This window comes from Dyadobacter sp. CY327 (assembly GCF_021390415.1).
Taxonomy (GTDB): domain Bacteria; phylum Bacteroidota; class Bacteroidia; order Cytophagales; family Spirosomataceae; genus Dyadobacter; species Dyadobacter chenhuakuii.
In genome coordinates this window covers 115343-173013 of record NZ_JAJUXJ010000001.1, presented here as the reverse complement: position 1 = coordinate 173013, position 57671 = coordinate 115343, and the positions used below count along the sequence as shown (strand labels likewise).

Sequence of the window (57671 nt, the reverse complement as noted above, 5' to 3'; positions counted from 1 at the left end):
ACTATTAAATGGACAAAACCTGCGGCTTCATCCGGACTTCCTGCACAATATCGCTTGTTTAGGGCAGTAGGACAAAACGGAACGGCATTTACTCAGATCGCAACCATCAACACAAACCTTACCCCAGGCGCTGCCGACACAATCTTCGTGGACAGGAACCTGAACACTTTGGCGAATGCCTATAACTACAAGCTCGAATATTACGCTACACAAGGCGGGCAGCTGGTTAAAATGGATGATATTAAAACAGCCAGTTCTGTCAGGCTGGAACAAGGCGCCGCTGAGCCTAACCGCATCCGTCTGAATTGGTCGGCGCTGGTGCCCTGGGAAAATGGCAACCAGACGCACCGGGTTTACCGCGAAGACAAAAGGCGCCCCGGAACATTCAACCGCATTGCTGATGTGACCGTGCAAGGTCCGCAAACATTCACTTTTACAGACGATGGTTCGGATAAATATGCGGCAGATGGGACCGTTAACACCACCATCGTCAGTGACTCTACTTATTGTTACAAAGTAGAAACCGTTGGATCGTATAATAACAGGCAGATCAAACCTGCTTTGCTGTACAACTTCTCACAGATTCTGTGTGTTTCTTCATCCGATACAACCAAGCCTTGTCCACCTGTTCTGGCCATAGATCTGCTGAATTGTGATTCGTTGCAGGCACATCCGGAAGCATTCTGCAGCCCAACCGGCCTGACCAATCATCTTTCCTGGACTTACCCGCAATCAGTGAATGGAAAAGACTGTGACCCGAATGTTTCAGCTTACCGCATTTACTATGCCCGCTACGAAGGCGAGACGCCCACATTGATCGCAACCGTTACCACGCCGCCATCGCCATTGGCAACCACATTTGCGCATGAGGGCCTTACTTCTTTTGCAGGATGTTACTATGTGACTGCCGTGAACCGGTTTGGTGCCGAAAGCGCCCCCAGCAACATTGTATGCAAGGACAACTGCCCGATGTACGTGCTGCCCAATGTGTTTACCCCAAATGCAGATGGCAAAAATGACGTTTTTGAGCCTTACGAATGCCCGGCTTTTGTACAGTCCCTTGAATTCAAAGCATTCAACAGATGGGGTGCACAGGTGTTTACAACCAAGGACGTCAACATCAACTGGAATGGAAAAACCAATGGCGGAAAAGACCTGGCTGCCGGACAATATTATTATGAAGTAACCATCTTCTTTGAATCTTCAAAAAGAGAAAGCACGCCCACAACACTCAAAGGCTGGGTGCAGATCATCAGATAGGCCGAAATCCTTACTTCTTCCCATTGTATTGCCATAGCGCTAGTTTATGGCAATACATATATGTTTTATAAACTTGTTTTGTAAGTTTACAATAACGCCTGTTTTATTAACTTCGGCTGCACACATTTTTATTTAAAATTTCGTTGAATCAATAGCTTGGCAGATGTATTTCTGCCTGGACCTCTATCTTAAAAAGTTCGACTCTGATATATTTATGCGATCTGCTTTACGGTTATTATTATTCTCTTTTTTTCTGATTTTACTGGGAATTGGCTTTGAGGCCAATGCGACACACATTCGCGCGGGCGAGATTACGGCAAAACGGGTTTCTGCAACTTCCCTGACTTACGAAATCAAACTAACGGCATATTTCGATATGCAAAACGGAGAAGGCGCTGCCAATGCGCAGAACTTCGTGCAGTTTTATGTGGGCAGCAACGGTCCGATAGAAGCGCCGCGGATTTTGCCCATCATCAACATTGGAAACAACACAACCCAGAACGTCTACATTGTCCGATACACCTTTCCTTCGGCGGGGAAATTCCGGATATCATTTGAAGAAGACAACCGGAACAACGGCATCCTGAACATTGGTCCGCCGCCTACGCAAAATCTTAACTTTTACGTGAGCACCATTCTGGAAATCAACGCAAGTTTCGGTTTGAACCAGACGCCCGTGCTCCTTAATGCGCCCATTGACCTGGCTGCCGTAGGACAGCGTTATATTCACAACCCGAATGCATTTGACGCGGATGGCGACAGTCTTGCGTATCGCCTGTACACGCCGCAAAGAGGAACTTCCAATGGCGCAGGCGTTAATTTGCAATATGTTAACCCAAACCAGATCGGTGCTCCGGGACAAACTGAAAATGGTGCTTCCCCGGCAACTTTCGGCATTAACCGGCTTACGGGTGATTTAACCTGGGATGCCCCGGTTACAAAAGGATATTATAATGTTGCCTTTGTAGTGGAAGAATGGCGTGATGGCGTGCTCATAGGCGAGATCGTGCGCGATATGCAGATCATTGTGGAAGATGCACGAAACGACAGGCCGCGCGCAGAACCGCTCCCGGATATTTGTGTGGAAGCCGGAACGCTTATCAACCAGCAAATCAAGGCGACAGATAAAAACGGCGATAAGCTGAACCTTACGTCTACCGGCGGTGTGTACGAAAGAACATTGGTAAGCCCGGAACTGGCCCGCTTTACAGTGCCGCAGCAATCGGGCATTGGCACCATTACCGGACAATTCACGTGGCAAACCTCGTGTAACCACATTCGTTTGGAGCCCTATGATGTATTATTTAAAGTAGAAGACGCGCCAGGGGCCAACACCAATCCGAATTTGTTCCGAAAACTGGTGGATATGACCACGCTTAGCATTAAAGTCTACGGCCCAAAACCGCTCGGACTGAGAGCCGTAGCAACAACAGACCCGGCCGGAACCGCTTATCGCCTCAACTGGACTTCCTATAAATGCCAGGTGGCAGGCGCCAGAATTGTTGTTTACAGAAGAGAAGGCTGCGCCGATATTCCGGAAGATGTTTGTATAACCGGAATTCCGGCGGGATCAGGTTATGAAGAAGTGGGCAGGGTTGCAGTGAACCAAACGACATTCCTGGACAACAACAATGGTGAAGGACTTCGTGCCGGCATTTCTTACAGTTACAGGATCGTTGTTGAATTCCCCCGTCCGGGCACCAATGTGAATGAACCCGGAAGCCTGATCGGCGGCGGCGAAAGCATTGCGTCTGATGAGTTCTGCTTGAATTTGCCTATGCTGGCTCCCGTTATTACTAATGTTACTGTTGATTCTACCAGTGAAACAAAAGGGGTTATTACAGTAAAATGGACAAAACCTGCGGCTTCATCCGGACTTCCTGCACAATATCGCCTGTTCAGGGCAGTAGGACAAAACGGAACGGCATTTACTCAGATCGCGACCATCAACACAAACCTTACCCCAGGCGCTGCTGACACAATCTTCGTGGACAGAAACCTGAACACATTAGCGAATGCGTATAACTACAAGCTAGAATATTACGCTACACAAGGCGGGCAGCTGGTTAAAATGGACGACATTAAAACAGCCAGTTCTGTAAGGTTGGAACAAGGTGCCGCTGAGCCTAACCGCATCCGTCTGAACTGGTCGGCGCTGGTTCCCTGGGAGAATGGCAACCAGACGCACCGGGTCTACCGCGAAGACAAAAGGCGGCCCGGAACATTCAACCGCATTGCTGATGTGACCGTGCAAGGTCCGCAAACATTCACTTTTACAGACGATGGTTCGGATAAATATGCGGCAGATGGGACTGTTAACACCACCATTGTCAGTGATTCAACTTATTGTTACAAAGTGGAAACCGTTGGCTCGTATAACAATAGGCAGATCAAACCTGCTCTGCTATACAACTTCTCACAGATCCTGTGTGTTTCTTCATCCGATACAACCAAGCCTTGTCCGCCTGTTCTGGCCATTGATCTGCTGAATTGTGATTCGTTGCAAGCACATCCGGAAGCATTCTGCAGCCCAACCGGCCTGACCAATCATCTGTCCTGGACTTACCCGCAATCAGTGAATGGAAAAGACTGTGACCCAAATGTTTCGGCTTACCGCATTTACTATGCCCGTTATGAAGGCGATGCGCCCACATTGATCGCAACCGTTACCACGCCGCCATCGCCGCTGGCAACCACATTTGCGCATGAGGGCCTTACTTCTTTCGCAGGATGTTACTATGTGACAGCTGTAAACCGGTTTGGTGCCGAAAGCGCCCCCAGCAACATTGTATGCAAGGACAACTGCCCGATGTACGTGCTGCCCAATGTGTTTACGCCAAATGCAGATGGCAAAAACGATGTCTTTGAACCTTACGAGTGTCCGGCTTTTGTGCAGTCACTTGAATTCAAAGCATTCAACAGATGGGGTGCACAAGTGTTTACAACCAAGGACGTCAACATCAACTGGAATGGTAAAACCAATGGCGGAAAAGACCTGGCTGCCGGACAATATTATTACGAAGTAACCATCTTCTTTGAATCCTCAAAAAGAGAAAGCACGCCCACAACACTCAAAGGCTGGGTACAGATCATCAGATAGGCACGTCTTTTTTCTTTGCCATCGAAGTATTTCCTTTGTAGCCCGGTCTGAACGACCGGGCTTTTTTTATCAAATCCCCAAACGAAACGATCATTATGAAAAGTGCATACATTTTCCCGGGACAGGGTTCTCAGTTCAAAGGAATGGGACTCGATCTATATCAATCGTCAGATTCGGCTAAAACACTATTTGATCAGGCCAATAGCATTCTTGGTTTTGATATAACCAAAATCATGTTCGAAGGTTCTGACGAGGAACTGAAACAAACGAATGTGACGCAGCCTGCCATCTTTATACATTCCGTGATCCTGGCGAAGATCAGCCCTGATTTTACTCCCAATATGGTGGCTGGCCATTCACTAGGCGAATTTTCCGCACTGGTTGCCGCAGGCGCACTGTCATTTGAAGATGGATTGAAACTGGTAGCAAAGCGGGCAGACGCCATGCAGAAAGCTTGTGAAATACGTCCTTCGACCATGGCGGCGATCCTGGGGCTGGCAGATAACATTATTGAGGAGGTTTGTGCAGGCATTACTGACGAAATCGTAGTTCCGGCCAATTATAACTGTCCAGGACAAGTCGTGATCTCAGGCACGTTTGAAGGCGTTGAGAAAGCATGTGAGCTTTTGAAGGCGGCTGGCGCCAAAAGAGCATTGATTTTGCCAGTCGGCGGTGCATTTCACTCGCCTTTGATGGAGCCTGCGCGGGAAGAATTGGCCTCAGCCATCCACGCGGCAGAATTTGAAGCGCCTATTTGTGCGATTTATCAAAATGTAAATGCCATGCCGGCAACCGAAGTGAACGTCATTAAAGAAAACCTCATTTCACAGCTTACCGCACCCGTAAGATGGACGCAAACCATTGAGCAGATGGTAAATGACGGCGCAGAAACGTTTATCGAATGTGGCCCTGGAAAGGTGCTTCAAGGCCTTGTGAAGAAAATCGCATCGGGTGTTGAAATAAAAAGCATTTAATTTTTTTCCAGAAAAGCTTGACAACATGAATTAGCCGCATTACTTTTGCACCACTGTTTACGGTTTTGGCCGATGGTGTAATGGTAACACAGGACATTTTGGTTGTCTTATTCAGGGTTCGAGTCCTTGTCGGCCAACAGTAAAGTTAAAGAGCTCATTTCGATGAGCTCTTTTTTTGTGCCTTTCCCTCTTCCTTCCTTTTTAAGAATCTGTACAAATTAGTCGACGAACTGGCCTTTATTATCTATGAATTGGGCGATTTTATCGATAAACACCCCTTTTATCAACAAATTTTCAATATTGGTGACTTCGCACATTTTGACCATATAATATTTCCATATGAAATATTAAATTTACTATGATTTAACCTAAATGGCACCCACATGAAAATTGAGAAAATTAAAAAGCGCGACCGAGAGCGGACAAAAAGCAAGATCCTCAAAGCAGTAGGAGAAGTTATCGAACAACACGGAACAGAAAAGGTAGGCGTTAACCTTATTGCGCGCACAGCGGGCGTAAACAAGGTTTTGATCTATCGCTATTTTGAAAGTGTTGATGGATTGATGGAGCAATATGTCAGATCCGGTGAGTACACTTCCACCACGGCAACGGAATACATTGACAACATTCCTACGCTGGCCCCAGAGGAACGCAGCAAAGCGCTTACAAGCCTGATGCACACTTTTATGAATGACTTGCGGGAAAGAAAGGCTACGCGCGATCTGCTCCGCTGGGAAATCGGAACGGGCAAATCCATGCTTTCCGATGCCCGTAACCAAGTTGCAACGCGGATCCTGGACAAGATCGGCAACCTCCCTAATTACAGCGACACCAGCGCGCTTGTATCATTCCTTTCGGCCGGCATCTATTTCATGACCATTTCTACGGACTACCGCGAAAAAATGATTGACGTAGACCTCCATTCCGACGAAGGCTGGAAACGAATTGAAAAAGTGATTGAACGCATCATCACAGACATCAGAAATTAACCTGCTGATCAGAATTTAACCTGCTAAAAAAATTTGAAGGCTCAATCAGAAGCCTGTCAGGGAGTGTGCAGCTATTTCATTTGAAATATTGTACACTCCTTGTTCTATATTTGCGGTTCCCTGCAAAGACTTGCCGCAGGTTAACATGCAATGAGCGTTCTAAAAAAATTAGCCAGCGAAACCGCTATTTATGGTATCAGCACAATGCTGGGGCGGTTCTTAAATTACCTGCTGGTTGCCCTACACACCAAGTTATTTGAACCCGAACAAATTGCCGCCCAAGGCCAGCTTTATGCCTATGCGGGCCTCGCGATGGTGCTTTACACCTTTGGAATGGAAACCGCTTTTTTCCGTTTCGCACGACAGGAAACCGACCGGAAGGCTTACTACAACCTGATTCTCAGCGCGGTTATCATTATCAGCGTATTTTTTTCCGGGTTGCTGTTTATCTTCGCCGACCACGCCGCAGCATTTATTAAATACCCGGAAAGCGTTTCGCTCGTCAGAATGTTCGCTGTGATTATGGCGATTGACGGCATTGTTTCGATCCCGTTTGCAAGGCTGCGGCTGGAAGGGAAAGGGAAGAAATTCGTAATCCTGCGCGTGACCAATATTGCGATCAATATCTTTTTAAACCTCTTTTTCCTGATCCTTTGCCGCGATATTCATGCCGGGAAGTATCTGCTTTTCCTCCAACCGGCTGTTGATGCGATTTACGATCCATTACGCGCACCGGACTACATTGTTACCGCCAATTTAGTCGCTAACCTGCTGTTTTTCTGGATGTTGAGGAAAGAGTTTGCCGATTTCAAATTTGTGTTCAACAAAACCCTGTTCCGCCCGGTATGGATTTACGCCTACCCGATCATGATCATGAATGCGGGCGGCGTGCTGAACATGCTGTTTGACAGGGCTTTTATCCAGTTTTTATTGCCCGAAAATTTCTATCCCGGACGAACCTCCAAGCAGGCAATCGGGATTTATGTGCAGTGTTACAAACTGTCGATATTCATGAACCTGGCGATCCAATCATTCAAATACGCTGCTGAGCCGTTTTTCTTTTCAAAAGGGGAAGACAAGAATGCGCCGCCGGTGTTCGCCAAGGTCACCAAGTATTTCATCATTATCTGCGTGCTCATGTGGGTGGGCATATGCCTGAACCTGGATCTGCTGGCGGAGTTGTTTTTGAAACAAAAGATCTATCACGAAGGATTACCTGTAGTGCCCTGGTTGCTGGCTGGCTATCTGTTCCTGGGCGTTTACTATAACCTCGCTACGTGGTTTAAACTGACAGATAAAACAGAATACGGAACCTGGCTCACATTAATGGGCGCGGCCATAACCATTGCAACCAGCTTCATTCTGGTGCCGCAGATCGGCTATCTGGGCTTTGCCATTGCATTTGCAACCTCGTCTTTTATCATGGTCGCATTGTGTTATTATTTTGGTCAAAAGTATTATCCTGTTCCTTATGACGTCCTTTCTGCCGTAGGTTACATTGGCGTGGGCGGGCTGGTAATCATCGCATCCACATTCGTCAAGATCCCGAATCGGTACATTGCAGTTCCGGTGCATATGCTTATCCTTGCGATTTTTGCTGTGGCTGTATTTTTAATTGAGCGGAAGAATATTCCCTTCTTAAATAAAAGGTAGGAAAGCTATTTTTCCATTTCGCGGAGCAGCTTATTAGAAAAAAGGAATTCCTTTAACTCCGGAACATCTGTTCTGATGATCTCAGAACTAACGCCTTCCCAAAGTTTGGAGCCTTCGTAGAGGAACATAATGTTCTGTCCGATCTCCATGACGGAATTCATATCATGCGTAATGATGATCGTTGTGATCTGAAATTCTTCTGTGATTTCCTTGATCAACTCATCAATTTTGACGGAAGTAAGCGGGTCCAGTCCTGAATTGGGTTCATCGCAGAAAAGATACATTGGGTTCATTACAATAGCCCTGGCAATTCCAACGCGCTTTTTCATCCCGCCACTGATTTCCGAAGGCATTCTTTTAGCCGCCGCTTCCAGTCCCACGCGCTGCAAACAAAACGCAACACGCTCCTGCTTTTCCTGAACAGACTGGTCTGTAAGCATATCCAACGGAAACCGCACATTTTCTTCCACTGTTTTGGAATCAAAAAGTGCCCCACCCTGGAATAGCACGCCCATTTCACGCCGGATCGACTGCTGCGTTTCCTTATCACAATGGTAAAAATCGCGGCCATTGTAAAGCACATTGCCCTGGTCGGGTTTCACCAGTCCTATCATACATTTCAGCAAAACACTTTTTCCGGTTCCGCTGCCGCCGATGATGAGATTGGTCTCCCCTTTTTTAAATGATGCACTAATGCCTTTTAAAACCTCCTTGCCATTAAATGCTTTGTAGATATTGCTTACTTCAATCATTTGCTGATTCAGTTATTCTTAATTCATGGCTAATGCGCTTTTACAATAAAAGCTGGGCTAAAAGATAATCGGCTACCAGGATCGAAATACAGCTGTTGGTCACGGCTTCTGTGCTCGACTTTCCTACTTCCAATGCGCCGCCTGTTGTGAAAAACCCTTTAAAAGAAGATATTGTTGCAATCAGGAAGCCAAAAACAAAAGGTTTTATACACATGAAGAAAATGTTGTACGGCACAAACGAATCCCTGATCCCGTATAAATAATCCCGCTCGGTAATAACGCCTGTTAATGTGCCGGCCAGGTAACCGCCCAAAATCCCCAAAAATGCAGAAAATATAACCAGCATAGGGAAAGTCAGCATGGCTGCCACGACCTTGGGCAAAACGAGATAAGACGATGAATTGATCCCCATCACTTCCAGGGCGTCAATCTGCTCGGTAATGCGCATGGTGCCCAGCTCACTGGCAATGTTGGAACCGACCTTGCCGGCAAGCACAATGCAAGTGATCGTAGGCGCGAGTTCAAGAATTTCCATGTCCCGCACGATGAGCGCAACGGTTGAAATGGGAATGATAGGACTAACGAGGTTATAGGCCGTTTGAATGCAGGAAACGGCGCCTATGAACGTGGAAACAATGGCAACAATGAATATAGAGCTCACTCCTATCCCCACACATTCCTCCATGAGCCGCCGCCAGTACACCGATAGTTTTTCACCCTTTCCGAATAGTGTTCCTAAAAAAATGAAGTATTTCCCGATTACAGACATGATATCTTAATTGTATTCAATATTTTCGGGAAAATTAGGCAAAAAAAGAAGCAATCAGAAAAATGAATCCAATAGCGGTTATCACCGGAGGGACGAAAGGGATCGGAAAAGCGTGCGTTGAGCGGTTTTTGGAAGAGGGGTTTGATGTAATTACCTGTGCAAGAAACGCTAGCGACCTCCAAGCGCTGGAAAAGGAAATGAGCGACCGGTTCGGCAGCGCAAAATTATATTGCCAAACTTCGGACCTCTCCGTAAAAGATGACCTTCTTGCATTTATAGATTTTATTGTTTCAAAAACCAGATTTGTATCGGTCCTGATCAACAACACAGGCACATTTATTCCAGGCCAGATCCACAACGAAACGGAGGGGACATTGGAAAAAACAATGGAGACAAATCTTTACAGCGCCTATCACCTTACACGCGGAATCCTTCCGGGAATGATTGAAAATCAGAAAGGACATATTTTCACCATGTGCTCCACAGCCAGTATTATGGCCTATCCCAATGGCGGCTCCTATTGTATTTCAAAATTTGCGCTTTACGGAATGACCAAAGTATTGCGGGAAGAGATGAAGCCGCATCAGGTAAAAGTAACCGCCGTTTTGCCGGGAGCGACTTATACAGACAGTTGGAAAGGCTCAGGCCTGCCCGAAGAGCGGTTTATGGAGTCAAAAGACATTGCGGATACGATTTGGGCGGCGTATACACTGTCGCCGAGAGCGGTTATGGAAGAGATATTGATAAGGCCGCAGCTGGGAGATTTAGATTGATTGATGTACAATAGAGCAATTTTACTAAATTGCCGCATTTTTAAAATTATTTATTAAACCCATATTTCATTTCATGGAACAATACCTCGGTATAGACGTGGGCGGTACTAACGTAAAAATGGGGATCGTTGACGCTACGGATGGCAGAATTTCAAATTTTTACAGTCACGATACCGCCAGCTGGCGCAGTTCAGGGCATTTTATCGAACGTTTAGGTGATGCAATAGCGCTCCAGCTTGTTGAATATCCCGAGGTTAAAAGAGTAGGAATCGGCGTTCCGGGGCTCACAACCCGTGACAGAACTACATTAATTGAGATCACAGCCATTCCTGAGATCGATGGAATCGCCATTGTCCCCGATTTAAAAGCCCGCTTTCCTGAACACGATTTTTATCTTGAAAATGACGCTAATGCTGCTGCATTGGGCGAATATTACTTTGGAGAAGACAAGCTTCCCGAAGACTATATTTTTGTAACATTAGGCACAGGCATTGGCGGTGCGGCCATTATTGACAAGAAAGTTTTCAAAGGCGGCGGCGGAAATGCCATGGAGCCAGGCCACGTGCCTTCTAAAAACGGTAAGGTGCTGGAAAGGAACATTGGTAAAAAAGAGCTTCTGGACCTTGCAATCACCATGCGTGCCAATTACACGGGTCAAACACAACTTCCATCCGACGGGACCATTTCCACAACCGGACTTGTTGCTGCTGCTTCCAAAGGCGACGAGCTTGCCAAGCAAGTGTTCCAGGAAATGGGTTATCTGCTGGGCGAAGGGCTGGTTTCGATGGTCCGCATTCTGGACATTACGACCATTCTGATCGGCGGTGGGATTTCTGCTTCGTTTGAATACATTCTGCCTGCCATTAACGAGCGTTTTGAATACTGGTTAACACCTTATTACCTGAAAACGATTATCATAAAGAGAGCCACATTGGCGAACGACGCAGGTCTGCTCGGCGCGGCTTCTTTGTGTTTTGATTAATCTTTATATTTTTTGATTAAATAGAATCATACGCTTCTCGCTGAACAGTCCTTACTAGTCAATGATTGTTCAGCGATTTTTTGTATTTTAGGGTATGTTTCGGGCCGCTGGTAAACGCAAACTTATTGCATGAAAAAATTTATACTTCTGGTTTTCATATCATTTGTAGGAGCCTTTATTTCTAATGTTCATGCGCAGCAATCCGGCATTGCCATCCTGGACAAATCTCCGGCGAATATGCAGCTGTTTGCAAGGGACAGCACCGGAATGGCTAATGTGGAATTTTTAGGAAGGGTCCAGACGGCCGGATATGCTTACATTTCCGTGGTGCAAACCAGGAATAAAACGCCAAATGCTTACCAGCGGAAAAACCTCGAATACAACGGCTCACAAGCTCCTTTCAACTTCACATTCAGGATCAAGGCAGAGCTTGCGGAATATGGATATGAAGTTTACGCCTGCAAATCCAAGTCCGATTCCACACTTATTTCGAAAAGCGATAATGTTGTGGCTGGTGATTTCTATCTCATTTACGGACAGTCGAATGCGGTTGCTTGGGAAGTTGACTATGCTTACCGGAACGAATATGCCCGGACATACGGATCATCAGGAGGCGCGGCCGAATGGGGACTTGCTAATGCCATAGGTCAGCGCGTGGGCATATTTGGAATTGAATTCCAAAGAGTCATAGCGGAAAGATATCAGGTTCCGACCTGCATTCTCAATGGTGCTGCCGCCGGGGCTTCCCTGATTGACCTGACAGACCGGTCCAGTTTTTACGGCTTTTTGCTCAATGCTGCCAAAACAACAGGGTTGCTGCCCTCATTGAGAGCGATATTTTTCTGGCAGGGCGAAACAGAATCTTCTTCCAATGATCCTTTAACCTGGGCGCCACGTTTCGATAAACTCGTGCAAATGTGGAAGGAAGATTATCCAATGGTTGAAAAGATCTACGTTTTCCAGCTTCCCCTTTTTGGTGGTGGGGCTTATGACGACCGGATTGGCGTTGTACGCGAGCAGCAAAGAACATTGGACCGGAAATATCCGATTATCCAACCCTATGCAGCATTGGGTGCCACAGGATGGAACGGGTTCCATTATGGGTTGGAGGGTTATCTGCAACTGGGCAGGGACCTGGCGGATCTGGCGGGATATAACCACTATGGCGAAAAAGAAAAAATCTCTTCTCCCAGCTTGCAAAAAGCATTCTATTCTACGCCCGAAAAGGATGAAATAACAATGGTTTTTGAGGACCATCAGCAAATGGTTTATCCCAAAGACACCGTAGCTGTTAACATTGAAGGAAGCCTGGAACCAACTTCGGTCTTTTCGGTAAAAGACTTTTTCTACCTGAATGCAGAATGGAAAAAACTTGCTTCGGGCCGGGCTGAGGCTAATAAGATCATTGTCAAGCTTAAAGAGGTTGGTAATGACTCCACGATCAAATATTTGCCTTCAAAATACCATTATTCGGGGCTTTTGAGTGCTGCCTGGGTCTATATAGGGCCGTTTTTAAAGAATACCAAAGGATTGCGCGCCTTCGCTTTCCATCACAACAAGATTTTCCCATATACAAACCTGGGCACCATAGCCCTTAAAGCTGCAGAAAAGGACAAACAAGTGGTGCTGAGCTGGAACAAACTACCAAACGTTACCGGCTACCTGCTGGAACGATTGGAAGCCAATGACACGCTGGCCTCCCACGAAACAATGCGCTTCCCCGCAAGTCAGCTCGAATATACCGACCCGTCCGCAAAAAAAGGCGTTACCTATATATACCGGATCAGAGGTTACACCGACCAGTCTGAATCTAAGCTCGCCTCCACGACAATCACCAAGCAGGGAGAGGACATTGACGTTATACTGGGCGAGGAGCCGGTTCAGGAACTGAGCATTAATGTGTATCCGAACCCTGTTACGGACGTAATCAACATTGCCTCAACTACTTCTGCTATCAGTCTGGTAGAATTGTATACCGTGAATGGCAAGAAGGTGAAAAATGTATCCTACGAGAACAAGGATTGGGCAACGATCCCGGTGAATGATCTCAGCAGCGGGCAGTACATTCTCCGGGTTCATTATGGTGATAAAATCAGCACCCGTAAAATGGTCCTTGTGCGGTAAGCGAAGGTTTGTTTTGAAATGGATTTCTCCGAACTAAATGAAATTTACTTCCGGCGATAAGCGGATGCCGTATTTGGCTTCCACAGAATCCTGAATGGTGCCTGCCAGCGCACGAATTTCGTTGCCATTGCCACCGCCGTAATTCACGAGCACCAATGCTTGTTTATGGTGCACGCCAATCGCACCCCGGCGATATCCTTTCCAACCAGCTTGTTCAATGAGCCAGCCGGCAGGCACTTTTACCATTGTTTCACTTACAACATAACCCGGCATTTCGGGGAAGATATTTTTGAGCGAATTGTATTGTTCCGATGGGATTTCCGGATTTTTGAAGAAGCTGCCGGCGTTCCCGATTTGAGCAGGATCCGGCAATTTACTGCGTCGTATGGCAATCACAGCCTGGCTTACGTCCTGGATCGTGGGGCTTGTCACATTCATTTCCAGCAATGTCTTTTGAACATCACCGTAACCAATGTTCAACACAGGTTTTTTGCCCAAAACGAATGTTACCCCGGTTACCACATAGCGATTTTTGAGCGCTTTTTTGAAAACACTTTCCCGGTAACCAAACTCACATTCTTCCTTGGAAAAAATCCTTTTCATACCGCTTTCAATGGAAACTGCCTCCACAGATTCAACCACATCCTTGATTTCCACCCCGTAAGCACCGATATTTTGCATAGGCGCCGCTCCTACTGTGCCGGGAATAAGTGACAGATTTTCCACTCCTCCGAAGCCATGAGAGACACAATGCATTGCGAACTCATGCCAACCTTCCCCCGCGCCTGCTTTCAGCCACACATGGTCCTCATCTTCCTTTATTTTCTCAATTCCTTTAATGACAGGATGAATTACCAATGCATTGACATTCTGCGTGAAAAGCACGTTGCTTCCGCCGCCGAGAATAAATTTAGGCTTTTGCTGCCATACGGGATCGAGCAATATTTCAGTTAGTTCTTCAACCGAACTTACTTCGGCGAAAAAGGAAGCCGTGGATTCGAGGCCGAAAGTATTGAAATTGCGAAGCGAAAAGTTTGATTGGATTTGCATTGAACTAATAAATAAGTCCGGGTAAAGTTAGCTATTAGATTCAAAATAGCATGTTATGGTGATTCATCCATTTTTGATTAAGTTTGCAGGCTCAGTAATAATGGCTAAGGATATGATGCTGAAAAAGAATTTTTTATGGGCGATTCAGCTCTTCATTATCATCCTTTCGGGTTGCAGCAAAAAGACTGTTGTCAGCTCTTCCAGCTCGGAATACAGGGAAGATCTGTCGTCGGTAAGGCCTCGTTTCGAGTATGTTGAACCGTCGGTTACTCCAAAAGCAGCACCGGTAACCACACCGAAAACCAGTACGGCGCCAAAGCCGGATGTCGACAAGCCATTGTATGTCAACAAGCGATTGGAAACGGTGCTGGACACGCTGGCAAAGCACAACAAGTCCATCCGTTATGTAAACGGCTTTCGGATCCAGATGTATGTGGGTAATGTGAGACAAGAGGCGGACGACGCCAAAAGTTATGTATATCAGGCTTTTCCGGACCTTATCCCCTATGTTTCTTACACACAGCCGACATATCGTGTGAAAGTGGGCGATTTCATGTATCGTGCAGACGCAGAGCAATATCTGGAACTGATCAGGGAACGATATTCTTCCGCAGTAATCCTGTCCGACCGCGTGGATATCAAACGAAGCCTGATGATTAACCCTACTGCCGAGAGCAACTAGGACCAATATTTTCAATTTTTAGCAGGATATTATTTTATCCACTTATACATACCCATAGATAATGAAAATAGCCTTAATTACCGGTATTACCGGGCAGGATGGTGCTTATTTAGCTGAGCTTCTTTTGAGCAAGGGATATGAAGTGCACGGGATCAAGCGTCGCAGCTCACTATTCAATACGCAGCGGATCGACCATATTTACGAAGATCCGCACGAGAAAAATATAAGGTTCAAACTGCATTACGGCGACCTGAGCGACTCCACCAACATCATCCGGATCATCCAGGAAGTACAGCCTGACGAAATATACAACCTGGGTGCAATGTCACATGTGCAGGTGAGCTTCGAAGAGCCCGAGTACACTGCCAATGTAGACGGAATCGGCACATTGCGCATCCTGGAAGCAGTTCGTCTTTTGGGTTTGACTAAAAAAACAAAAATTTATCAGGCCTCTACATCAGAACTTTACGGTTTGGTGCAGCAGGTTCCTCAGTCTGAGACGACGCCATTTTATCCGCGCTCGCCTTACGCGGTTGCAAAGCTTTATGGTTACTGGATCACGGTCAACTACCGCGAAGCTTACGACATGTTTGCGGTGAACGGGATTCTTTTCAACCATGAATCACCATTAAGGGGCGAAACTTTCGTAACCCGCAAGATCACCCGCGCAGTGGCACGCATTGCTTTGGGATTGCAGGATAAGGTTTACCTGGGTAACCTGGACGCGCAGCGCGACTGGGGCCATGCGAAAGATTTCGTGGAAGCAATGTGGCTGATCCTCCAGCAGGAAGTTGCAGAGGATTTCGTGATCGCAACAGGAATCACAACGCGCATTCGTGATTTCGTGAGAATGGCCTTTGCAGAAGTTGGCATCGAGCTTGAATTCAGCGGGGAAGGCGCCGCCGAGATCGCTAAGGTGACAAAATGCAACAACCCTGACTTCCAGATTGAGATCGGAAAAGAAGTTGTAGCCGTTGATCCAAGATATTTCCGCCCGACGGAAGTTGAGCTTTTGATCGGTGATCCTACCAAATCAATGACAAAACTGGGCTGGAAACCAAAATATGATTTGAAAGCATTGGTTAATGATATGGTAACAGCCGACCTCCTGCTCTTCAAGAAAGACAGGCTCCTGGAAAGCAGCGGACACCGCGTTCCTAATTATTACGAATAAAATTAAGCCTTGTTTTTGATAGCATTGCTAGAAGATAAAACCCCCGAAGGACATCCTCCGGGGGTTTTATTTTATAGCAATGTTCAGGATCAGATCGCCTTAGGAGACTTTTTCTGAACAGATTTTCCAAGATCAATTAGTTTTTCAGGAGTTTGATACCCGATCACCTGCTTAATGACTTTTCCTTTTGCATCAATAAAAAACAATGTAGGATAAGCTTCTAACGGGTATTTGCTGGCCAGTTTCAAGCCTTCACCGCTTTCCATATCATATTTTACATTGATAAAATCTTTATTAAAAACAGCTGCAACATCGTCGCGTGTGAAGACATTCTTTTGCATCATTTTGCATGGGCCGCACCAGGTGGTGTAAGCGTCAAAGAATATGATTTTGTTCTCAGCTTTGGCTTTTTTCAGGATTTCAGCCCATTTGGCTTCTGTAAACTGGATCCCTTTTTCCTCCGCCTTTACTTCCTTGCTATTCTTATCCGCTTTATTTGCTTCTGCCGCAATAGTAACTGCAAATGTCATAGTCACGATGGCAACGAGAAGAGACAATTTTTTAAGACCTTTCATCTTTTGATTTAGTTATGGTTTCAATTCCTCTTAAACGAAAATACCCTATTGTTTTATTTTATCCAATTATCCTTCCGGGAACATGCCACCAGGACATTTGAGGTTGGTAAAAAAAGAAAAAGTAACTTCGCATTAATATTAACGTCAAAAAAGCATGAAAGTTCAGGAAGCAAGATACGTAATGAGCAATTCGGATTACGAGAAATGTCCTGATCCCGTTTTGCCCGAATATGCTTTCATAGGGCGCTCAAATGTTGGAAAATCCTCGCTTATCAATATGCTGACCGGGAAGAAATCGCTTGCGAAAACTTCTCAGCAACCAGGTAAGACGCAGCTTATTAACCATTATTTCATCAACGAATCCTGGTATCTGGTGGATTTGCCGGGTTATGGTTATGCCAAAGTGAGCAAGGTTGAGCGTGAGAAATGGGAGAAAATGATCGGCGATTACCTGCACAACCGCGAAAATCTGATCTGCACATTCGTCCTGATCGATATCCGGCATAGCGCGCTGGCGGTGGACCTTGAATTTATGGCGGGGCTGGGTGAAGCCGGAATTCCGTTCCACATTATTTTTACAAAAGCTGACAAACTGAAACCCAACCAGGCGATAAATCAAATGGAGGCTTACAGGCAGAAACTGGCCGAAGTGTGGGAGGAAGTGCCACCTATGTTCATTACATCGGCAGAAAAAAACGAAGGCCGCGACCCGATTCTGGAGGCAATAGAAACTTATAATCAGTCGTTTGAAAGGACAAAGTAAGCCAGAGGTTGTTTCGCGCTCAATCTTTCCGTTATTTTGCGCAAAATTGAGGTGGTCATCGCATTCAACATAATCATTATTAAGATATAACTAATTAGTAAGAAAGGATGAGTGAAAAAGTAGAGTCAACAGGAATGGATTTGTTGAAAGAAATAGCAAATGTTTCAGGAAAAGGCGGATTGTTCCGCATTCTTAAGCCTAGCCGTGCAGGTGTGATCGTGGAAAGCCTGGATGAAAAGCGCGAAAAAACGCTGATCGGGCCAACTGCACGTGTTTCTGTTTTGAAAGACGTTTCTATTTTTACGGACGGTGAAGAAGAATCCGCGCCATTGGCAGACGTTTTTTTGAAGATCCGTGAAGAGCATGGCGAAGAAGTGGCATTGCAGCCTAAAACTGCATCTGACAAAGAACTGATCGAGTTTTTGAACAAAATCCTTCCTGATTTCGACCGGTCAAAAGTCTATGTTTCTGACATTAAGAAAATCATTTCCTGGTATAATTTATTGTCAAAATATACACCTGAACTGTTCGTTGCTTCCACTGAGGAACCTGGCGAAGAAGCGCAGGTAGAAGAAACTTCGGAAGTGGTTGCGGAAGACGCTCCTGAGCAGGAAAAGAAAAGCAAAAAATAATTTCGTTGTATAAATCATTGTTTGAACCCTGTCGATCCGACGGGGTTTTTACTTTTTAACATTACCGCCGGCCCACCTTATGACATCGCTTTCCGCTTACATTGACCATACTTTGCTCACTGCCAATGCAAGTGAGACGGACATTCGGAAATTGTGTGAGGAGGCGTGGATACATCAGTTTAAGGCCGTTTGCGTGGCTCCTGCTTATGTGGCCTATACAACGGAAATGCTGGAATTTTGTCCTGTTAAAATAGAGATAGCCACGGTGATCGGGTTTCCTTTCGGCTATTCAACAACGGCAACCAAAGTTTTTGAAGCGACCAATGCCTTGCAAAACGGCGCTACGGAGCTGGATGTGGTGATGAACATTTCACAGTTCAAATCCATGGCGTATCTCAGTGTGCGGGAGGAACTCACCCAGATTGCGGAAATTGCACACGCGCAAAATGCCATCATTAAAGTAATCATTGAAACCGCTTACCTGGATTCCTTTGACCTTTACACGGCTTGTGAAATATGTGCCGAAGCCAATGCTGATTTCGTAAAAACATCAAGCGGTTTTGCCGCGCAAGGTGCTGATGTGGAAGTGGTTAAAAAAATGCGTTCAATCCTTCCTGCACATGTCAAAATCAAGGCTTCCGGCGGGATAAAGACAAAAGGGCAGGCCATTGCCATGATTGAAGCCGGAGCCGAACGTATCGGAACGTCATCTGGTATTGCCATTGTAAGCGCATGACGAGACGACGCGTTTTGTTGTTAAGCACCGTCCATCCGGCCACAGATCCCAGGATTGTATATAAGATCGCGCCTTCGCTTGCAAAAGAATACGAGGTGTTTTGCGCGCTGCCGCATGCCCTGCCAAATGTTGCCGGTGACGCCATCACCATGCTGTGGCTTCCTGCATTTCAGCGTCTTTACATGCGGCTGCTTCTCTCGCACACATTACTTTTATGGAAATGCCTGCGTCTGCGGCCGCAGCTCGTGCATATTTTTGTTCCGGAACTGATCCCGGTTGCGGTGTTATTCAAATGGCTGGGGGCCAATGTCATTTATGAGGTGCAGGAAAATCTTTACAAAAAGTTTAGCATCAAAACCTTCAACAACAGCTTCCTGTTCCAAAAGCTATTTCGAATTTTCGATCATTATGCCCGAAAGCATTTTGCCCTTGTCCTGACCGAAGACGCCTATTTGAACGAATATGACAAACTGACCTATCGCGCAGCCATAGTCCGCAATTACGCATTACTCTCATTTACAGATCAATACGCAACCGAAGCATTTGTTGAAAGCAAAGGTCCGGAGATCATTTACATGGGTGTCATTTCGCTGGAACGATCTTTTGATATAATTGTAACAGCTTTGGCAGCATTGAAGAAAGTTTATCCTGACTTCAAAATGCATTTATTCGGCAAAGTTCGGATTTCTCAAAACGAAATTGAAAAACTGCCAGGCTATCTGGAGATTGCAGACAATCTTATTTTTTACGGATATGCCGATCAGAAGACAATGTTTCCATATGCACGCCGGGCGGTGGCCGGAATTGCATTGTTGAAGCCTGTTGCAGATTACCCGGATTCTTACACGACAAAGTTGTTTGAATATATGTCTTTAAAATTGCCGGTAATTACGTCAGATTTTCCCTTATACCGGGATGTCGTCGAACAATCGGAATGCGGTTTTTGTATTTCACCATATAACGCCCGGCTGTTGTGTGAAAAGCTGCTGTGGTTGATTGAAAATCCGGATCAAGGCAGGCAAATGGGAAGTAATGGTCGCAAATCGGTGGAAAGAATGTATAACTGGGCATCGGAAGAAAGTACATTGCTGACATTTTACAGCGCTTTGCAGAGAAACTAGCATTTATTCGTCAGCGTTTACCATTTAGTATAATTTTATAAACTTATTATTGAATTGTTCAAATATTAAGTACTACGATTTCTACGAAATATTTAACTTTCGGAATTAAAAAGAATCGTAGCTTGCGAAGTCAACTTCTCAATCATGTATATTAATACAGTTAGTCATTATTTACCAAGCGAAGTTATTGGTAATGAATATTTTACAAATATTAACAATCTGTCCCACGAGTGGATTGTAGAACGCACAGGAATTTCTGAAAGACGTAAGTGTTCTCCGGAAGAAAATACTTCCACAATGGCTATGAAAGCGGTTGAGGCCTTACTTGAAAATATCCCTTACAGCAAAAACGAAATTGACCTGATTATAGGCGCTACTTATACGCCATATGACACCATCGTTACATTAGCGCACGCGGTTCAGCATCAGCTTCAAATCCCCGACATCCCGGTTGTCAGCATCTCTTCTGCATGTTCGTCGTTATTGAATGCGATCGAGATCGTAGAAGGTTATTTTGCATTAGGCAAAGCTTCCAAAGCAGTGGTGGTGGTTTCTGATCACAACACGGCTTACTATAATGAAATGGACACGGTTTCAGGGCATTTGTGGGGAGACGGCGCTTCCGCCCTACTGATTTCAAAAGAACGCCAGACGGATTCCGACATGGAGATCAAGAAACTGATCACCGGTGGTGCTGCTACGAGCGGAAAAGCGATTGAAGCAGTTGTTTTGCGGCCTAATGATCGCGGTGTGATCATGCCTTACGGTCGGGATGTATTCCAGAATGCCTGCCAGTATATGCCAAAGGTCAGTCAGCAGGTTTTACAGGCTTGCGGACTAACGATCGACGACCTGGATTACCTGATTCCGCATCAGGCAAACCACCGCATCAGTCTTAATGTGATCAATACATTAGGCATTCCCGTGGAGAAGCTGATTTCCAACATTCAATATTTAGGAAACACAGGCTGCGCGGGTTGTGCGATAGCATTGTCGGAGAATAAGGATAAATTCAAAAAAGGCGATAACATTGTGATCACCGTTTTCGGCGGTGGCTATTCTTACGGAGCTATGCTGATTACGGTCTGATATTTATTAAAACAAAAAAATGCCCGCATTGATGAGATGCGGGCATTTTTCGTGTTTATTCAAATCCTTAATTCACTTCCGGTTCCGAGAACATGGCTGGCTTCCAGACATTGTTTTCAGGATTAATGTCAGGAAGACTGTGCTCAGGGTCAATAGTAACTGACCGGATCGGCTGCTGTGTAGCTGCCTTAAACGTCCAGCTTCCTCCGCGCTGCCAGATCTCAACCGGCAATTCGATGCGCGTTTTTTTACCGCTTATTTCTTCAATGTCGATTTTAGCCGGCATTGCCCATTGATCCAGGTTTTCAATGGTGATGAAAGAACCTTTTTGCGGGTTTTGCTCAACATAAGTTACGCCTTTGACACCTTGGTCGAGCTTATAATTTTCAAAGAACCATCCTTTCCAGAACCAGCCCAGATCCTCACCGGCTGCATCTTCCATCGTACGGAAGAAATCGTAGGGAGTCGGATGCTTGAAAGCCCAGCGCTGCACATATACTTTGAATGCATAATCGAAACGCTCTTTGCCCAAAACCTGCTCACGCAACATTTTCAGACCAAGCGCAGGTTTGTAATAAGCTTCCCAACCCAGGTTCACCGCCTGCACTACATCCGGGATGGTCATGATCGGGTCGGCTTTCTGGCGGAAAATGATTGGTGCAAGACGCTGCATATCATTCATCTGCGCGCTTTTATACTCACCATTATTAAAATTGTCCGCGGACAGGAAGTTGATAAATGTATTAAATCCTTCGTCCATCCACGCATATTTACGCTCGTTGTTACCTACGATCATCGGGAACCAGTTATGGCCAAACTCGTGGTCCGTTACGCCCCAGAGATCATCTTTACGGCTTTTGCTGCTGCAAAAAACAATTCCCGGATACTCCATTCCGCCTACAATCCCCGCCACATTGGTTGCAACTGGGTAAGTGTACTCATGCACATAACCTGAGTAAAATTCAATGCAGCCTTTCACATATTCCGTCGAGCGGCCCCAGCCGTCCAATCCGCCATCTTCTGCCGGATAGACCGACTGTGCAAGGGCTGTTTTACCTTTTGGCAAGTTCATTTTTGCTGCATCCCAAACAAATGCTTTGGAAGTTGCCCAGGCAATATCACGCGCCTGCAAGCAACGGAAACGCCAGGTAAGGGTTCCCGACTGTTTCGGCCTTGACGCAGGGTTGGTAACTTCTTCTGCGCTGCGGATCATAACAGTCTGATCGCTTTTTGCCGCATCAGCCAGTCTTTTCCGTTGTTCTGCTGTAAGCACATCATTCGGGTTCAGCAATTCGCCGGAACCGACCACAATGTGGTCCCAGGGCACAGTAACATTGTATTCAAAATCACCATATTCCAGGTAAAACTCGCCTGCGCCCAGGTAGGGAAGCAAATTCCAGCCTTCGATGTCGTCAAATACGGCAACGCGTGGATACCACTGCGCCATTTCATAAACAATCCCGTTTTTCGTCTCCAATGTTCCCATCCGGTCTGAGCCGTACTCAGGGATTTTGAAAGAATAAGCGATCTTGATCTTGATCACATCACCATTCGGCTTTACAGGCGTTGCAAGCCTGATCTGCATGCGGGTATCGGTGATTTTATAAGTGGCTTCCACAAAACCGCCTTTCCCCTGCTGAATAGTAACGGCTCTAATCGAATCTCCTCCGCTGAAACCGGTGTTACCAAACCTGCCGCCGGTTACGGGAGTCGTTTTTCCCCCGCGCGATTGATCATTGAATGCATTCTGGTCCAGTTGAAGCCAGATGAATTCAAGTGATTCCGGGCTATTGTTCTTATAAGTAAGCTCAACATCGCCGGCCACCATTCCCTTTGCCTCGTCAAGCGCAACATTGATCTTGTAATCGGCACGGTTTTGCCAGTATTTCGGACCGGGAGAGCCGCTGCCCGTCCGGTATTCATTACCAGGCTGAAAATTAAATAAGGGGTGAAAAAGCACGTGTGAATCGTATTTCACTTTTTCCTGCTCTTGTGCGTGGGCGTTAAAAAATCCAAGACCTGCCATCAAGAACAAGCTCAGACGAAATATGGATATTTTCATTCTATTGAAAAATTTGAAAAATATGTGTTTGTAAACGAGCAATATACGGCTTTTCGCCTTTTTTAATATAAAAAGTTTCATTTTTGCTAACCGGTAGTTACTTTGAAATATTACCGGTTACATCGTAAAAAAGGCCATGCGCAAGCGTCTCTCCGTTGAAGACTACACAGCCGGAATCCTCGCCGGAGATCGGATCATGCTGAGCCAGGCCATTACGGTCACGGAAAGCAGGTTACCGGCAGACAAGGAACTTGCTGCTGCTATTCTAAAAGAGACGCTGCCCCATTCCGGCAATGCATTTCGGATCGGGATAACGGGCGTTCCGGGTGTTGGGAAAAGCACATTTATCGAATCTTTCGGCACCTATCTAACCTCCTTAGGAAAGCGGGTGGCCGTTTTGGCAGTTGATCCCAGCAGCCAGAAATCCCGGGGCAGCATCCTGGGCGACAAAACGCGCATGGAAAGACTTTCGCACAACCCTTTGGCCTACATTCGACCGTCTGCAACGGGTTTGTTTCTTGGAGGAATCGCCAGGAGCACGCGGGAGATCATGCTGCTTTGTGAGGCGGCAGGCTACGATATTATTCTTATTGAAACCGTGGGCGTTGGGCAATCTGAAACATTGGTCAAAGGCATAACGGACTTTTTCCTGCTCCTTATGCTGGCTGGCGCGGGCGATGAATTGCAGGGAATCAAAAAAGGGATCATGGAAATGGCAGATGCGATCGCCATCAACAAGGCGGATGGGGATAATGCGCAAGCGGCGGCTCTGGCGGTTTCGGCTTATCAGAATGCATTGCATTTGTTCCCAAAAGCAGATTCCGGTTTTCCCACAGAAGTGCTCATATCCTCTGCATTACAGGAAAATGGAATGGAAGCGATCTGGAAACTGATCCGGGAATTTGAGAAAACGACGAGGGCCAATGGTTTTTTTGACCAAAACAGACAAAACCAAAATCTGAATTGGATGCACGACCTTATCAGGCAATCATTGGAAAATCAGTTTTTCAGTGATGCCGCTGTAAAAGCAAAGCTGACATCATTGGAAGAGGCCGTTCGTGATGGAAGAGAACTTCCTGACTCTGCTGCGGAAGATCTGCTCAGAACATTCCGTAACGTTAAATCATAAAAACTTTACGCAAAAGCATTTTTAAAGTATGTTTGGACGTTAATCTTAGCGTTACTAAACTAAACCAACCATTACTGCCCGATTATGAAGATCTACACCGCATTAAGCAAATTAACCCTCCTGACATTCCTGCTAATGGCTTTTGTTGTGACAGCCTGCAAAGACGATGAAAAAGAGCCAGATCCGCAAGTAGATAACAACCCGATTGTTGGAACCTGGCAACTGACATCTGTAACAGCTGAAACGGCTGGAACACTTCCACTATTAACGCAGTTACCAACAGTAGCCCCTTGTTACCTCGATCTAAAAATGACTTTTAAATCAGATAATACATTGACCACTGCTGATTGTCCTGTTGCTGTTCTCGCAATCAGTCAGCTAGCGCCAGTTGGAGATGGATCAACATGGAAAGTGAATGGAGATATGCTAAATCTTAAAAGCGGGTCAACAAGCAAGGATTTTAAATTCACCCAAACATCAACAGAATTAACAGTCGTTGCAAATACTCAGACAGATGCAACTAAACCGGCAGTAAATGCGCTATTAAAATTTAAAAAGCTATAATTAATTGTAATACAATAATTCATAACTCCATTGCCCTGCCTTTAAAGGCAGGGCATTTTTTTAGCTGGTGTGGTCGCATACTACAAGCCATTTGCCATTGATCTTTTTCCAGAGTAATGTGTAATGTCCTTCGATGTCGCCTTTTTCGGGCCGGGTCAGGTGAAACTTCCCAACCAGAAATGCCACGTCCTTGCCTGGAAATGTGAGGTTCAGGTAAGTAAATTTTAATGTTCCCATCGTCGCACGATCCGGGTAGCGCTTCAAATAACCTTCGTGCGTGGCTTTGTAGCCATAAGTTATGCCGGCCTTTCCGACGAACATGAGCGAGTCGGATTCCCAGTAACCGTTCATGAACGAATCAATGTCGCCGCGGTTCCAGTCGGCCATTTGGCGGTTCATGGTTCCGTAAATGGTTTCCTTGTCTTTCGAAGTCTGTGCTTTTGCAAACATTGAAATCGTGATCAGGATGAGGGTGAAGAGCCGGTTTCTCATAATTTTTGCGGATTTTTGTAAATCGTTTCCTGATTTTAAATATACACGAAAGAAACAAGGGAAGCGTTTGCAAGACAAAAAAACCAAATGAACAAGCCTTCCTATCTGTTTATTCTGAATCCCAACTCCGGCACTTCGATTGGCAAGAACGCCGGTGAGGTGAAACAGGCTATTGAAACATTTGCGCAAAAAAACGGAGCGGAGGCTAAAATACTTTTTACAGAAGAAAGGGCGCATGCGACAACATTAGTAAAAGAAAACCTTGGTTTACAGCTCTGGAACGCCATTGTTGCCGTAGGAGGCGATGGGACTGTGAATGAGATTGCGCAGCCGCTTGTGCATACGGAGCAGCCGATCGGCATCATTCCGCTCGGCTCGGGCAATGGCCTAGCCCGTCATCTGGGCATTCCGCTTACATTGGAAGCTTCTCTGAAAAGGCTTTTTGAGAATAGAATAATCACCATCGACAGTGCGCAAATTAATCAAATTCCCTTTTTCTGCACCGCCGGAATGGGTTTTGACGCTTATGTAGGGCATTTGTTCAGCCAGCAGCACCAGCGTGGACTGTCTACATACATTAATGTTTCGTTTCAGTCGTATTGGAGTTATAAGCCCCAGAGTTTCCGGTTGAATGGTGTGGAGACCCATGCTTTCTCCCTGTCATTTGCCAATGCAGGTCAGTTTGGAAATAATGCCTGGGTTGCTCCTCAGGCAAGTTTGCAGGACGGTTTACTCGACATTTGCACCATTAAGCCTTTCCCGAAATGGTATGGTACATCCCTCGCATATCAGCTTTTTACCAAACAAATGAAGGCTTCGCGCTACATTGATTACGCACATATGACTGAGGCTGTGGTGGAGACGGATGTGCCGCCAATGATACATTACGACGGAGAGCCGTTTCAGCTTGATACAACGAGAATTGAAGTTAAAATTAAACCGCAGAGCCTGCGAGTAATTGTCTGATGTCAAAAAAGAACCGCACAGGAGTCATATATTCCACAAACCCTGACTTCGAATACAATGATTCCGGAGCCGACGAACCGGATACATTACCCGCTGCACAGCAGGACCTGAGGATCTGGCTGGATCGCAAAGGCGGCGGAAAAGTAATTACGATTATAAAAGGATTCATCGGCACCAATGCCGACATGGAAGCCTTGGGCAAACAACTAAAAGCCCTTTGCGGAAGCGGCGGAACTGTCAAAGACCAGGAAGTCCAGATCCAGGGCGATCACCGCGATAAGGTGATCAACTGGCTGGTTGGGAAGGGTTATAAAGCTAAGAAAGCGGGAGGGTGACCCCTCAATCCCCTGAAGGGGACTTTCTCATCTCGTATGTAAAGTCCCCTTTAGGGGATTTAGGGGCTAAAGAACCTTATTCGTGTCTATCTCCGTGGGAGCAGGCAAATTGGATGGGGGTGGCTGCGGCAACTGGTTTGAGCGCACATTTTCCAGCACTTCCACATTCGTTACGAAATATTTGGTATCACCATTCCAGGGCAGTGTAAAGAATTTTTCTTCGTAGGTAAGTGAAACGCGCTGCCCGTTTTTGATAGCTTCTTCGAGCTTAGCGATCGCATCTTTATTTTTTGCGCTTACAGAAAACACCCATTCCGAAGAATTCATGGTGCCGTCGCCTTCGTACAGGCCGCCCATTCTCAGCTCGCCTTCGTATGTTTTAAATAAATATCCTTTGTTGCTCAGCTTGGTAATGAAACCTCCGCGTTTTCCTTCGCTGTAATAGCCGAATGTCAGGTAATAGAGGATTCCAAAAATGACGGCCAGAAATATGGCAAATATGACCCATTTACGCATAATAGTAATTTTCTGAGTTATTGATATAAGCGAACTTCGCAAAACGGTTTGACTATTCCTAGTTATTATTTTGCCCGAATGGCAATAACCGGGTCCATGCGCGCGGCGAGCATTGCGGGTACAATTCCCGACAACACACCAATGATACTTGAAACGCCGAGCCCGAGTATAATGTTACCCGGCGTCAGCAGGATCTGCAATGAGCCCATCGGCATGAACGATAGAAGAAATACCAAAAATATGCCAACCAGTCCGCCCACTAAACTCAACATAACCGCTTCGAATAGAAATTGGAACAGGATCGAATAGTTTTTAGCGCCCAGGGATTTCTGAATGCCTATCAGGTTCGTTCTTTCTTTAACAGAAACAAACATAATGTTGGCGATCCCAAAGCCTCCTACCAAGATTGAAAAGCTTCCGATTACCCAGCCGGCAATGGTTAGCACGGCAAAGAGCTGACCAATTGCTTCCGCAGCGGCTTCGGGACGGTTCAGGGAAAAATTACTGCCATCCCGCGGCTTAATGCCCCTTTTGGTTCGCATTAAGCCCGTAATTTCGGCTTCCACTTCTTTCATTCCTTCGTCTTCGGGAAAACCTTTTACAACAATGTCAGCACTTCGGCGCCCCGATTGAAAAAGCTTTGAAAATGAGGCAAACGGAATTATACAGTTTTTATCAGGACTTCCGCCGAAATCCACAAGGCTTTCGCCCTTCCGGACCTGAACGCCGACGATTGTAAACTTATTTCCGGCCAGCTTAAATGCCTTCCCTACCGCATCTTGCCCGGGAAAAAGCGCGGCGGCTATGTCTGCGCCTACTATGGCCACATTTCGTGCATTATTTGTTTCAAGCGGGATAAAATAGCGCCCGTCCTGAATGGGAATATCTGAAATCTGATTGTATTCGTAAGAAACGCCTTGAATCTGCGCTACAATGCTGTTGGAGCCGTTCTTTAATGTAGTGCTACCCCGGAAATCCATAACTGCCACGGCGCTGGCACTTTCCAGATTGTCGTAAAGGAATTTATATTCAGCGAAAGTAGGCTCCGGCCATTGAAAGTATTTCCACCATTGATATTCTCCTCCGAAACCCCAGGGCCATTTTTGAACATATATAACCTTATCGCCGATGAAGCTCATGCTGTCCTTAATGCTGCGTTCGAGGGAATCGACAATGGTAAAAACGGCTACAATTGCAAAAATGCCCACCGTTACGCCCAGCAATGATAAAATGGTCCGGGTAATGTTGGATTTGAGCGCCTGCCAGGCAAAACGGAAACTTTCTAAAACCTGCCGTAAAAATTTCATAGCGCCGTCGGATATAATGTTTTTTTCAAAATCCTTTCAAACCAAAAGTTAACTGTAAAGTGGCAGGAGCAGAAATAAATTGTTACAAAAGGTAAGATAAAGTGATTGATTTAATAAATTACAAACTGAATTATAACGCGCTGACAATGACATTACGCTACACTCTTGCACTTGCTTGCTGTATTTTCCCGGGATTTCTTATTGCGCAAGCACCAGTTAAGGAGTCCACCGGATTCTATCAGTTTCTTTCCGACGACCCTAATCAGAAACCATTTTTCAGTGACAGGCCGGGAGTAATTTCGAAAAATGGCATGGTTGCCTCTGCACATCCGGAAGCCTCAAAAGTAGGAGTTGAGATATTAAAGGCAGGAGGCAATGCGGTTGACGCGGCGGTTGCGGTGCAATTTGCCTTGGCTGTTGTGCATCCGTCTGCGGGGAATCTGGGCGGTGGCGGATTTTTGGTGTTGAGAGATAAGACCGGCAAGAGTTATAGCATTGATTTCCGCGAAAAAGCGCCTGCAAAAGGTCATGCAGACATGTATCTCGATAAAGACGGCAATGTTATCCCTCAATCCAGCATTCTCGGCAGACTTGCGTCGGGTGTTCCCGGCTCGGTGGCTGGCATGGCCGAAGCACATGCAAAACATGGAAAACTGCCCTGGAAACAACTTATTCAGCCAGCGATCGACCTTGCGGAGAATGGCGTAATACAAACAGAAAGAGAAGCACGCGGGCTTAATGCAATCAAAAAAGACTTGCTATCATTGAATCCGGGCACAAAATATTTTATTAATCCAACCGGGAAAGACTGGGTCGCCGGCGATTTGCTGGTTCAGAAAGATTTGGGCAAGGTTTTACGCCGCATTCAGAAAAAGGGCCACGATGGGTTCTATAAAGGCAGGACCGCGAGGCTTTTGGTAAAGGATATTAATAAAAGTAAAGAAGGGATTATCAGTAAAAAAGACCTGGCTGACTACAAAGCGCAGTGGCGGGAAACGATCACAGAAAGCTATAAAGAATATAAGGTGATCACCATGGCGCCTCCTTCCAGCGGTGGCGTTGCATTGCTGCAACTCATGCGCCTGACCGAGCAGCATCCATTGCGGAAATGGGGCTGGCACAGCGATTCCACCATTCAGGTGATGATCGAAGCGGAACGCAGGGTTTATGCCGACCGGGCTAAGTTCCTGGGCGATCCTGACTTCGTGAAAGTGCCGGTAGAAACCCTGATCAGTAAAGATTACCTGAGTAAGCGGTGGAATGACTTCAATTGGGATAAAGCAACGGATAGCAAGGACATCAGCGGCGGCGTTTTCCCAGGTTATGAAAGTCTTGAAACAACACATTTTTCTATCGTTGACAAAGAAGGCAATGCTGTTTCCCTCACTACAACGCTGAATGGCGGATATGGAAGCCGGGTTGTGATCAAAGGCGGCGGATTTCTGATGAATAATGAAATGGACGATTTCAGTATAAAGGCTGGCGCGCCTAACATGTACGGGCTGATCGGTAACAAGGCAAATGCCATTGCGCCGGGTAAAAGAATGCTTTCATCCATGACGCCAACCATTATAGAAAAGGACGGAAAGCTCCTGATGGTCGTTGGAACACCGGGCGGATCGACCATTATTACATCCGTTTACCAAACCATCCTGAACGTCCTGGAACACGGTATGACCATGCAGCAGTCGGTTAACGCATTAAAATTTCACCATCAATGGTTACCAGACATAACCACTTTTGAATCAAATGCATTTTCGGAAAACACTATAAAAAGGTTGCAGAACAAAGGTTATAACCTTGAACAGCAACGCAATACAATAGGGCGTATGGATTGTATACTGGTACGCCCGGATGGTTCGCTCGAAGGAGGCTCGGATCCGAGGGGTGATGACACGAGTTTGGGATACTAATATTTCAGCGCTTTTGAGCGTTACTCTTAAGCATTGCTTTATCCTGTTATGAAAAAACTTACATTCCTGTTATTATTTATATCTGCTGCCTGCTTATCAAACTGTAAAAAAGATTCAAACGAACTCGGGCCCGATCCGGATACCGGCAAGCCATTCGCACCGATACAGTTTTTAAGATCATTTGACGTTACTGACTCTGAAAAAGTCACATTTGATTCGGTAACGAAGAACTATCAGATTAGCATGCCCGAATCATATCAGAGCAATTCGGCAGAGTTAAAAATGTCTTTAAACAAAAATGTGGTGCTGATAGACAGCCTCGGAAAAGCCACAACAGACAGCACAATTACCTATAATTTTAAAGGAAACCCGCCGCTGTCATTTACATTACGTGATAAGGAAGACAAGTTTGCCGGTACATTCACAGTGTATTTCGAAATCGGCGGCGAACCTAAGGTTGAGCTGCTGACGAAGACTATTACTGTCAATACAAACGGCTTCAAAACCCCCTTCAAATTTGTTTCCGGCGTTGGGACCATTCCTGCGCGTCCCGGGCAGGCCGCGCCGATCATTAAGCTGACCAATCCCAAAACCGGCTTCACCGACCAAACAACTTATAACCAGAATCAGGATAATATCGTTTTTGAATCAATAGATAAGCTTGTGGGCCCGGACCCTGTTACGATGGAAGTCCTTTTTGCGGATAAAAATCCGATCAAATTCGAAGGTGTTACGTTCACGCGCGGCGAGCCTATTTCCAGGATCTCTGACTCTAAATTTGTTTACTCTACCAGAGATTCGGTGTTTATAAGCGGTGGATATTTCCTTCCGTCGACCAAATATACGGTCAAATTCACCAACGATTTCGTGAAGACGCCGGCAACAGCAGCATTGAAATATGTAAGCGCCACAAACCTGAATCTGGAAAAATTCCCGGCCAATATACCTGACGGCTCTTACCTGCTTACCTTTCATGAAGGAGAGAAGCAGATTGGCAAAGGTGCCATCTACGTTTCCAATGTGGCCACAACCAAAGGCATAGAATCGATTTGGAAAGGAGATCTTACATTGGCGCTTACGAGAAATGTGGAACCATTGACATTCAAAAAAGAGGACACATTTTATGCAAAACCGTCGCCGGTGGAATACGGCTCATCAAATACAAGCTTCGATGTTGCCAAATTGCCCGCATTGCGTTTGAAAAGCGGTGCGACAACGGTGGATCTGAAACCAGCCCTGGCGGTTGTGAATTGGGCCACTGCCGGTGTAAGTTATCCGGTTGGCCGATATGTTGTTCCTGCGAACCTTGCAGCCGGTCAGTATGAAGTCTATGCTGTGTTTCCGGATAAGACCGTTAGCAAGCCATATTGGGCGAAACTACGCGTCAATTAATCGTTCGGTCAACATTTAAACTCTTGTCAGTTCCTGGATAGTTTGTTTAAATTCAGGAAACTGCATTTGTAATGCGGTCCTTTCGGCCATTTCAAAATCTGCAAAATCAAATCCCGGCGCAACCGTGCACCCAACCAGTGCATAGGCACTTCCTTTTGCAGGACGCGAAGCAAACCACGCTCCTGCGGGCACCACTGCCTGAAATGTTTCTCCATTGTCGGGGTTATTGCCTAGCCTGATCACCTGGATTTCCCTTTTTCTCTCATCGATTACAAAAACATCCAACGCTTCGCCCGCATAGAAATGCCACATTTCATCGGCCTGAATCCTGTGGAATGCTGAGAAATTATGGCTTTCCAGCAAGAAATAAATGCCGGTTGAAAATGCCCTGTCGTCATTGAATCGTTCCGGTAATGCTTCCTTGGGAATGCTTTCTGCTGCCCGGTAAGTCTCGGTATAATAACCGCCCTCAGGATGCGGACTTAATGCATATTTCTCAATCCAATAATGCGCTGGTTTCAGGTTTTCTATCATACCGACAATTTAGCACGCCCATTTAATAAATCACGCCGGAACTCAGGCTTTTTATTCTTCAAAATACGATCCAGGTTTTGGCATATTCAATCATTTGCTTAATTTTGATCATAATTAATCATAAACGATCAATATTAGTCAATATGAAAAATGACCGGGTCCGCATCACATCTGACGAGGTGCTATCAAATAATTGGTATACATTAAAAAAATATACATTTGACTATCAGCGCGCTGACGGGCAATGGGAAAAGCAATCCAGAGAAGCCTACGACCGTGGCAATGGGGCTGTCATCTTGCTTTATAACCGCGAAAAGCAAACGGTTCTCTTAACCCGGCAATTCAGAATCCCGACTTATGTCAATGGAAATGAAACCGGCATGCTGATAGAGGCTTGCGCCGGACTGCTGGATCGTGATAATCCGGAAGATTGCATCAGGCGGGAAACGGAAGAAGAAACGGGCTATAAAATTAATTCTGTTGAGAAAATATTTGAAGCTTATATGTCACCCGGTTCGGTTACTGAGATCCTCTACTTCTTTGTGGCAGAGTATAGTGAGGATATGAAAGTGAGTGATGGAGGCGGCAGCGCGCAGGAACAGGAGAACATTGAGGTGATGGAATTACCATTCGGAAAAGCGCTGGATATGGTTAAGTCCGGGGAAATTAAGGATGCCAAAACCATTATGCTGCTGCAACATGCGCAACTCACCCAATTAGTCACAAAAAATGGCCAAACAGAGTCAAATCAACTCTCTTCGGCCATTTAAATTACATTTTCTATTAGCTATGATATGGGATCAGGCGTAGGCGTGTTTTGAGGTGTCGCCGTTTCGGGGCTGCTCTTTCCGCCTACGAATTTCTCATAAAGATCTTTGAAGAAGCTCTCAGCATCCGGGAAGCTGCTTTTAAGCGTGTCGGCACCTTTTGTTTTGAGCTCATCAAAATACTCCGGAGCTTTATCGATTGCACCTTCCGCTTCGGCTTTCAAATTGTTAGCCTTCGTTTTCAGGTCTTCCAAAAGCTTTTCGCCCTCTTCGCTTTGAAGATACTTATGTGCGGCCACGCCGGCGGCGGCTCCAAGAATAAATGTGGCAAGGTGTTTTGAGTTTATGCTCATGATTTCCAGTTACTTAGTTTAAGATTAAATTTATGAAATTATGTCTTGTACAAAAGGAATACTTAAAGTCACCGAACATTTGCACAAAAAACTGTGCCCACATTTACCATCACATGCTTACTTAATCTCAAATGCGGCCTGCATGCGATAGCTTATCTTGATTTTCTGATATTGAACCTGGCTATCCGCCACCATATCCGCTGATTCTGCTTGCGCCAATGTTCTCATATTGGCCTTCGCAAAAACAGGCTGAGGAAAGTACAGGTTTTCGTCCAGTTCTTTAATTTCAAGTACTTTACCAAGCTTTTCGTCCAGCGAAGCAACCAGATATTCCGCTTTTAATTTTGCTGCTTTCAATGCGTCGATTTTAACCTGCTTCTTTAATTCTTCTCTTTTTGAATGGTCCACCCGGCTCACATTCGCATACTGCACACCGCGGCTTTCAACTTTTGACAAAATGCCGTCCAACTTCTCAGGACTGCTCACTTTCAGCTCATACTGCTTGCTCTCAAGGAATGTAGCAGGCTTCTTTTTCTTATCTGTGTAATTTTGATAACCCCCTAATCCACTGATAGAAAGCGCATCTTTGGGCAACCCGGCCTCTTCAACTGCTTTCAGCAGCTGTTTTTCCAAAGTGCTGATAATGACCTTGTTTTTTTGGTTTTTTTCATCTTCAAAATATTCCTGCAGTGAAATATTGAAGTAAATTTCGTCAGGTACAATTTCCAATTCGGCAAAACCTGCTACTTCAATCTTAGGTGCAACGACCTGTTGTTCATATTTGATTTGCGAAAAAGCAGGGAACAAAGCAGTCATAGCAAGCAGGGAACCCAAAACAATTTTTTTCATGGCTTTCATTAGTAAATATTGAATATAAAATACAGATGCAGTCGGCAGGCTTAACGTTGTAATCCGTCGGAATTATTGCCGTCAACGTAGTTTAGATGCAATGATTTGCCAAAGGTTTAAAACAAAAATGGGAGCATAACGCAATCAGCTGTTATTCTCCCACTTACCACTAAAAAAAATTTATTTTTCTGCCTTTTCAGGTAAAATTCTGATAAATCGAGTCCATAATTCGGACAAAGTGCTGATAATCGGAATCATTCAAACTTCCCCAACCCTTTCGGCGAATGTCTGCAACAATAGGAAAAGCCTCATTATAGGTTGATTCGCCTGTTTTGGTCAGGAACAAATTGAATTTTCTTCTGTCCCCGGCAGCCGGTCCGCGTTCCACCAACCCCTTTTTTTCCAGCAGATCAATGATTCGTGTGACCGTTGGCGGATCTTTAAACGTAAGCTCAGCAAGCTCGTTCTGACTGATTCCCTGCCGTCTGAAAATATGATCTATTAGCACCCACTGGTCCACTGTAAGGTCAAAACCGGCCTCCGTCAGCTGTTTTTGTAAAGCATTTCGGATTTTTTTGATAGTCGTATCTATTTTAAAAAAATAGGCACGCTGATCAGAATGATGCGTCATGATTGGTCACGTTGAAGCTTTGGGCAATTGAGTATCCCAATTATAAGTCCCTTCAACTATTCGTCTACTAATAATTGCAGGGAAATTATTCGATTTTATCGCAATGCCCAAAATTACCGGCAAATAATTGAACCCTGCTACTGGGAAAGTCATGGCTAGAAATACTTTGTTATACCTGAAAATAAACCAACATTCGGCGGTTCAGTTGTCTAAACTAATCCCATACACTATGCATAAACTTTTTATCCTGCTGATAAGGAGCTCTCTAACGTACTTTCTGATCTCATTTCTATGCTCCGACCCGGCAGTGGGCCAGTCGCAAAAATTTATCGAAGTAATCCCCGGTAATGCCATTCCGGACAATCAAGAAATGAGTGCTTACATTACGCACTTAAAAAAGAACCCAAACATTTCAAATCACCACTTCATCCGTCTCAACCCGATTGCTACTGCTCAGAAAGAAGGCATTCTCACACTAGAAATTCCGGGAAAAGCCAAGCCTATCATTGCCGAAGCAAGCGAGGTCAAGTATTATTCAAGTGCTGATTATGAATGGATAGGCAAAACAGATGAGAACCGCGGGACAATCATTATCTTGTCCAAAGCAGGAAGAGTTTCCGCGCATTTCTCCACGCCCGACGGCATCTACGAAATTTTCCCGGCACCTGGCGGTTTGTATTGCTTGCAGGAAGTTGTCATGTCAAAAGGCGACGACGTCGGCTGTATCGCACCCGATGAGCATCACTACACCGAAAGAATAAGCGCGCAACAGCCCGAGCATGCCCCGCCGGTCCGTTCAAATGCAAAGATGAATCCCTGTCAGCCGCTGATTAGCCCCCGGGTGCTTGTGTTGTATACGCCTAAAGCGTTGGCGCTGGCTGGTAGTGCTGCTGCAATAGTTAATTGGGCAGATTTGTCAGTCGCTCAATTTAATAGTACAATATACAACAGTGGAATAACAAGTAATGCTGTGCTAACCTTGGCCGGTGTAGCACCATTAAACGTTAATGAAAGCCAAAATTTAAATGATGATCTCGAAAAGCTAATCATAAATCCTGTTGCTCAAAACCTCCGAAATCAATATCAGGCGGACATAGTCGTATTGTTCTCGGATGCAGTTTATTCAAACGGTAATACCCGAGGCGGCGCGGGCACAGTTACTCTTCAAAACGACCGATCATATGCAATTGTAGAAATCTGGTCATGTACATCAAGAAAAACATTTGCACATGAGGTTGGCCACTTATATGGCTGTCGACACGAAGATACGGCCGGGTCACCTGCATATGCACAAGCATATTGTATCAAAAATGGCCTTGGGATAGTTACGGACCGGACAATGATGGTTGGCAAAGCAATATCTGATCAACAAGCCCAAAATCGACTTTTAAATTTTTCCAATCCTAATATAAATGTAGGAGGTAAGCCTTCCGGAACAAATAATGAAAACAACGCGCTACGGGTCACCCAATCCCATTCGGTTGTAAGCACTTTCAGACCTAATCCCAATCCGCCTTTCGTTGCTTACGTTGACGGGCCAACTTTTGTAACAGCACCCGGTGGCAAAAACTATGAGGTGACATATAGCTGTGGATCTGCGCCATATTCGATCGTCTGGCATTATAGCTATGATGGGATTAATTATCTCACTTCCAATACTACCACGGACATTTTTACATGGAATTTCTATCAGACTCAGAAAGTATGGTTTAAAGCAACGGTTACGGGAAATGATAAATCTGTTTCTGCATTTATTGCTGTTACATCACAGATGCCAAATCCCTACAAGACTGGCGTGGTTGAAACGGATTCTCTTTCTCAAAGTCTTTTACATCTTGAAGCAACTCCAAATCCAGCCTCAGATGAGGTTCGCATAAATTACAAAACAACATCAGATGCCGAGATCAAACTTGACATATTGGATCAATCCGGCTCCGTAATCCAAACACTTTCTGATAGCTATTTAACGCGCAAACCAAATGGGGTTACCAGTAGAAAGTGGGACGCGAGGAAGTTTCCAGCCGGGATTTATTTCATCAGGCTGATGGTGGGCAAAAATATTGAAACAAAGCGAGTGCTTATATCAAGATAATTGCCTCATGAAACCATTCAAAAGTTTAACTTTCTTTATTCTAATGATCGGAAGCAATGCTTGTGAGATTTACACTCCGTACAGAAACGCGGGAATATCATGGGGATATTTTGAAGCTGATATGAGTGGAACGGAATGGAGTAAATTATATGATAATGCTTACCAGTCCGTCTATGCGGGAATTTCGGAAAATACTGATTCGCTCTGTTCCATTAAAAGCGCATATATGTTTTCGAATTCATTCGATTCAAATGGATTTAGACAGCAGGTTTTATATTTTGACCAGATTCCACTTCGAAAAGGAAGATTTTTGCTGACATCGGAAGAAAATAAATACTGCATAGACAACGATCATGTACGTGCCCTGCTCTATTCTCAAATTTACGACGATCAGCCTGGGGACTCTTTCAGAATACTTCCTAAAAGTGATAGTTATTTGCAAATCAATTCGTTAAATATGACTACTGGCGAAATCTATGGCGAGTTTAAATTTACAATGGTGGTGGATGGAATAAAAGACGATAGCCCATTGCCTGACACGCTGCGTTTTACAAATGGTAGATTTCATACAAAAATATTGAAGCGAAGGACAAGAAACCGACATCTCTAACTAACTGGTCGATGTGCAATAAAGAGTCGCAACAATTTATTATTTGATAGCAAAAAAAATCTCCTGAACATTCGAGCATGTTCAGGAGACCTAAATATTTAGAAACTTACTACGCTGAATTCCTCGCCGCGTTGATGATACCAAACATGGCCCGCATAATGAGCTGGTTGTATGTTTCCACGTCCACCGGAAGATTCTTGGGATCTTCCGCTAGCATTTGCAATGCATATTGCTGGATGGTGATCAATGGCAAGACGATCCGCTCACGGGTTTTGATGGATACCTTGGTGACATTGTTGCTATCCAGAAGCTCTTTTTGCCCGGAAACTTCAAGCAGTTGGTCTCTGGTTAGCAGGAACTCATCATACATTTTATCCCAAAATTCCTTATAATCAGGCTCATCGCGCAAATATTTTGTTGCAGGGAAGAATGCTTTGGACAGTGATTGCATTGAATTCTCGATCAATGTCCTGAAAAACAATGATTTTTTATACAACTGCGAAATAGTCTCTTTCTTACCGTCTTTCGACATCTGTTCGATGGCTGTTCCGAATCCGTAAAAGCCTGGCACATTCTGCTTCATCTGCGCCCAGGATCCCACGAATGGAATAGCACGTAAATCTTCAAATTTCAGGCCTTCATCATCGTTCCCACGCTTTGTAGGGCGACTGCCAATGTTAGTTTGTCCATAAAAGCGCAACGGCGTCTTTTTGTCCAGATATTTGACAAACATCGGATGATTTTTCAGATCCAGATAGGAGTCATAGGCTAATGCCGCCATCTCTTCAATAAGGACTTTATCCTCTTCATTCAGCTCGTCTTCAACACGATTTCCTCTAAACAAGTGGTTTTCAAGCCCTGCCGTGAACAATCTTTCCAAATTGTACATGGCCGTGGTTACTGTTCCGTAATTTGAGCTAATAGTCTGTCCCTGAACAGTAAGCTGGATTTCTTTATCCTCAATGTCTGTTCCGAGCGAAGAGTAAAAATTATGGTTGTTGCCACCACCGCGCGCAGGAGGACCTCCGCGGCCGTCAAAGAATGTGACCTTGATTCCAAATTCACGCGATACTTTCGTTAATTCTTCTTTTGCGCGGTAAATTGACCAGTTTGCCCGCAAGTAACCGCCATCTTTTGTTCCATCAGAAAACCCAACCATTATAGTTTGGTGGTTTTCGCGGTTTTGCAAATGGTTGCGGTAAAACTCGTTTTGATACAATGTCCGCATAATCTCTGGCGCATTGGCAAGGTCATCAACGGTTTCAAAAAGCGGAACCACGTCCAGCGCAAGTTTCCCAGATTCATCCGCAATCAGGTTTTTAGCAAGCGCAACGACCTGCATTACGTTCAATGCAGAGGTGTTATTGCTGATCACATAACGGTGAGCGCCTTTTTCACCATTCTGCGCCTGAATCGTTTTGATAGCGCGGATAGAACCCAGAATGTCCTTGGTCAGCTCGTCTTCATAATCTTCATCCCGCAAAGGAATGTTCAGAGAAAGTAAAAGGTCTATTTTCTTGGCCTCATCCCAGCCTTCATAGTCACTGTATTTTAGCAACGGAATCTTCTTTTCCAGCCTTTTAAGGATATCTTCCCACGCTTTTGCATGTTTACGGCTGTCCTGGCGCACATCCAGGCTCGCAAAAAAGAACCCAAAAATGTTTAGTTTAAGGATGAAGTTGTCTAGCAATTTCACAAACAGACCCTGATGTTTGGAAACTAAAACCTCACGGGCTTTCAGAAACTCATCAATTAATTCCTGCGCATTGGCATAACCCTCTTCAAACGGCCCGAAAATGGTGCTGTTCATCTTGCGTTCTGCCAAACTGATCGCTTCGTCCACACCTTTGAAAGTCAGGCGGCGCTTCAATTGTCTCAGATCACGATAATATCCTCTCAAAAGCGTTTCCCGCAATCTTGCCGCAACTTGCAGCGTAATTTCCGGATTCACGAACGGGTTACCATCCCGGTCACCGCCCGGCCAGAAGCCTAGCCGATAAACATTGGGGTAAGGCCAGTCGTGGACGCTCATTCCCAGGCCATTGATCAGTTTTTCAAGAATCGATGGAATAGCGTCGTAATATACATTTTCCAAAAACCAGCAAAGGCTCACCGCTTCATCAAAAGGCGTGGGTTTTTCGTGGTTAATGAATGCGGTTTTACCCAATTGCAGGAGCAGCTGGTTTACTTCGGTAAAGTCGTTTTCCTTGATTGCATCTTCGAGATCATTAATGATGCCAAGCACTTTACCCGAATAAAACTGTGTCGGGTGAGCAGTTAACACGATCCGTACACTGAAATCTTCGAGCTTGGTAAGCAGCTTCTTTTTGAGCTCATCATTATCCAGGCGATCTGTCAGATAATTAACCGATCCTTTGCCGGTCAGATCGTGCGTCTGGTCAAACGCAGCATCCTCCACAGAGTCGAAAAGTACAACTTGCCTTTCTATATATTGGATAAAAGCAAAGAGCAGATCTGTCCTTTCTTTTGGTGTAGCTGTTTCCAGTAATTCTGAAAAAAAGTGCTCTATGATCTCCCGTGGCGTCTTTCCCTCCTGAAATCCGATCTCACTCTGCTGCGTTAGTATGGGGAGCAATGATCCCGTCTGAAATATACCACGATAGGGCAAACTCAGAAAAAGACTATTAAATATATTGTACTTCGTTACAACCGCGTCCTGGAAACTGTTATTCATACTGGAGTGACAAAATTATATTCTGGAAACTGCAATTAAGGCAAATATACTTCTAAAAAATGGGTTTCAGGCTTTTGGATGGGCTTGCTGATGCGTTTTTTTGAGCTTTTCGATAGAGTTATGCGTGTAAATCTGCGTTGCAGCCAGGTTAGCATGACCCAGAAGCTCCTTAATCGCATTAAGATCCGCGCCCCGATTGAGCAAATGTGTGGCATAGGTATGGCGCAATACGTGCGGGCTTTTTTGCGACAATGTGGTGACGGCCGACAAGTATTTTTCAACCGTTCGCTGTATAAAGACGGGATAAACTGCTTTGCCTGAATTGGTTAATATCAAGCATTCCGTATCCTCCTCGGGAGCACGCAATGTCAGATATTGAAAAAGTAAATTGGCCAGAGATGTAGAAATGGGAACGACACGCTCCTTTGACCTTTTCCCAAACACTCGGATCGTCCTGGCTGGAAGATTCAGGTCTTTTATTTCAAGCGAAACCAGTTCCGAAAGCCGGATCCCGCTTCCATATAACAGCTCCATAATGGTGCGGTCGCGGACTCCCTCAAAGTCGTCGGTAAAAGTATCGGGCATGAAAAGCGTTTCCATGGATTTTTCTTCAACAAAAGCAGGCAGTTTTTTGCGCGTTTTCAGCGCTGACAGAATTTTAGTGGGATCTTGGGAAACCGCCTTTTTACGTTTCAAAAATCCATAAAATGTTCTGAGTGACGCGATTTTGCGATTAATAGAAGATGGATTCATGCCTTCTTCCATCAAACTCACAATCCAGGACCGCAGCATGGGTGCCTTTGCCCCTTCGGGCTTATCGAGCTCGTATTGAAACAAAAGATATTTCTGAAACTGGTCCAAATCCGTCTGATAAGACTTTACAGTATGAACACTGGCGCGTTTTTCAAATTTCAAAAAATCAATAAATGAGGTTATCATATCAGCAACATACAAAAAAGGGCCGCCTTTAACAAGCAGCCCTTCTCCTTATGATATGGATATAATAATCCTGTCGAAATCTTTCAGAACACCATTCCTGGGAACTAGTCTTCTAAATGACCGTAAGTTTTTTCTTTGTATACGGCACGCAAAACTTCGAAACGACGTCTTACAGATGGTTTTTCGAAAGCAGTACGAGCACGAAGCTGGCGCATAGTACCAGTTCTTTCAAATTTCTTCTTGTAACGCTTAAGAGCGCGGTCAATCGATTCGTTGTCTTTAATGTTTATAATAAGCATGCTTATAAATTGTAATGTTCTTTGAATTGGTTTCTGAAATCGGACTGCAAAGAAAAGCTTTATCAAACAGAAAATCAAGAAATAAGTCATTATTATTAGGTTATTTTTGTGATCATTGCATTGAGGAAAAAGCTTTTAACAGATTAAATGCCCTATATGAGCTCGCGACTGGGAATTATTGACTTAGGAACAAACACTTTTCACCTGCTCATTGTCGATAAAAATGGAGATGCTGTCACCAATATATTTCATGATAGCAGGCCGGCAAGGATCGGATTGGGAGGAATCAACAAAAAGATCATTACACAGGATGCCGTTGAGCGCGCACTGACGGTCCTGACTTATTTCCGGCAAAAGCTGGACGAGTTCAATGTTCCCGATGAGAAAACTTTCGCTTTCGGCACCAGTGCCATCCGGAATGCAGAAAATCAGCAGGATTTTTGTGCTGAAATCCTTTCCAAAACAGGCATTACGATCACTGTGATCGACGGCAACCGCGAAGCCGAATACATTTATAAAGGAGTCCGACGCGGTGCAGACCTAGGCGATTCACCGTCACTGATCATGGATATTGGCGGTGGAAGCGTAGAATTCATCATCGGCAACCGATCACAGATTTTCTGGAAGCAAAGTTTCGAGATTGGCGGACAGCGACTGATGGAAAGATTCATGCGCAATGATCCGCTTTCGCAGGGTGACAGGAAAAATCTTTACAATTATTTTGAAGAGAAACTGATCCCGCTGGCCAATGCCGTCCACCAGTATTCCCCCGATAAGCTGGTGGGGTCTTCCGGGACATTCGACACGTTGGTGGACATTGATTTCCATTTCCGCACCAATGAAAGGCCTCCGAAAAACCAAACTGATTTCTCATTGGCACTGGAAGAATTTTACCGGGCATATGCACTCATCCTCACCGGAAATCATGACGAACGAATGCAGATCCCGGGCATGATCGAACTGCGTGTGGACATGATCGTGGTTGCAGTTTGCCTGATAGATTATGTACTCAAAAGCTACGGAATCAAGAAGATACAAGTTTCAAGCTATGCATTAAAAGAAGGCGTGCTGGCCGAAGTGCTGGCTGAAAAGACTGCTTAATATTTTTGTAACCTCCCCGAATTATTTGCACGTCCTATCCGGCAAACTTATATTTTTGTAAGCAAGCAAAAACATAAACCAACTCTATGAGATTAATTCGTTATTTCCTCTTTGTAGGAATCACATTTCTGTTTACCACAACCACCTACGCACAAAAGAAGAAAAAAAAAGAAAAGCAGGAAGACGTCAAGATCGAAAAAGCCGTGGACGCCGTGGCCACCGCAGTAAAAGAGAAACTCAAAGACGACAAAAAGAAGGGCCCCAAGGCTTTCAAAGACCTCATTGACACCAGCGCAGTGAGCCAGAAAGGCATGATTTCTGTTCACAAAATGGACGAGAAATGGTATTTCGAAATCCCTGACTCCCTGCTGGACAAAGACATTATGGCCGTAACGCGCTACGCAAAAACAGCTGCCGGCGGGGGGATTTTTGGAGGTGAAGAGGTCAACCGGCAAATGATCCGCTGGGAAAAAGGGATGGACCATAATCTGTTATTGCGTTCCGTAACAGTGGTCGTTGCGAGTCCCGACAGCACCAAGCCAATTTTCCAGGCTGTTAAAAACTCAAACTCAGATCCTATTATCGGGGTTTTTGAAATAAAAGCTGTTAAAAAAGAGCCTGGTGCAAAGTCGTCGGTCATTGATGTGACGGACTTCTTTAATGCTGATAATCAGGTTTTCTCACTGAGCTCGGTCAGCAAGCAGCTTTTAAAATTGACATCATTTAAAAAGGAAGCTTCCTACATTGAGAAAATCCGGGCGTTTCCCATTAATACAGAAATCCGGACCGTTAAAACATTTTCTGTAACGCCGCAGCTGCTCTCTACTTCTCCTACCCCGTCCATCGGTCAGTATTTACCGTCCGGGCTCGATGCCGGCGTTGTGACTATGGAAATGAACACTTCGCTGATCCTGCTGCCTGAAAAGCCGATGCGGAAAAGGATTTTCGACAGTCGGGTGGGTTATTTTGCAAATCAATATGCCATTTTCGGAGAAGAATCGCAGCGCTCTGATACAGAAGTTTTTGCGGTAAGATGGCGTTTAGAGCCTAAAAATGCAGAAGATGCTAAAAAGCAGCGCGACGGCGAATTGATTGAGCCTAAAAAACCAATCGTTTATTACATTGACCCTGCCACACCTGAAAAATGGCGCAAATATTTGAAAGCCGGCGTTGATGACTGGCAGGAAGCATTTGAAAAAGCAGGCTGGAAAAATGCGATCCGCGGTGAATACTGGCCCGAAAACGACACGACCATGAGCCTGGAAGATGCGCGTTATTCCGTGATCCGCTACTTCGCTGCCGATATTCAAAATGCCTACGGGCCCAATGTGCATGATCCGAGAAGCGGTGAGATTCTGGAAAGCCACATTGGCTGGTATCACAATGTCATGCGTTTGCTGCGCAACTGGTACATTATCCAGGCTGGCGCCGTTGATCCAAAAGCCCGCACCAAGAAGTTCGATGATGAGCTTATGGGCCAGCTTGTGCGCTTTGTTTCTTCGCATGAGATCGGGCATACGCTGGGATTAAGGCATAATATGGGCGCGAGCTCGGCTACACCTGTCGAGAAATTGCGTGACAAAGAATGGATTGAAAAGCATGGCCATACGGCTTCTATCATGGATTATGCCCGCTTTAATTACGTGGCCCAGCCCGAGGACAGCATTACCAATCTGTTCCCGAGAATCGGGGATTACGACAAATGGGCGATTCAATGGGGTTACAGCAACTTCTTGGACGCCAAGGATGCGAAGACTGAGAAAATGCTTTTGAATGAAATGACCAAAGAGGCTTACAAAGATTCCCGACTGCATTTCGGAACGGAGATCAGCCCGTATGACCCGCGTTATCAAACCGAAGATCTGAGCGATAATGCGATGAAAGCTTCTGAGTATGGCATTAAAAATTTAAAAAGAATTCTTCCCAACCTGATCGAATGGAGCCGCGAGGATGGTGAAAGTTATAAGGAGCTGGATGAAATTTACAACAATGTTATACAGCAATATCGTCGCTATCTTGGCCACGTGATGAAGAATGTGGGCGGGATTTACGATAACCCTACCACATATGACATGGAGGGATCGACTTTTGAAACTGTGCCAAAATCGACTCAGAAAGAAGCAGTTGTATTCCTTAACAATCAGTTGTTCAAAACGCCGACCTGGTTATTAGACCAGAATATTTTAAGTAAAATCAAACCAGAAACCGGTGTCGAAGCGATCAAAGCATTGCAGGAATATGCATTAACGACGCTCTTCGCAGGCGACAGGGCGGTCAGGCTGATGGAAACCGGAATTTCAAGCAAGAATTATACGCTGGACGATATGTTTACAGACCTGGAAAGCGGCATTTGGTCAGAAACGAAAACGGGCAAAAGCATTGACCTGCACCGCAGAAATCTTCAAAAAGTGTATATCGAGAAATTGGTTGATCTGCTGAAACCAGGAAAAGCCAATGTGCAGTCCGTACCGGTTGGGATCACTTATGGTTTTTCAACACGGGTTGTTGAACTTGAAAAAACGGATTTGCCTTCCGTTGCGAGGGCACATTTGGAAAGCCTGAAAGCAACATTGCAACCTGCTGTCACGAAATCGACGGATAAAATTACGAAGTATCATTTGCAGGATGTTTTGCAACGGATAAAGATGGCGCTGGATCCGAAATAAATCCAACTCTGCTAAGCCCGCAAACAAGGTTGTCCGGGCTTAGCAGTTATAAAATGCCAATTAATGCTTACACTTCGAGAAGTTCTGGAAAAGCAAAATGGCTTTGCGCCTGTCATTCATAGCGCGAAGCCATTTAAAAAACTGGATTTTTCTGAATCCAATGAAGCGCTTGTGCAAAGGGATTTATCCGAAACTTCGGTTTTCTCTCAATTTGTATTTGATGAAATGCTTGAAAATAATGCTTTCACAGGCATTGGCGGCTACGCAGAAAACCGCATTATCTATCGGCAGCGAAAACATTTCAATAACGCAGACAACCAACCAAGGAGCGTTCATCTCGGCACGGACATTTGGGCAAATGCCGGAGAACCCATTTATGCACCGCTAGACGCAACCGTCCATAGTTTTGCCTTCAACGACCATTATGGCGATTACGGCCCAACAATTATTCTCGCTCATGCATTAAATAATGTCGTCTTCTACACACTTTACGGGCATCTGTCACTGAATTCACTGGAAGGATTGTATGTCGGCAAAAATATTTTAGCCAACGAAAATTTCGCCACCATTGGCCCCTATCCCGAAAACGGCGACTGGCCACCGCATCTGCATTTCCAGATTATCAAAGACATGGGTAACTATCAAGGCGACTTCCCCGGCGTAAGCAGCATTCAGGACAGCGAACATTATTTAAATCTCTGTCCTGATCCAAATTTGATTTTGAGGATAGTGGAAAACTGTTCAGCAACTTAACCCTTACTCCGCTCCAAGTTCGGCAGAAACCCTGTCAGCAGCCCGATAAGCGGTAAAAAGGAGCAGATCCAGAAGACATATTCAATGCTGGTTTTGTCGGCGACGCTTCCCAGAATGGCCGATCCGATTCCTGCAATGCCGAAAGCGAAGCCGAAGAACAGCCCTGCAATCATGCCGACTTTTCCGGGAATAAGCTCTTGTGCATAGACCAGGATCGCGGAAAAGGCTGAGGAAAGAATGAGCCCGATAATGCAGCTTAATACGCCCGTCCAGAACAGATTAACATAAGGAAGCAGCAAGGCAAACGGGGCTGCACCTAATATCGATATCCAGATCACGTATTTCCGGCCAATCCTATCGCCAACCGGTCCTCCGATGAATGTTCCCGCTGCAACGGCGAATAGAAATGCGAAAAGATATATCTGTGAATTCTGTATGGACACGCCAAACTTGTCAATCAGGTAAAAAGTGAAATAGCTCGAAATACTGGCCATATAAATGTATTTCGAAAAGATTAGCAGCAGCAAAATACCAATCGCAAACACGATTTTCCCTTTTGACAAATGCGATTCCTGATGTGCTTTTTCGACTTTTTTCGCAGCGACATGGCTTAGACTTTGCTTATACCAGCCGCCTACCCAGGATAAAATAACAATCGCCAGAAGCGCAACCAGCGAAAACCAAATCACCTGAAAACGTCCATAAGGCAACAGAATCAATGCTGCCAGCAAAGGCCCCAGCGAACTCCCAGCATTACCGCCCACCTGGAACAGCGACTGCGCCATGCCATGCTTACCGCCCGAAGCCATACGCGCCACGCGGGAAGCCTCAGGATGAAAAACCGCTGAACCAACGCCGATCAACCCCACTGAAAGCAAAACAAGATTAAAGCTGTTCGCAAGAGATAATGAAATGAGTCCCAGCAATGTAAAGCACATTCCCACAGCCAATGCAAAGGGTTGCGGACGCTTGTCCGTGTACGCGCCTACCACAGGTTGCAGTACAGAAGCGCTCACTTGAAATGTGAATGTGATCAGCCCTATCTGGGTAAAATTCAATTGAAAAGATTCCTTAACCATCGGGTAAATGGAAGGAATTAAGGACTGCATCGTGTCATTCAGCAAATGACAGAAGCTTAACGCAAGCAAAATCGGGAAAACTGTTTGCGAAGTATTTATTGCTGTCGTTGAGTCAACAGCAATGGGATTTTGTTCAGTAGATTTCATGCTTACTTCCTGTGAATCGTCGTTGCGGCAGATTGCGCAGCAGCTAAAATGGTAATGTCAGCGATTGTAACCCTGCTTGGTGCATTCACTGCGTAAAGAATGGCATCGGCAATATCAACAGCCTGCAAAGGATCAAATCCCTGATACACTTTTTCGGCACGGCTTTCATCTCCTTTAAAACGGACCAGCGAAAATTCTGTTTCCACTGCGCCGGGCGCGACATTGGTCACCTTAATGCCATGCTGCGTCAGATCAAGGCGCATTCCTTCACTTAAAACCTCGACTGCAGCCTTGGAAGCACAATAAACGGCACCATTCATGTAAGTCTGCTTTCCTGCAATGGAACTGATATTGACAATATGCCCCGCCCCATTTTCAAGCATCAGCGGAATCACTGCTTTCGAAACATATAGCAAGCCTTTCACATTTCCATCGATCATTGCATCCCAATCCTCCGTATCACCCTCGGCCAATGAACCCATTCCATGTGCATTACCAGCATTATTGACCAGGATATCAATGTTTTTCCAATCATCCGGCAAGGAACCGATCATAGCGATCACCGCGCCTTTGTCACGCACATCAAAAACCAGCGTGGTAACGTTAGCTTTTGAAGATAATTCAGCAGAAACTTCATCCAATCGTTCCTGGCGGCGCCCGCAAAGGATAAGATCAATTCCGGCACCTGCAAATAATTCCGCAGTGGCCTTTCCAATTCCGGATGTGGCTCCGGTAATCAATGCAATTCGAGACATTATAAAATCAAATTCGTCAAAAGATGTGCGCTTCCGGGGATGCTCACTTTTTATTTTTGGGAATGTTCAAACTGCTGAACTTCCCTTTTTCCAGCTGCGCAGCCTGGCTGAATAGCTGGACCGCTTGCTGATAAACATTATCCGTCGGATTCAGCACCTGAAAAATCTCATTATTAAGCCCGTTTTTCTGCTTCCTGCCCCAAACATATCGTCCGATGATCGCCTTCGTTTGCGAAGTAATAATGGGTTTAGAAAGGGTTAACTCTTTTTCATTTGGTTTAATTCCAGCCTTCGAAGCATCCTTCACCATTTCCGCAATCATCGCGTCAGATATCTGGAACGACGTCAAGAAGTCATTAAATGACTGTTTTTCAAGCTTTTTCTGATTGTCATTTGCGTAGCGAAGCGCGTATTCTCTGATGATGTTTTTGGAATACAATTCAAATAAATACTTGCTGTTCAGCAGCGTATCTTTTGGAACAAAAATATCGGGTGTAATCCCGCCGCCGCCATAAACGATGCGGCCTCCGTCTGTTTTGTAAATTTTGGTTTTATCAAATTTAATGCTGTCCGCACTGAACAATTCGCCGCTCTCGTAACGATGCGAAAGATCCTGGCTATAATCTTCACCTTTGCCCAGCTCATAAGGTTTTTGAATGCTCCGGCCGCTTGGTGTAAAATATCTTGAAATAGTAAGGCGAAGTTCGGATGCGTCCGAAAGCTTGATCGGCATTTGGACTAAACCCTTTCCGTAAGAACGCCTTCCAACGACCAATGCACGGTCGTGATCCTGCAACGCTCCCGCCAGGATTTCGGATGCAGACGCACTTCCTTCGTCCACCAATACGATCAACGGGCCTTGTTCGAACATTCCGTCCACGTGTGAACGCGTTTTTCTGTCAAACCGGCTATCCTTGCCTTCTGTGTAAACCAATAGCTTATCGCCAGCAATAAATTCATCGGCCATGCTTGTGGCACGCTCCATATAACCGCCCGGATTTCCTCGCAAATCAAGGATCAGGTTTTTCAAGCCACTGGCTTTCAGTGTTTTTAATGCTGATTTGAATTCGTCGTAAGTGGTTTCCGAGAAACGGCTCACCTTAATATAGCCAATCTCCTGATCTACCATATACGATGCGTCAACAGAATAAGTCGGAATGCGGTCACGGACCACTGCAAAGTTCATTTTTTCATCTAAACCAACCCTTTCAATGGCCAGATCAACCTTAGTGCCTCTCTTTCCACGCAACAGCTTGTAAACCTGGGCATTAGTAACGCCAGGACCAGATAAATTCTCCTTATTAACTGAAATAATGCGGTCGCCGCTCTGAATTCCGGCCGCTTCCGAAGGACCGCCGCTTAATGGCGTCACCACGTAAACCGTGTCATTATATATGTTGAACTCCACACCAATGCCGTCAAATCCGGATTCCAGCTGCGAACGGGCCGCAGTGGCTTCCTCCGTGTTGAAATAAGCGGTGTGGGGATCTAATTTTTCGAGCATTTTTGAGATAGAAAAATCTACAAGCTCCTCAGTATTAACAGAATCTACATAATTATTCTCAACAAGCATGAGCACTTCGCGATATTTGGCATAACCCTTCGCTACGTCCGAAAGCTTGCGGCCCCCGCTAAAAAAAGTGCTTCCCAACAGCACACCAGCAGCCAGTGTAATGGCTATAATGATAGGCAGGCGAACCACTGAACGGGAATTATGAATCGGGTTAGGAGATTTTTGTTGATTCATGCCAATAAAATATTTGAAAGCGTTGTATACATGCCTGTTGCAGTAGGCACATTTCTCTAACGTGAAGTAAGCGATTTTGGTTGCCTAAAGCAAGTGTATCAGAGGTGATTTATAAGATATTAGTCCAACTTCTGCCCTCAAACAAATGCCTTTAAAGACTCCGGATTACGCATTGTCTCCGGATTGATGCATTTGGCAGGATCCTGTCCCATCAGAATCCGCTTCATAGGCGCCTCCATTTTTTTCCCGTTAATCGTATAGGGAATGTCGCTAACCTGCTCTATTGTATCCGGAACGTGGCGTGGACTGTATTCATTTCTTAAAACGTCCTTTATGCGTTGTTTCAGCTCGTCGGTCAAAGTTTTGTCTTTGCTTAAAACAACAAACAACGAAATTGTCCCGTCACCGTTCGCCTTTTCAAGATACACCGCCAAACTGTCTTTCACGTCCGGAATGCTCTCGACGGCGCGATAAATTTCGGCGGTTCCGATCCTTACCCCACCCCGGTTCAACGTTGCATCCGAGCGGCCGTAGATGATGACAGAATTGCGGTCGGTAACCTTGATCCAGTCGCCGTGGCGCCAGATATTGGGATACATTTCAAAATAGCTGCTGATATATTTCTCGTCATCTTCATCATTCCAAAAATAAATGGGCATGGAGGGCATGGGCTGCGTAATCACCATTTCACCCAGCTCGTCGGTCACTGGTTTGCCATCTTCACTATAAGCCTCGATCCGGCAGCCGAGCATCCGGCACTGGATTTCTCCCGGATAAACGGGCAAAATCGGGCAGCCGCCCACGAATGCACTGCAAACGTCCGTTCCACCGCTTAGCGAAATGAGCCAGACATCTTTTTTTACATATTTATAAATCCATTCGTAGGCCTCCGGCGGCAACGGCGAGCCGGTGGAACCGATGGTTTCCAATGCATTAAGACTTTCAGAAGTAATGCTCACACCCGCTTTCATGGACGCATTGAAGTAAGCTGCGCCGCTTCCGAAATGCGTGATCTTCGCTTTTTCGGCCAATGTCCAGAGCACTTGTGATGATGGAAATGCAGGCGCTCCGTCATATAGCACAAGCGTTGCACCACAAAGCAGCGATCCCAATGCATAATTCCACATCATCCAGCCCGTGGTCGAATACCAGAAATAGCGGTCGCCCGGTTTTACATTCTGATGTAAGATCAATGCCTTATGATGTTCGATAAGGCAGCCGCCGACGCTATGCGTGATGGCTTTTGGCTTAGCCGTGGTGCCCGAAGAATAAAGGATCCAGATCGGGTGATCGAAGGGAAGCGGCTCGAAATCAAGCCCGAAATTTTCAAGATGCAGAATGTCTTCCCAGGAAGTTAATCTTTCCGGTCGGTTCTCTGCATTGATATTATTCACTAAAACCGTGTCCTTAACACTTGGTAATGTGAAGGATAGCTCTTGTGCGAATGCTGTAAGGTCGTAAGTTTTACCATTATAAACATAACCATCCGCCACGAAAAGCACTTTGGGCTCAATCTGAGAAAAACGATCTGTAATGGCTGTTTTACCAAAATCAGGTGAGCAGGACGACCACACAGCGCCCACAGCATTGGTCGCGAGAAAAGCCACAACGGCCTGCGGAATGTTTGGCAAAATAGCTGCCACGCGGTCACCCGGACGCACGCCGCGCTGTTTGAGCCAGGCAGCCACAGCGGCAACTTCCGTTTCAAGCGTCTCCCAGGAAATTTCCGTTAATCCGGATTGTTCTGATTGAAAAAGAATGGCTGGCCGGTCCTTTGTTTTATTTCTGAAAACATGCTCGGCATAGTTCAGCTTGGAACGCGTAAACCATTTAGTGCCGATCATCCCATGCTTTGGCCTTTGCAACACTTCCAGGTAAAGGTCATGGGATTTTATATTGAAGTAAAGCCACAAACTCTCCCAGAAATCTTCCAGATCCGTCACCGACCAATCCCAAAGATCATGGTAGGAGCGGAAATAAAGGCCTCTTTTGACAAAAAGCCAATCCATGTATTTTTTGAGATTGGATTGCTCCAGAAGCGTTCTCCCTGGTTTCCATAGCGGTTGAGGCAGGACATCAGTAGGCATATTTACATCTTTATAGGTGAAGGTTAGGTTATGGAAAAAGGCGCTTTTCAGTGCATTGAACCAATAGTACTAATAAACGTTTGGTTACCAAAAATGGCATAAACCGAAGTGAAAATATTTACTTAAAAATTTCCTGTATCTTTGCAGACTTAATTAAAACACTTAGTACTCTGATCATCAGATACGTTGATTAGCGGGTTTTAGTGGCATCTTTGAAATACAGATCGAAAAACCGCTGTCAGTACACGGCAAATAGTAAGAGGAAACAAATTCCAGTAGTGATACTGCATTCCTAATGAGAAAAAGAACATCAACACCCTCGAAGGCGCCAAAAGCTTCGCAGCCTTCGACCGGCGGACAGAAATCCTTCCGCAAATCCAGTGACGGCGCAGGCCATCCATTCAAAAAGGCTCGCCCTGAGGCAGAAAGCCGTTTTAGTAAACCAAGCATCAAAAAGTCAAGCTTACGCACTGCATCCTCGAACGGAGATAACGCAGGACAAAAAGCACGTCCCAGCTTCGACCACGAAAAAGGATCAAGCGACAGATCGAGCTTCGACAAATCGAGCTTCGATAAGCCGAGGTTTGATAAGCCTCGCTTCGACAAGCCTTCATTCAAATCTGGTTTTGACAAACCGCGCTTTGATAAGCCTGGAAATGACAGACCAAGCTTTCCTAAAAAAGAAGGCGGTTTCCGCAGCCCTGCTGATAAAAAGGATTTTGGACAAAGAGAACGATCATCCGGAGACAGAGAATTCAAACCGCGCTTTGACAGACCGGCACGCGAAGGCGACAGGCCGCGTTTTGAGAGAAGAGGCGATGACCGCCCTGCCCAATCCGGAGATTCCCGTCCATTCCGTTCAAGAGAAGAATCAGGACCAAGAGAAAGACCATCTGGCAACAGAGAATTTGGTCAAAGAGATAGACCAACCAGCGACAGAGAATTCAAACCTCGTGCTGACAGGCCAACCGGCGACAGAGAATTCAAGCCTCGTGCTGATAGACCTGCGCGCGACGGCGAAAGACGCGATTCACGGCCATCAGCTGAGCGTTCTTTTGGCCGTCCCAGCGGAGACGGCAAGCCAGAATTTAAAAAAAAAGATGAAGCCGCGCATGTAGAGCGTGATTTCGAAAAGTCTGGCCATAATGAAAACGCAGAGCAAGCAGAAGATCGCAGCGGATTAGACAGAAGAGTGGGCCGATTTGAAAGTGCTCCACGCTACAATTTGTCCAGCTACGAAAAGAAAAATGCGCCGAAACGAAAGGAAAAGGAAGAATCTGCACTTATTCGTTTGAACAGATACATTTCAAATGCAGGCATTTGCTCGCGTCGCGAGGCGGATGATCTTATCGCTTCGGGCCAGATTTCTGTAAATGGTAAAACGATTACAGAGATGGGTTACAAAGTATTGCCTACTGACGTTGTGAAATATGGCAAAAAGGCATTGAACCCGGAGAAAATGGTTTATATATTAATTAATAAGCCAAAAGATTACATTACCACAACCGACGATCCGGAAGAGCGCAAAACCGTGCTTGACCTTATTCAAGGTGCTTGTGCGGAGCGTGTTTACCCGGTGGGTCGCTTGGATAGGAATACAACGGGTTTATTGCTTTTGACCAATGATGGAGAACTGGCTGTAAAGCTGACGCACCCATCCGGCGGGATCAAGAAAATCTATCAGGCGGAATTGGATAAGCCGATTACAACGGAAGATTTTGAAAAGCTCCAACACGGCCTTGAATTGGAAGACGGTTTCATTCGGCCTGATGAAGTTGGCATTGTAACGCCAGATGCGATGGTGGTGGGCTTGGAAATTCACAGCGGCCGGAACCGTATCGTTCGCCGGATGTTCGAACATTTGGGTTACGAAGTTCAAAAGCTCGACCGCACGGTATTCGCAGGATTGAACAAGAAAGACCTTCCGCGTGGTAAATGGAGATTTTTGAGTGAAAAAGAAGTTGTAAAGCTGAAATTCATGCTTTAAGATTTTTGGAATAATACAAAAAGAAAACCGGCTGCTACGATAAACGTAACAGCCGGTTTCTTTTTTGAACCTATATATTACAAACGGAATCCGAATGAATAAACGTCGTATGGAGCATCAGGATAAAGCCCCTCAAACTGCACCATTGACTCTTCCTTGCCAGTAATAGCGGCCTGGAAGTCTTTCACGGAACGAACCGGCTTACCATTTACTTTGGTAATGATGAAACCTTCCTCCACTTGCGAACGGGCAAACTTGCCTCCGTCGATCGAAACCACTTTCACACCGCCATCCAGCTTGTAACGGGATAAACGTTGTTTTTCCTGGTCGCTAAGGTTGCCGAATTGTGCACCCAGAGCATTCATGATCGCAGCAGATTCGTCACGTTTCAGGATATCTGAACCGCCTGTGCGGTTACGCAATGTGATGTCCAGCTCTTTCTCTTTGCCATCACGGTTTACAGTAATCGCCACCTTATCGCCAGGCTTGTGCAAGCCGATTGATTGTTGCAATTCAGGGATTGAGTGAACATTTACGCCGTCCACTTTCACGATCACGTCGCCTTTCACTACACCGCCTGCTTTCGCTGCACTGTTTTCTGTGAATTCACGAACATATACACCGTCATTCACTTTCACACCATATTCTTCGGCTTTTCTGCTATCCAGGTCATCCAGGGCAATACCCAGGTAACCACGTTGCACATTACCGAATTTGATCAAATCGCTTGACACTTTCTTCACAATGCTCGAAGGCACCGCGAAGGCATAACCTGCAAAGCTTCCCGTTGGGCTGGCAATGGCTGTGTTGATACCAATCAATTCACCTTTCAGGTTAACCAATGCACCACCACTGTTTCCAGGGTTCACAACCGCATCAGTTTGAATGAATGATTCAAGCGGAGAATCCACAGATGATGCCGAAGCAGGCGTAACGCCGCGACCGCGTCTTGATTGGCCAATGATGCCTAATCCGCGTCCTTTTGCACTTACGATACCAGCTGTTACAGTTGATTCCAAATTAAAAGGGTTACCAACCGCCACAACCCACTCTCCTACTTTCACGGCATCCGAGTTGCCTAAAACTACTGCTGGCAAGTCTTTCGCTTCTACCTTAATCACCGCAATGTCCGTAGATGGGTCAGTACCAATCACTTTTGCTCTGAACTTGCTTTTATTATGCAGTGTAACTTCCAGTTCCTGAGCACCTTCCACCACGTGGTTATTGGTTACAATGTATCCGTCCGCAGAAATGATCACACCCGAACCGGATGCTTCCTGAGACTGAGGGCCGCGTGATCCGCCTTCAAATTCGTCACCAAAGAAATCCCTGAAAATATCCGGAATCTGCTGACCACCGCCACGCGAGGCCTGGCGCGTCATCGTTGATTTAATGTGAACTACCGTGGGCGTTGTAGCCTCTGCAGCGTAAACAAAATCCCCGGGTGCGCCCACCGGTGTCCCGGTTGACGTGAAACGCGTAATCGACTCTGCAGGAGCCTCTTTAAAAATTACATCTTTACCATCGTTATCACTAAATAGTTTGAAGCCGGCCAGAGTTGATGCACTAGAAATCAACCCAACCAACACTAAACCTTTCCAATTTGTTTTCATATACATTTGTTGGGGTTATATTTTTATGAATGAATAACGCAAAGCATTTACTATTTTATTCCCACACAACGCGCATTTAACATATTTTAACTGCAGTCATTCGAAATGCGATTTTACTAAAATATCCTGCCAATGTCACTAACAATTTAATCACATCTTTGTTCACAACAAAAGGCGCTATTAATCAAAATTAATAACGCCTTTCGAACTTATATTATGCTAATTAGGCAATCTCGATCTGACGAGCTGGTTTTTCTTTTGCTTCTTCGCGTTTTGGCAACGCGATGCTCAGCACGCCTTCATTGTAAGTGGCTTCAATCCTGTCGCCGTCAATGGTGTTAGGCAATGTGAAGGTGCGTTGGAAAGAAGTGTATTTAAATTCCCGACGCGTATATTTTTCGTTTTTCTCTTCTTCATTCTGCTCTTTCTGAGCAGAAATGGTCAGCTGATTTTTTTCAAGGTTTAATTTGAAATCAGATTTCTGCAAGCCGGGAGCCGCAACTTCGATCTTGAAACCTTCTGTGTTTTCAATAACATTCACCGCAGGAACACTTCCTGAGAATGCAGGGGCTGCGATTTCATTGAATAAATCTTTGCCAAAAAATCCGTTTAAGTAAGAAGGATTTGCGAAATGGGTTTTTACTAGAGTGCTCATTGTTATAAAGTTTTAATGGTCTATTTTATTTTTCAGTTAACCTCTGCGGTATGATAGCTTATTAACAATACTCATTCCTGAGGCGAAAAGTCGAAAAATAGCAGACATAATGTCCGATAAAAATTTATAATCTTATGAAAGCAGACACAATGTCGTGTTTTGAGTAAAAACTATGAGACAAACGGACATACTTTGCAAGTGACACTGCAAAAGTCAATGATGAGAAAGATAATCAGCAAAACTCCGCGACTACTAGCGAAGCTTGAAAGAAATAATGACGCTTGAAGGGCAATTAGCGAAGCTCTAACATTGCGCAGGCCTGTTCAGAAGCAGACTGCTCGGCTTTTTTCTTGGTAAAACCGTTGCCTTGTGCGAAAGGCTCTTCGTTGACCAGAATTTGGGAGATGAATTCGCGATGGTGGCGGGTGCCGCGTTCTTCAAGAATTTCAAAGCGGATTTCTTTGCCTTCGCGTTGCGCCCATTCGATAATGAGGCTTTTGAAATTGGCATTATTCTGAATAATGCTATCCAGATCGTAATGCGTAATAAGCTTGCTGATGATAAATGTCCGCGTAAAACGGAAGCCTTTGTCCAGATAAATGGCCCCAACAAACGCTTCCAGCGCATCCCCATACATAGAAGAGCGTGGCGACATGCCGCGACGGTTGCCATCATATTCGATCAGGCGATCGAGGCCAAGCTTTTTTGAGATTTGATTGAGCGATTCCCGGTTAACAATACGCGAGCGGATTTCGGTAAGAAAACCCTCGTCTTTGTAAGGATATTTGGTAAAAAGAAACTCTGCAACCACCATTCCTAAAACAGCATCGCCCAGATATTCCAAACGCTCATTGGATTCACGAAAACCTTTGATAGCCGTTTCCCGGGAAGCAGAAGTGTGGCGAAAAGCCAGTTGGTAGACGCCGAGATTCGAAGGCCGGTCGCCAATTACATGTGCAATCGATTCCTTAAATTTTTTATCCTCAGCACTTCCGGTTCTGAAAAGAGAGAGTATCGGTATAAGAATTCGCTTTGCCAAGTGTAATTAGTTAATCAGTCTTCATACTTTTTGAAAACGACTGATGCATTGTGTCCGCCAAAGCCAAATGTATTGCTGAGTGCAATGTTGATCTCGCGTTTTTGAGCGTGATTAAATGTCAGGTTCAGTTTCGGATTAATTTCGGGATCGTCGGTAAAATGGTTGATAGTAGGCGGAACAACCTGGTCACGGATCGCCAGGATGCAAGCCGCAGCTTCGATCGCACCAGCTCCACCCAGCAAATGGCCGGTCATGGATTTGGTTGAACTGATATTCAGTTCATACGCGTGTTCGCCAAAGAATTTTTCAATTGCCTTAATTTCTTGTGGATCACCGATCGGCGTAGATGTGCCATGCGTATTGATATAATCCACATCTTCCGGCTTGATTCCTGCGTTC

Annotated in this window: 51 protein-coding genes and 1 tRNA gene (2 of these 52 running past the window's edge); 29 read left to right on the top strand and 23 right to left on the bottom strand. The window is 45.4% G+C overall.

Features of this window, described 5'->3' with window-relative positions; translation table 11 throughout:
- The 6 genes from LZG74_RS00805 to LZG74_RS00780 form a co-directional block, all read left to right on the top strand.
- Window positions 1–1260, top strand: the final stretch of a protein-coding gene (locus LZG74_RS00805) for a gliding motility-associated C-terminal domain-containing protein (protein ID WP_233794767.1). The gene continues 1584 nt to the left of window position 1, outside the view; 1260 of the gene's 2844 nt are visible here — the last part of the coding sequence; its start codon lies beyond the left edge, outside the window; its stop codon occupies window positions 1258–1260.
- 214 nt (window positions 1261–1474) lie between these two features.
- Window positions 1475–4360, top strand: a complete 2886-nt coding sequence (locus tag LZG74_RS00800; RefSeq protein WP_233794766.1) for a gliding motility-associated C-terminal domain-containing protein — start codon at window positions 1475–1477, stop codon at window positions 4358–4360.
- Between the two features lie 95 nt (window positions 4361–4455).
- Window positions 4456–5334, top strand: a complete 879-nt coding sequence (gene fabD, locus LZG74_RS00795; protein ID WP_233794765.1) for an ACP S-malonyltransferase — start codon at window positions 4456–4458, stop codon at window positions 5332–5334.
- Between the two features lie 66 nt (window positions 5335–5400).
- Window positions 5401–5471, top strand: a tRNA-Gln gene (locus LZG74_RS00790).
- Between the two features lie 246 nt (window positions 5472–5717).
- A complete protein-coding gene (locus LZG74_RS00785; protein WP_233794764.1) occupies window positions 5718–6323 on the top strand; it encodes a TetR/AcrR family transcriptional regulator in 606 nt (201 codons plus the stop codon).
- A gap of 150 nt (window positions 6324–6473) precedes the next feature.
- Window positions 6474–7976 (top strand): lipopolysaccharide biosynthesis protein, encoded by a 1503-nt coding sequence (locus LZG74_RS00780; RefSeq protein ID WP_233794763.1) that lies wholly within the window; start codon window positions 6474–6476, stop codon window positions 7974–7976.
- Window positions 7977–7981: 5 nt separating this feature from the next.
- On the opposite strand, the gene LZG74_RS00775 is transcribed toward LZG74_RS00780, so the two are convergent.
- Together LZG74_RS00775 and LZG74_RS00770 are read right to left on the bottom strand one after the other, a co-directional pair.
- On the bottom strand, window positions 7982–8728 hold the full coding sequence (locus tag LZG74_RS00775; RefSeq protein WP_233794762.1) for an ABC transporter ATP-binding protein: 747 nt from the start codon (window positions 8726–8728) through the stop codon (window positions 7982–7984).
- Between the two features lie 40 nt (window positions 8729–8768).
- Window positions 8769–9497, bottom strand: a complete 729-nt coding sequence (locus LZG74_RS00770; protein ID WP_026629510.1) for an ABC transporter permease — start codon at window positions 9495–9497, stop codon at window positions 8769–8771.
- A gap of 62 nt (window positions 9498–9559) precedes the next feature.
- On the opposite strand from LZG74_RS00770, the gene LZG74_RS00765 reads away from it, so the two are divergent.
- The 3 genes from LZG74_RS00765 to LZG74_RS00755 all read left to right on the top strand — a co-directional run bounded on the left by LZG74_RS00765 (window position 9560) and on the right by LZG74_RS00755 (window position 13376).
- Window positions 9560–10270, top strand: a complete 711-nt coding sequence (locus tag LZG74_RS00765; RefSeq protein ID WP_233794761.1) for an SDR family oxidoreductase — start codon at window positions 9560–9562, stop codon at window positions 10268–10270.
- Window positions 10271–10343: 73 nt separating this feature from the next.
- A complete protein-coding gene (locus LZG74_RS00760; RefSeq protein ID WP_233794760.1) occupies window positions 10344–11252 on the top strand; it encodes an ROK family protein in 909 nt (302 codons plus the stop codon).
- 129 nt (window positions 11253–11381) lie between these two features.
- Entirely contained in the window at window positions 11382–13376 is a 1995-nt protein-coding gene (locus LZG74_RS00755) for a T9SS type A sorting domain-containing protein (RefSeq protein ID WP_233794759.1), read from the top strand.
- Window positions 13377–13409: 33 nt separating this feature from the next.
- On the opposite strand, the gene murB is transcribed toward LZG74_RS00755, so the two are convergent.
- The gene (gene murB / locus LZG74_RS00750) at window positions 13410–14426 is read right to left on the bottom strand and encodes a UDP-N-acetylmuramate dehydrogenase (protein WP_233794758.1); all 1017 of its coding nucleotides are present in this window, start codon (window positions 14424–14426) and stop codon (window positions 13410–13412) included.
- A 55-nt stretch (window positions 14427–14481) separates the two neighbouring features.
- On the opposite strand from murB, the gene LZG74_RS00745 reads away from it, so the two are divergent.
- Together LZG74_RS00745 and gmd are read left to right on the top strand one after the other, a co-directional pair.
- Window positions 14482–15108, top strand: a complete 627-nt coding sequence (locus LZG74_RS00745) for an SPOR domain-containing protein (protein ID WP_233794757.1) — start codon at window positions 14482–14484, stop codon at window positions 15106–15108.
- Window positions 15109–15169: 61 nt separating this feature from the next.
- Window positions 15170–16282 (top strand): GDP-mannose 4,6-dehydratase, encoded by a 1113-nt coding sequence (gene gmd, locus LZG74_RS00740; RefSeq protein ID WP_233794756.1) that lies wholly within the window; start codon window positions 15170–15172, stop codon window positions 16280–16282.
- A gap of 89 nt (window positions 16283–16371) precedes the next feature.
- On the opposite strand, the gene LZG74_RS00735 is transcribed toward gmd, so the two are convergent.
- Window positions 16372–16857 carry a thioredoxin fold domain-containing protein gene (locus LZG74_RS00735; RefSeq protein ID WP_233794755.1) on the bottom strand — a complete coding sequence of 162 codons (486 nt, stop codon included), beginning with the start codon at window positions 16855–16857 and terminating at the stop codon, window positions 16372–16374.
- Window positions 16858–17011: 154 nt separating this feature from the next.
- Between LZG74_RS00735 and yihA the strand changes: the two genes are divergently transcribed.
- The 5 genes from yihA to LZG74_RS00710 all read left to right on the top strand — a co-directional run bounded on the left by yihA (window position 17012) and on the right by LZG74_RS00710 (window position 21198).
- Entirely contained in the window at window positions 17012–17620 is a 609-nt protein-coding gene (gene yihA, locus LZG74_RS00730; RefSeq protein WP_026629518.1) for a ribosome biogenesis GTP-binding protein YihA/YsxC, read from the top strand.
- 107 nt (window positions 17621–17727) lie between these two features.
- Window positions 17728–18252, top strand: coding sequence for a DUF5606 domain-containing protein (locus LZG74_RS00725; protein ID WP_233794754.1), 525 nt, complete (start codon window positions 17728–17730; stop codon window positions 18250–18252).
- Between the two features lie 79 nt (window positions 18253–18331).
- Window positions 18332–18988 carry a deoxyribose-phosphate aldolase gene (gene deoC / locus LZG74_RS00720; protein ID WP_233794753.1) on the top strand — a complete coding sequence of 219 codons (657 nt, stop codon included), beginning with the start codon at window positions 18332–18334 and terminating at the stop codon, window positions 18986–18988.
- Window positions 18985–20109: a glycosyltransferase gene (locus LZG74_RS00715; RefSeq protein ID WP_233794752.1), complete on the top strand. Its 1125-nt coding sequence runs from the start codon at window positions 18985–18987 to the stop codon at window positions 20107–20109. Before deoC ends, LZG74_RS00715 begins: the two co-directional genes overlap by 4 nt.
- A gap of 144 nt (window positions 20110–20253) precedes the next feature.
- Window positions 20254–21198, top strand: a complete 945-nt coding sequence (locus LZG74_RS00710) for a 3-oxoacyl-ACP synthase III family protein (protein WP_026629522.1) — start codon at window positions 20254–20256, stop codon at window positions 21196–21198.
- Window positions 21199–21265: 67 nt separating this feature from the next.
- Here the strand turns inward: LZG74_RS00710 and LZG74_RS00705 are convergent, their stop codons facing one another.
- The gene (locus LZG74_RS00705; protein ID WP_233794751.1) at window positions 21266–23260 is read right to left on the bottom strand and encodes a M1 family metallopeptidase; all 1995 of its coding nucleotides are present in this window, start codon (window positions 23258–23260) and stop codon (window positions 21266–21268) included.
- A gap of 136 nt (window positions 23261–23396) precedes the next feature.
- On the opposite strand from LZG74_RS00705, the gene meaB reads away from it, so the two are divergent.
- Both meaB and LZG74_RS00695 read left to right on the top strand, forming a co-directional pair.
- Window positions 23397–24389, top strand: coding sequence for a methylmalonyl Co-A mutase-associated GTPase MeaB (gene meaB, locus LZG74_RS00700; RefSeq protein WP_233794750.1), 993 nt, complete (start codon window positions 23397–23399; stop codon window positions 24387–24389).
- Window positions 24390–24473: 84 nt separating this feature from the next.
- Complete coding sequence (locus tag LZG74_RS00695; protein ID WP_233794749.1) at window positions 24474–24953, top strand: lipocalin family protein; 480 nt, start codon at window positions 24474–24476, stop codon at window positions 24951–24953.
- A gap of 60 nt (window positions 24954–25013) precedes the next feature.
- On the opposite strand, the gene LZG74_RS00690 is transcribed toward LZG74_RS00695, so the two are convergent.
- Window positions 25014–25445, bottom strand: a complete 432-nt coding sequence (locus LZG74_RS00690; RefSeq protein WP_233794748.1) for a DUF4440 domain-containing protein — start codon at window positions 25443–25445, stop codon at window positions 25014–25016.
- Between the two features lie 87 nt (window positions 25446–25532).
- Here LZG74_RS00690 and LZG74_RS00685 point away from each other — a divergent pair, with 87 nt between their 5' ends.
- Together LZG74_RS00685 and LZG74_RS00680 are read left to right on the top strand one after the other, a co-directional pair.
- Window positions 25533–26411: a diacylglycerol kinase family protein gene (locus LZG74_RS00685; protein ID WP_233794747.1), complete on the top strand. Its 879-nt coding sequence runs from the start codon at window positions 25533–25535 to the stop codon at window positions 26409–26411.
- Complete coding sequence (locus tag LZG74_RS00680) at window positions 26411–26746, top strand: translation initiation factor (RefSeq protein ID WP_233794746.1); 336 nt, start codon at window positions 26411–26413, stop codon at window positions 26744–26746. The genes LZG74_RS00685 and LZG74_RS00680 overlap by 1 nt, the downstream gene beginning before the upstream one ends.
- A gap of 66 nt (window positions 26747–26812) precedes the next feature.
- Here the strand turns inward: LZG74_RS00680 and LZG74_RS00675 are convergent, their stop codons facing one another.
- On the bottom strand, window positions 26813–27262 hold the full coding sequence (locus tag LZG74_RS00675) for a hypothetical protein (RefSeq protein WP_233794745.1): 450 nt from the start codon (window positions 27260–27262) through the stop codon (window positions 26813–26815).
- 65 nt (window positions 27263–27327) lie between these two features.
- The gene (locus LZG74_RS00670; protein WP_026629530.1) at window positions 27328–28569 is read right to left on the bottom strand and encodes an ABC transporter permease; all 1242 of its coding nucleotides are present in this window, start codon (window positions 28567–28569) and stop codon (window positions 27328–27330) included.
- A 146-nt stretch (window positions 28570–28715) separates the two neighbouring features.
- On the opposite strand from LZG74_RS00670, the gene ggt reads away from it, so the two are divergent.
- Both ggt and LZG74_RS00660 read left to right on the top strand, forming a co-directional pair.
- Window positions 28716–30482: a gamma-glutamyltransferase gene (gene ggt, locus LZG74_RS00665; RefSeq protein WP_233794744.1), complete on the top strand. Its 1767-nt coding sequence runs from the start codon at window positions 28716–28718 to the stop codon at window positions 30480–30482.
- 282 nt (window positions 30483–30764) lie between these two features.
- Window positions 30765–31874 carry a hypothetical protein gene (locus LZG74_RS00660; protein ID WP_233794743.1) on the top strand — a complete coding sequence of 370 codons (1110 nt, stop codon included), beginning with the start codon at window positions 30765–30767 and terminating at the stop codon, window positions 31872–31874.
- Between the two features lie 15 nt (window positions 31875–31889).
- On the opposite strand, the gene LZG74_RS00655 is transcribed toward LZG74_RS00660, so the two are convergent.
- Window positions 31890–32408: a cupin domain-containing protein gene (locus tag LZG74_RS00655; protein WP_233794742.1), complete on the bottom strand. Its 519-nt coding sequence runs from the start codon at window positions 32406–32408 to the stop codon at window positions 31890–31892.
- A gap of 143 nt (window positions 32409–32551) precedes the next feature.
- Between LZG74_RS00655 and nudK the strand changes: the two genes are divergently transcribed.
- Window positions 32552–33178 (top strand): GDP-mannose pyrophosphatase NudK, encoded by a 627-nt coding sequence (gene nudK, locus LZG74_RS00650; protein ID WP_233794741.1) that lies wholly within the window; start codon window positions 32552–32554, stop codon window positions 33176–33178.
- Between the two features lie 17 nt (window positions 33179–33195).
- On the opposite strand, the gene LZG74_RS00645 is transcribed toward nudK, so the two are convergent.
- From LZG74_RS00645 to LZG74_RS00635, 3 genes are all read right to left on the bottom strand, one after another.
- The gene (locus LZG74_RS00645) at window positions 33196–33528 is read right to left on the bottom strand and encodes a YtxH domain-containing protein (protein ID WP_026629535.1); all 333 of its coding nucleotides are present in this window, start codon (window positions 33526–33528) and stop codon (window positions 33196–33198) included.
- Between the two features lie 117 nt (window positions 33529–33645).
- Complete coding sequence (locus LZG74_RS00640; protein WP_233794740.1) at window positions 33646–34377, bottom strand: SIMPL domain-containing protein; 732 nt, start codon at window positions 34375–34377, stop codon at window positions 33646–33648.
- 196 nt (window positions 34378–34573) lie between these two features.
- A complete protein-coding gene (locus LZG74_RS00635) occupies window positions 34574–35008 on the bottom strand; it encodes a MarR family winged helix-turn-helix transcriptional regulator (protein ID WP_082217549.1) in 435 nt (144 codons plus the stop codon).
- A 229-nt stretch (window positions 35009–35237) separates the two neighbouring features.
- On the opposite strand from LZG74_RS00635, the gene LZG74_RS00630 reads away from it, so the two are divergent.
- Both LZG74_RS00630 and LZG74_RS00625 read left to right on the top strand, forming a co-directional pair.
- A complete protein-coding gene (locus LZG74_RS00630; protein ID WP_233794739.1) occupies window positions 35238–37100 on the top strand; it encodes a M12 family metallo-peptidase in 1863 nt (620 codons plus the stop codon).
- A gap of 7 nt (window positions 37101–37107) precedes the next feature.
- The gene (locus LZG74_RS00625) at window positions 37108–37710 is read left to right on the top strand and encodes a hypothetical protein (RefSeq protein ID WP_233794738.1); all 603 of its coding nucleotides are present in this window, start codon (window positions 37108–37110) and stop codon (window positions 37708–37710) included.
- 109 nt (window positions 37711–37819) lie between these two features.
- Here LZG74_RS00625 and LZG74_RS00620 read toward each other — a convergent pair whose 3' ends face one another.
- The 3 genes from LZG74_RS00620 to rpsU all read right to left on the bottom strand — a co-directional run bounded on the left by LZG74_RS00620 (window position 37820) and on the right by rpsU (window position 41643).
- Window positions 37820–40405, bottom strand: coding sequence for a phosphoenolpyruvate carboxylase (locus tag LZG74_RS00620; RefSeq protein ID WP_233794737.1), 2586 nt, complete (start codon window positions 40403–40405; stop codon window positions 37820–37822).
- 66 nt (window positions 40406–40471) lie between these two features.
- Window positions 40472–41344 carry a tyrosine-type recombinase/integrase gene (locus LZG74_RS00615; RefSeq protein WP_233794736.1) on the bottom strand — a complete coding sequence of 291 codons (873 nt, stop codon included), beginning with the start codon at window positions 41342–41344 and terminating at the stop codon, window positions 40472–40474.
- Window positions 41345–41448: 104 nt separating this feature from the next.
- Entirely contained in the window at window positions 41449–41643 is a 195-nt protein-coding gene (rpsU, locus tag LZG74_RS00610; RefSeq protein ID WP_026629542.1) for a 30S ribosomal protein S21, read from the bottom strand.
- Between the two features lie 156 nt (window positions 41644–41799).
- On the opposite strand from rpsU, the gene LZG74_RS00605 reads away from it, so the two are divergent.
- The 3 genes from LZG74_RS00605 (at window position 41800) to LZG74_RS00595 (ending at window position 46163) form a co-directional block, all read left to right on the top strand.
- On the top strand, window positions 41800–42744 hold the full coding sequence (locus LZG74_RS00605) for a phosphatase (RefSeq protein ID WP_233794735.1): 945 nt from the start codon (window positions 41800–41802) through the stop codon (window positions 42742–42744).
- Between the two features lie 86 nt (window positions 42745–42830).
- A complete protein-coding gene (locus tag LZG74_RS00600; RefSeq protein ID WP_233794734.1) occupies window positions 42831–45410 on the top strand; it encodes a zinc-dependent metalloprotease in 2580 nt (859 codons plus the stop codon).
- A gap of 63 nt (window positions 45411–45473) precedes the next feature.
- Window positions 45474–46163 (top strand): peptidoglycan DD-metalloendopeptidase family protein, encoded by a 690-nt coding sequence (locus LZG74_RS00595; RefSeq protein ID WP_233794733.1) that lies wholly within the window; start codon window positions 45474–45476, stop codon window positions 46161–46163.
- On the opposite strand, the gene LZG74_RS00590 is transcribed toward LZG74_RS00595, so the two are convergent.
- From LZG74_RS00590 to LZG74_RS00575, 4 genes are all read right to left on the bottom strand, one after another.
- Window positions 46160–47389: an MFS transporter gene (locus LZG74_RS00590; protein WP_233794732.1), complete on the bottom strand. Its 1230-nt coding sequence runs from the start codon at window positions 47387–47389 to the stop codon at window positions 46160–46162. The two genes, LZG74_RS00595 and LZG74_RS00590, sit on opposite strands and share 4 nt — an antisense overlap.
- A 2-nt stretch (window positions 47390–47391) precedes the next feature.
- The gene (locus tag LZG74_RS00585; RefSeq protein ID WP_233794731.1) at window positions 47392–48144 is read right to left on the bottom strand and encodes an SDR family NAD(P)-dependent oxidoreductase; all 753 of its coding nucleotides are present in this window, start codon (window positions 48142–48144) and stop codon (window positions 47392–47394) included.
- 43 nt (window positions 48145–48187) lie between these two features.
- A complete protein-coding gene (locus LZG74_RS00580) occupies window positions 48188–49891 on the bottom strand; it encodes a S41 family peptidase (RefSeq protein ID WP_233794730.1) in 1704 nt (567 codons plus the stop codon).
- Between the two features lie 137 nt (window positions 49892–50028).
- Complete coding sequence (locus tag LZG74_RS00575; RefSeq protein ID WP_233794729.1) at window positions 50029–51978, bottom strand: acetoacetate--CoA ligase; 1950 nt, start codon at window positions 51976–51978, stop codon at window positions 50029–50031.
- A gap of 295 nt (window positions 51979–52273) precedes the next feature.
- Here LZG74_RS00575 and LZG74_RS00570 point away from each other — a divergent pair, with 295 nt between their 5' ends.
- Entirely contained in the window at window positions 52274–53965 is a 1692-nt protein-coding gene (locus tag LZG74_RS00570) for a pseudouridine synthase (protein WP_233794728.1), read from the top strand.
- 77 nt (window positions 53966–54042) lie between these two features.
- On the opposite strand, the gene LZG74_RS00565 is transcribed toward LZG74_RS00570, so the two are convergent.
- From LZG74_RS00565 to fabF, 4 genes are all read right to left on the bottom strand, one after another.
- A complete protein-coding gene (locus LZG74_RS00565) occupies window positions 54043–55578 on the bottom strand; it encodes a Do family serine endopeptidase (protein ID WP_233794727.1) in 1536 nt (511 codons plus the stop codon).
- 223 nt (window positions 55579–55801) lie between these two features.
- On the bottom strand, window positions 55802–56233 hold the full coding sequence (locus tag LZG74_RS00560) for an Hsp20/alpha crystallin family protein (RefSeq protein WP_233794726.1): 432 nt from the start codon (window positions 56231–56233) through the stop codon (window positions 55802–55804).
- Between the two features lie 292 nt (window positions 56234–56525).
- Window positions 56526–57272: a ribonuclease III gene (rnc, locus tag LZG74_RS00555; RefSeq protein ID WP_233794725.1), complete on the bottom strand. Its 747-nt coding sequence runs from the start codon at window positions 57270–57272 to the stop codon at window positions 56526–56528.
- Window positions 57273–57286: 14 nt separating this feature from the next.
- Window positions 57287–57671, bottom strand: partial view of a beta-ketoacyl-ACP synthase II gene (gene fabF / locus LZG74_RS00550; protein WP_233794724.1) — the final stretch only. 869 nt of this gene lie beyond the right edge of the window; only the last 385 of its 1254 coding nucleotides appear in the window; its start codon lies off the right edge, out of view; the stop codon is at window positions 57287–57289.

Coding starts and splice junctions, on each gene's coding strand:
- LZG74_RS00800 (WP_233794766.1), top strand. CDS start 1,475: ATGCGATCTGCTTTACGGTTATTATTATTCTCTTTTTTTCTGATTTTA.
- fabD (WP_233794765.1), top strand. CDS start 4,456: ATGAAAAGTGCATACATTTTCCCGGGACAGGGTTCTCAGTTCAAAGGA.
- LZG74_RS00785 (WP_233794764.1), top strand. CDS start 5,718: ATGAAAATTGAGAAAATTAAAAAGCGCGACCGAGAGCGGACAAAAAGC.
- LZG74_RS00780 (WP_233794763.1), top strand. CDS start 6,474: ATGAGCGTTCTAAAAAAATTAGCCAGCGAAACCGCTATTTATGGTATC.
- LZG74_RS00775 (WP_233794762.1), bottom strand. CDS start 8,728: ATGATTGAAGTAAGCAATATCTACAAAGCATTTAATGGCAAGGAGGTT.
- LZG74_RS00770 (WP_026629510.1), bottom strand. CDS start 9,497: ATGTCTGTAATCGGGAAATACTTCATTTTTTTAGGAACACTATTCGGA.
- LZG74_RS00765 (WP_233794761.1), top strand. CDS start 9,560: ATGAATCCAATAGCGGTTATCACCGGAGGGACGAAAGGGATCGGAAAA.
- LZG74_RS00760 (WP_233794760.1), top strand. CDS start 10,344: ATGGAACAATACCTCGGTATAGACGTGGGCGGTACTAACGTAAAAATG.
- LZG74_RS00755 (WP_233794759.1), top strand. CDS start 11,382: ATGAAAAAATTTATACTTCTGGTTTTCATATCATTTGTAGGAGCCTTT.
- murB (WP_233794758.1), bottom strand. CDS start 14,426: ATGCAAATCCAATCAAACTTTTCGCTTCGCAATTTCAATACTTTCGGC.
- LZG74_RS00745 (WP_233794757.1), top strand. CDS start 14,482: ATGGTGATTCATCCATTTTTGATTAAGTTTGCAGGCTCAGTAATAATG.
- gmd (WP_233794756.1), top strand. CDS start 15,170: ATGAAAATAGCCTTAATTACCGGTATTACCGGGCAGGATGGTGCTTAT.
- LZG74_RS00735 (WP_233794755.1), bottom strand. CDS start 16,857: ATGAAAGGTCTTAAAAAATTGTCTCTTCTCGTTGCCATCGTGACTATG.
- yihA (WP_026629518.1), top strand. CDS start 17,012: ATGAAAGTTCAGGAAGCAAGATACGTAATGAGCAATTCGGATTACGAG.
- LZG74_RS00725 (WP_233794754.1), top strand. CDS start 17,728: ATGAGTGAAAAAGTAGAGTCAACAGGAATGGATTTGTTGAAAGAAATA.
- deoC (WP_233794753.1), top strand. CDS start 18,332: ATGACATCGCTTTCCGCTTACATTGACCATACTTTGCTCACTGCCAAT.
- LZG74_RS00715 (WP_233794752.1), top strand. CDS start 18,985: ATGACGAGACGACGCGTTTTGTTGTTAAGCACCGTCCATCCGGCCACA.
- LZG74_RS00710 (WP_026629522.1), top strand. CDS start 20,254: ATGTATATTAATACAGTTAGTCATTATTTACCAAGCGAAGTTATTGGT.
- LZG74_RS00705 (WP_233794751.1), bottom strand. CDS start 23,260: ATGAAAATATCCATATTTCGTCTGAGCTTGTTCTTGATGGCAGGTCTT.
- meaB (WP_233794750.1), top strand. CDS start 23,397: ATGCGCAAGCGTCTCTCCGTTGAAGACTACACAGCCGGAATCCTCGCC.
- LZG74_RS00695 (WP_233794749.1), top strand. CDS start 24,474: ATGAAGATCTACACCGCATTAAGCAAATTAACCCTCCTGACATTCCTG.
- LZG74_RS00690 (WP_233794748.1), bottom strand. CDS start 25,445: ATGAGAAACCGGCTCTTCACCCTCATCCTGATCACGATTTCAATGTTT.
- LZG74_RS00685 (WP_233794747.1), top strand. CDS start 25,533: ATGAACAAGCCTTCCTATCTGTTTATTCTGAATCCCAACTCCGGCACT.
- LZG74_RS00680 (WP_233794746.1), top strand. CDS start 26,411: ATGTCAAAAAAGAACCGCACAGGAGTCATATATTCCACAAACCCTGAC.
- LZG74_RS00675 (WP_233794745.1), bottom strand. CDS start 27,262: ATGCGTAAATGGGTCATATTTGCCATATTTCTGGCCGTCATTTTTGGA.
- LZG74_RS00670 (WP_026629530.1), bottom strand. CDS start 28,569: ATGAAATTTTTACGGCAGGTTTTAGAAAGTTTCCGTTTTGCCTGGCAG.
- ggt (WP_233794744.1), top strand. CDS start 28,716: ATGACATTACGCTACACTCTTGCACTTGCTTGCTGTATTTTCCCGGGA.
- LZG74_RS00660 (WP_233794743.1), top strand. CDS start 30,765: ATGTCTTTAAACAAAAATGTGGTGCTGATAGACAGCCTCGGAAAAGCC.
- LZG74_RS00655 (WP_233794742.1), bottom strand. CDS start 32,408: ATGATAGAAAACCTGAAACCAGCGCATTATTGGATTGAGAAATATGCA.
- nudK (WP_233794741.1), top strand. CDS start 32,552: ATGAAAAATGACCGGGTCCGCATCACATCTGACGAGGTGCTATCAAAT.
- LZG74_RS00645 (WP_026629535.1), bottom strand. CDS start 33,528: ATGAGCATAAACTCAAAACACCTTGCCACATTTATTCTTGGAGCCGCC.
- LZG74_RS00640 (WP_233794740.1), bottom strand. CDS start 34,377: ATGAAAAAAATTGTTTTGGGTTCCCTGCTTGCTATGACTGCTTTGTTC.
- LZG74_RS00635 (WP_082217549.1), bottom strand. CDS start 35,008: ATGACGCATCATTCTGATCAGCGTGCCTATTTTTTTAAAATAGATACG.
- LZG74_RS00630 (WP_233794739.1), top strand. CDS start 35,238: ATGCATAAACTTTTTATCCTGCTGATAAGGAGCTCTCTAACGTACTTT.
- LZG74_RS00625 (WP_233794738.1), top strand. CDS start 37,108: ATGAAACCATTCAAAAGTTTAACTTTCTTTATTCTAATGATCGGAAGC.
- LZG74_RS00620 (WP_233794737.1), bottom strand. CDS start 40,405: ATGAATAACAGTTTCCAGGACGCGGTTGTAACGAAGTACAATATATTT.
- LZG74_RS00615 (WP_233794736.1), bottom strand. CDS start 41,344: ATGATAACCTCATTTATTGATTTTTTGAAATTTGAAAAACGCGCCAGT.
- rpsU (WP_026629542.1), bottom strand. CDS start 41,643: ATGCTTATTATAAACATTAAAGACAACGAATCGATTGACCGCGCTCTT.
- LZG74_RS00605 (WP_233794735.1), top strand. CDS start 41,800: ATGAGCTCGCGACTGGGAATTATTGACTTAGGAACAAACACTTTTCAC.
- LZG74_RS00600 (WP_233794734.1), top strand. CDS start 42,831: ATGAGATTAATTCGTTATTTCCTCTTTGTAGGAATCACATTTCTGTTT.
- LZG74_RS00595 (WP_233794733.1), top strand. CDS start 45,474: ATGCTTACACTTCGAGAAGTTCTGGAAAAGCAAAATGGCTTTGCGCCT.
- LZG74_RS00590 (WP_233794732.1), bottom strand. CDS start 47,389: ATGAAATCTACTGAACAAAATCCCATTGCTGTTGACTCAACGACAGCA.
- LZG74_RS00585 (WP_233794731.1), bottom strand. CDS start 48,144: ATGTCTCGAATTGCATTGATTACCGGAGCCACATCCGGAATTGGAAAG.
- LZG74_RS00580 (WP_233794730.1), bottom strand. CDS start 49,891: ATGAATCAACAAAAATCTCCTAACCCGATTCATAATTCCCGTTCAGTG.
- LZG74_RS00575 (WP_233794729.1), bottom strand. CDS start 51,978: ATGCCTACTGATGTCCTGCCTCAACCGCTATGGAAACCAGGGAGAACG.
- LZG74_RS00570 (WP_233794728.1), top strand. CDS start 52,274: ATGAGAAAAAGAACATCAACACCCTCGAAGGCGCCAAAAGCTTCGCAG.
- LZG74_RS00565 (WP_233794727.1), bottom strand. CDS start 55,578: ATGAAAACAAATTGGAAAGGTTTAGTGTTGGTTGGGTTGATTTCTAGT.
- LZG74_RS00560 (WP_233794726.1), bottom strand. CDS start 56,233: ATGAGCACTCTAGTAAAAACCCATTTCGCAAATCCTTCTTACTTAAAC.